Source organism: Nocardiopsis sp. CC223A (assembly GCF_030766825.1).
Lineage (GTDB): Bacteria > Actinomycetota > Actinomycetes > Streptosporangiales > Streptosporangiaceae > Nocardiopsis.
In genome coordinates, this window is sequence record NZ_JASFDV010000023.1 from 1 (window position 1) to 55,590 (window position 55,590).

Annotated in this window: 65 protein-coding genes and 1 pseudogene (1 of these 66 only partly in view); 35 read left to right on the top strand and 31 right to left on the bottom strand. The window is 71.2% G+C overall.

From position 1 onward, the window contains the following. Positions 1-376 precede the first annotated feature (376 nt). Positions 377-1,252, bottom strand: a complete 876-nt coding sequence (locus QJS33_RS11745) for a recombinase family protein (RefSeq protein WP_306367958.1) — start codon at positions 1,250-1,252, stop codon at positions 377-379. A 243-nt stretch (positions 1,253-1,495) separates the two neighbouring features. Here QJS33_RS11745 and QJS33_RS11750 point away from each other — a divergent pair, with 243 nt between their 5' ends. The 4 genes from QJS33_RS11750 to QJS33_RS11765 all read left to right on the top strand — a co-directional run bounded on the left by QJS33_RS11750 (position 1,496) and on the right by QJS33_RS11765 (position 5,268). Next, positions 1,496-2,695 carry a DGQHR domain-containing protein gene (locus tag QJS33_RS11750; RefSeq protein WP_306367959.1) on the top strand — a complete coding sequence of 400 codons (1,200 nt, stop codon included), beginning with the start codon at positions 1,496-1,498 and terminating at the stop codon, positions 2,693-2,695. Between the two features lie 401 nt (positions 2,696-3,096). Beyond that, positions 3,097-3,708 carry a DUF4158 domain-containing protein gene (locus QJS33_RS11755; protein WP_306367960.1) on the top strand — a complete coding sequence of 204 codons (612 nt, stop codon included), beginning with the start codon at positions 3,097-3,099 and terminating at the stop codon, positions 3,706-3,708. A 13-nt stretch (positions 3,709-3,721) separates the two neighbouring features. Beyond that, a complete protein-coding gene (locus tag QJS33_RS11760) occupies positions 3,722-4,207 on the top strand; it encodes a hypothetical protein (RefSeq protein ID WP_306367961.1) in 486 nt (161 codons plus the stop codon). 62 nt (positions 4,208-4,269) lie between these two features. After that, positions 4,270-5,268 carry a PQQ-binding-like beta-propeller repeat protein gene (locus tag QJS33_RS11765; RefSeq protein ID WP_306367962.1) on the top strand — a complete coding sequence of 333 codons (999 nt, stop codon included), beginning with the start codon at positions 4,270-4,272 and terminating at the stop codon, positions 5,266-5,268. Between the two features lie 2 nt (positions 5,269-5,270). Here QJS33_RS11765 and QJS33_RS11770 read toward each other — a convergent pair whose 3' ends face one another. Next, positions 5,271-7,370 carry a hypothetical protein gene (locus QJS33_RS11770; RefSeq protein WP_306367963.1) on the bottom strand — a complete coding sequence of 700 codons (2,100 nt, stop codon included), beginning with the start codon at positions 7,368-7,370 and terminating at the stop codon, positions 5,271-5,273. A 129-nt stretch (positions 7,371-7,499) separates the two neighbouring features. Between QJS33_RS11770 and QJS33_RS11775 the strand changes: the two genes are divergently transcribed. Beyond that, a complete protein-coding gene (locus tag QJS33_RS11775; protein ID WP_306367964.1) occupies positions 7,500-7,844 on the top strand; it encodes a hypothetical protein in 345 nt (114 codons plus the stop codon). A 105-nt stretch (positions 7,845-7,949) separates the two neighbouring features. Here QJS33_RS11775 and QJS33_RS11780 read toward each other — a convergent pair whose 3' ends face one another. After that, a complete protein-coding gene (locus tag QJS33_RS11780; RefSeq protein WP_306367965.1) occupies positions 7,950-8,114 on the bottom strand; it encodes a hypothetical protein in 165 nt (54 codons plus the stop codon). Positions 8,115-8,349: 235 nt separating this feature from the next. Here QJS33_RS11780 and QJS33_RS11785 point away from each other — a divergent pair, with 235 nt between their 5' ends. Together QJS33_RS11785 and QJS33_RS11790 are read left to right on the top strand one after the other, a co-directional pair. Continuing rightward, a complete protein-coding gene (locus tag QJS33_RS11785; RefSeq protein ID WP_306367966.1) occupies positions 8,350-8,709 on the top strand; it encodes a hypothetical protein in 360 nt (119 codons plus the stop codon). A gap of 243 nt (positions 8,710-8,952) precedes the next feature. After that, positions 8,953-9,126, top strand: a complete 174-nt coding sequence (locus tag QJS33_RS11790) for a hypothetical protein (RefSeq protein WP_306367967.1) — start codon at positions 8,953-8,955, stop codon at positions 9,124-9,126. 119 nt (positions 9,127-9,245) lie between these two features. Here the strand turns inward: QJS33_RS11790 and QJS33_RS11795 are convergent, their stop codons facing one another. Further along, complete coding sequence (locus QJS33_RS11795) at positions 9,246-11,174, bottom strand: tripartite tricarboxylate transporter TctB family protein (RefSeq protein ID WP_306367968.1); 1,929 nt, start codon at positions 11,172-11,174, stop codon at positions 9,246-9,248. Between the two features lie 263 nt (positions 11,175-11,437). Here QJS33_RS11795 and QJS33_RS11800 point away from each other — a divergent pair, with 263 nt between their 5' ends. From QJS33_RS11800 to QJS33_RS11820, 5 genes are all read left to right on the top strand, one after another. Next, positions 11,438-11,827 (top strand): hypothetical protein, encoded by a 390-nt coding sequence (locus tag QJS33_RS11800; RefSeq protein WP_306367969.1) that lies wholly within the window; start codon positions 11,438-11,440, stop codon positions 11,825-11,827. A 41-nt stretch (positions 11,828-11,868) separates the two neighbouring features. Further along, a complete protein-coding gene (locus QJS33_RS11805) occupies positions 11,869-12,018 on the top strand; it encodes a hypothetical protein (protein WP_306367970.1) in 150 nt (49 codons plus the stop codon). A gap of 101 nt (positions 12,019-12,119) precedes the next feature. After that, entirely contained in the window at positions 12,120-12,725 is a 606-nt protein-coding gene (locus QJS33_RS11810) for a hypothetical protein (protein ID WP_306367971.1), read from the top strand. A gap of 97 nt (positions 12,726-12,822) precedes the next feature. Next, positions 12,823-13,152, top strand: coding sequence for a hypothetical protein (locus tag QJS33_RS11815; RefSeq protein ID WP_306367972.1), 330 nt, complete (start codon positions 12,823-12,825; stop codon positions 13,150-13,152). Positions 13,153-13,790: 638 nt separating this feature from the next. Continuing rightward, a complete protein-coding gene (locus tag QJS33_RS11820; RefSeq protein ID WP_306367973.1) occupies positions 13,791-14,369 on the top strand; it encodes a hypothetical protein in 579 nt (192 codons plus the stop codon). A 429-nt stretch (positions 14,370-14,798) separates the two neighbouring features. Here the strand turns inward: QJS33_RS11820 and QJS33_RS11825 are convergent, their stop codons facing one another. From QJS33_RS11825 to QJS33_RS11835, 3 genes are all read right to left on the bottom strand, one after another. Further along, positions 14,799-15,065, bottom strand: coding sequence for a hypothetical protein (locus QJS33_RS11825; RefSeq protein ID WP_306367974.1), 267 nt, complete (start codon positions 15,063-15,065; stop codon positions 14,799-14,801). A gap of 547 nt (positions 15,066-15,612) precedes the next feature. Beyond that, entirely contained in the window at positions 15,613-15,807 is a 195-nt protein-coding gene (locus QJS33_RS11830) for a hypothetical protein (RefSeq protein WP_306367975.1), read from the bottom strand. A 237-nt stretch (positions 15,808-16,044) separates the two neighbouring features. Further along, positions 16,045-16,854 (bottom strand): hypothetical protein, encoded by an 810-nt coding sequence (locus QJS33_RS11835; RefSeq protein WP_306367976.1) that lies wholly within the window; start codon positions 16,852-16,854, stop codon positions 16,045-16,047. Between the two features lie 450 nt (positions 16,855-17,304). On the opposite strand from QJS33_RS11835, the gene QJS33_RS11840 reads away from it, so the two are divergent. Together QJS33_RS11840 and QJS33_RS11845 are read left to right on the top strand one after the other, a co-directional pair. Then, positions 17,305-17,541, top strand: coding sequence for a PHP domain-containing protein (locus tag QJS33_RS11840; RefSeq protein ID WP_306367977.1), 237 nt, complete (start codon positions 17,305-17,307; stop codon positions 17,539-17,541). A gap of 97 nt (positions 17,542-17,638) precedes the next feature. Then, on the top strand, positions 17,639-18,208 hold the full coding sequence (locus QJS33_RS11845; RefSeq protein ID WP_306367978.1) for a hypothetical protein: 570 nt from the start codon (positions 17,639-17,641) through the stop codon (positions 18,206-18,208). Positions 18,209-18,224: 16 nt separating this feature from the next. Here the strand turns inward: QJS33_RS11845 and QJS33_RS31400 are convergent, their stop codons facing one another. Then, a complete protein-coding gene (locus tag QJS33_RS31400; protein ID WP_372339644.1) occupies positions 18,225-18,314 on the bottom strand; it encodes a hypothetical protein in 90 nt (29 codons plus the stop codon). Then, entirely contained in the window at positions 18,284-18,730 is a 447-nt protein-coding gene (locus tag QJS33_RS11850) for a hypothetical protein (protein ID WP_306367979.1), read from the bottom strand. Before QJS33_RS11850 ends, QJS33_RS31400 begins: the two co-directional genes overlap by 31 nt. Before the next feature lie 188 nt (positions 18,731-18,918). Between QJS33_RS11850 and QJS33_RS11855 the strand changes: the two genes are divergently transcribed. The 5 genes and pseudogenes from QJS33_RS11855 to QJS33_RS11870 all read left to right on the top strand — a co-directional run bounded on the left by QJS33_RS11855 (position 18,919) and on the right by QJS33_RS11870 (position 22,144). Then, complete coding sequence (locus QJS33_RS11855; RefSeq protein ID WP_306367980.1) at positions 18,919-19,101, top strand: hypothetical protein; 183 nt, start codon at positions 18,919-18,921, stop codon at positions 19,099-19,101. A 124-nt stretch (positions 19,102-19,225) separates the two neighbouring features. After that, positions 19,226-20,164: a hypothetical protein gene (locus QJS33_RS11860; protein WP_306367981.1), complete on the top strand. Its 939-nt coding sequence runs from the start codon at positions 19,226-19,228 to the stop codon at positions 20,162-20,164. Between the two features lie 14 nt (positions 20,165-20,178). After that, positions 20,179-20,352 (top strand): annotated as a pseudogene (locus QJS33_RS31405) (LexA family protein); the annotation flags it as partial. 16 nt (positions 20,353-20,368) lie between these two features. Beyond that, positions 20,369-20,830, top strand: coding sequence for a hypothetical protein (locus QJS33_RS11865; RefSeq protein ID WP_306367982.1), 462 nt, complete (start codon positions 20,369-20,371; stop codon positions 20,828-20,830). Positions 20,831-20,920: 90 nt separating this feature from the next. Next, positions 20,921-22,144 (top strand): hypothetical protein, encoded by a 1,224-nt coding sequence (locus QJS33_RS11870; protein WP_306367983.1) that lies wholly within the window; start codon positions 20,921-20,923, stop codon positions 22,142-22,144. Positions 22,145-22,316: 172 nt separating this feature from the next. Here QJS33_RS11870 and QJS33_RS11875 read toward each other — a convergent pair whose 3' ends face one another. The 3 genes from QJS33_RS11875 to QJS33_RS11885 form a co-directional block, all read right to left on the bottom strand. Continuing rightward, positions 22,317-23,114, bottom strand: coding sequence for an Imm49 family immunity protein (locus QJS33_RS11875; protein ID WP_306367984.1), 798 nt, complete (start codon positions 23,112-23,114; stop codon positions 22,317-22,319). 444 nt (positions 23,115-23,558) lie between these two features. After that, on the bottom strand, positions 23,559-23,738 hold the full coding sequence (locus tag QJS33_RS11880) for a hypothetical protein (RefSeq protein ID WP_306367985.1): 180 nt from the start codon (positions 23,736-23,738) through the stop codon (positions 23,559-23,561). A gap of 66 nt (positions 23,739-23,804) precedes the next feature. Continuing rightward, entirely contained in the window at positions 23,805-24,971 is a 1,167-nt protein-coding gene (locus tag QJS33_RS11885; protein WP_306367986.1) for an IS3 family transposase, read from the bottom strand. Between the two features lie 342 nt (positions 24,972-25,313). Here QJS33_RS11885 and QJS33_RS11890 point away from each other — a divergent pair, with 342 nt between their 5' ends. From QJS33_RS11890 to QJS33_RS11910, 5 genes are all read left to right on the top strand, one after another. After that, entirely contained in the window at positions 25,314-25,439 is a 126-nt protein-coding gene (locus QJS33_RS11890) for a hypothetical protein (RefSeq protein WP_306367987.1), read from the top strand. 57 nt (positions 25,440-25,496) lie between these two features. Then, complete coding sequence (locus tag QJS33_RS11895; RefSeq protein WP_306367988.1) at positions 25,497-25,664, top strand: hypothetical protein; 168 nt, start codon at positions 25,497-25,499, stop codon at positions 25,662-25,664. 51 nt (positions 25,665-25,715) lie between these two features. Continuing rightward, positions 25,716-26,360 carry a TetR/AcrR family transcriptional regulator gene (locus QJS33_RS11900; RefSeq protein WP_306367989.1) on the top strand — a complete coding sequence of 215 codons (645 nt, stop codon included), beginning with the start codon at positions 25,716-25,718 and terminating at the stop codon, positions 26,358-26,360. A 99-nt stretch (positions 26,361-26,459) separates the two neighbouring features. Further along, entirely contained in the window at positions 26,460-27,617 is a 1,158-nt protein-coding gene (locus tag QJS33_RS11905) for an alpha-hydroxy-acid oxidizing protein (RefSeq protein WP_306367990.1), read from the top strand. A gap of 61 nt (positions 27,618-27,678) precedes the next feature. Further along, positions 27,679-28,608, top strand: coding sequence for a ribonuclease Z (locus QJS33_RS11910; protein WP_306367991.1), 930 nt, complete (start codon positions 27,679-27,681; stop codon positions 28,606-28,608). A gap of 4 nt (positions 28,609-28,612) precedes the next feature. Here the strand turns inward: QJS33_RS11910 and QJS33_RS11915 are convergent, their stop codons facing one another. The 5 genes from QJS33_RS11915 to QJS33_RS11935 form a co-directional block, all read right to left on the bottom strand. Then, positions 28,613-29,632 carry an aminotransferase class V-fold PLP-dependent enzyme gene (locus QJS33_RS11915; RefSeq protein WP_306367992.1) on the bottom strand — a complete coding sequence of 340 codons (1,020 nt, stop codon included), beginning with the start codon at positions 29,630-29,632 and terminating at the stop codon, positions 28,613-28,615. A 9-nt stretch (positions 29,633-29,641) separates the two neighbouring features. Then, a complete protein-coding gene (locus tag QJS33_RS11920) occupies positions 29,642-30,616 on the bottom strand; it encodes a phosphotransferase (protein ID WP_306367993.1) in 975 nt (324 codons plus the stop codon). A 337-nt stretch (positions 30,617-30,953) separates the two neighbouring features. Next, positions 30,954-31,865: a DMT family transporter gene (locus tag QJS33_RS11925; protein ID WP_306367994.1), complete on the bottom strand. Its 912-nt coding sequence runs from the start codon at positions 31,863-31,865 to the stop codon at positions 30,954-30,956. A 9-nt stretch (positions 31,866-31,874) separates the two neighbouring features. Beyond that, positions 31,875-32,576, bottom strand: a complete 702-nt coding sequence (locus QJS33_RS11930; RefSeq protein WP_306367995.1) for a helix-turn-helix transcriptional regulator — start codon at positions 32,574-32,576, stop codon at positions 31,875-31,877. A gap of 43 nt (positions 32,577-32,619) precedes the next feature. Beyond that, positions 32,620-33,285, bottom strand: coding sequence for a hypothetical protein (locus QJS33_RS11935; RefSeq protein ID WP_306367996.1), 666 nt, complete (start codon positions 33,283-33,285; stop codon positions 32,620-32,622). Positions 33,286-33,414: 129 nt separating this feature from the next. Here QJS33_RS11935 and QJS33_RS11940 point away from each other — a divergent pair, with 129 nt between their 5' ends. After that, on the top strand, positions 33,415-34,149 hold the full coding sequence (locus QJS33_RS11940) for a trans-aconitate 2-methyltransferase (protein ID WP_306367997.1): 735 nt from the start codon (positions 33,415-33,417) through the stop codon (positions 34,147-34,149). Here the strand turns inward: QJS33_RS11940 and QJS33_RS11945 are convergent. After that, a complete protein-coding gene (locus QJS33_RS11945; protein ID WP_306367998.1) occupies positions 34,146-34,532 on the bottom strand; it encodes a pyridoxamine 5'-phosphate oxidase family protein in 387 nt (128 codons plus the stop codon). The two genes, QJS33_RS11940 and QJS33_RS11945, sit on opposite strands and share 4 nt — an antisense overlap. Before the next feature lie 77 nt (positions 34,533-34,609). Next, positions 34,610-34,921, bottom strand: a complete 312-nt coding sequence (locus QJS33_RS11950; protein WP_306367999.1) for a hypothetical protein — start codon at positions 34,919-34,921, stop codon at positions 34,610-34,612. A gap of 118 nt (positions 34,922-35,039) precedes the next feature. Here QJS33_RS11950 and pip point away from each other — a divergent pair, with 118 nt between their 5' ends. Beyond that, entirely contained in the window at positions 35,040-35,972 is a 933-nt protein-coding gene (pip, locus tag QJS33_RS11955) for a prolyl aminopeptidase (protein ID WP_306368000.1), read from the top strand. 18 nt (positions 35,973-35,990) lie between these two features. Here pip and QJS33_RS11960 read toward each other — a convergent pair whose 3' ends face one another. Both QJS33_RS11960 and QJS33_RS11965 read right to left on the bottom strand, forming a co-directional pair. Further along, positions 35,991-36,644 (bottom strand): response regulator transcription factor, encoded by a 654-nt coding sequence (locus QJS33_RS11960; protein WP_306368001.1) that lies wholly within the window; start codon positions 36,642-36,644, stop codon positions 35,991-35,993. Further along, the gene (locus QJS33_RS11965) at positions 36,644-37,843 is read right to left on the bottom strand and encodes a sensor histidine kinase (protein ID WP_306368002.1); all 1,200 of its coding nucleotides are present in this window, start codon (positions 37,841-37,843) and stop codon (positions 36,644-36,646) included. Before QJS33_RS11965 ends, QJS33_RS11960 begins: the two co-directional genes overlap by 1 nt. 135 nt (positions 37,844-37,978) lie before the next feature. On the opposite strand from QJS33_RS11965, the gene QJS33_RS11970 reads away from it, so the two are divergent. Both QJS33_RS11970 and QJS33_RS11975 read left to right on the top strand, forming a co-directional pair. Continuing rightward, positions 37,979-38,296 (top strand): SHOCT domain-containing protein, encoded by a 318-nt coding sequence (locus QJS33_RS11970; RefSeq protein ID WP_306368003.1) that lies wholly within the window; start codon positions 37,979-37,981, stop codon positions 38,294-38,296. Between the two features lie 112 nt (positions 38,297-38,408). Next, positions 38,409-39,383 (top strand): adenosine deaminase, encoded by a 975-nt coding sequence (locus QJS33_RS11975; protein WP_306368004.1) that lies wholly within the window; start codon positions 38,409-38,411, stop codon positions 39,381-39,383. A gap of 40 nt (positions 39,384-39,423) precedes the next feature. On the opposite strand, the gene QJS33_RS11980 is transcribed toward QJS33_RS11975, so the two are convergent. After that, positions 39,424-40,392, bottom strand: a complete 969-nt coding sequence (locus tag QJS33_RS11980) for a DUF2332 domain-containing protein (RefSeq protein WP_306368005.1) — start codon at positions 40,390-40,392, stop codon at positions 39,424-39,426. A gap of 335 nt (positions 40,393-40,727) precedes the next feature. Continuing rightward, positions 40,728-41,687 carry a GlxA family transcriptional regulator gene (locus QJS33_RS11985; RefSeq protein WP_306368006.1) on the bottom strand — a complete coding sequence of 320 codons (960 nt, stop codon included), beginning with the start codon at positions 41,685-41,687 and terminating at the stop codon, positions 40,728-40,730. Positions 41,688-41,832: 145 nt separating this feature from the next. Between QJS33_RS11985 and QJS33_RS11990 the strand changes: the two genes are divergently transcribed. Continuing rightward, positions 41,833-42,546 carry an ABC transporter ATP-binding protein gene (locus QJS33_RS11990; protein WP_306368007.1) on the top strand — a complete coding sequence of 238 codons (714 nt, stop codon included), beginning with the start codon at positions 41,833-41,835 and terminating at the stop codon, positions 42,544-42,546. An 11-nt stretch (positions 42,547-42,557) separates the two neighbouring features. Then, the gene (gene soxR, locus QJS33_RS11995; protein WP_306368008.1) at positions 42,558-43,049 is read left to right on the top strand and encodes a redox-sensitive transcriptional activator SoxR; all 492 of its coding nucleotides are present in this window, start codon (positions 42,558-42,560) and stop codon (positions 43,047-43,049) included. Positions 43,050-43,099: 50 nt separating this feature from the next. On the opposite strand, the gene rnhA is transcribed toward soxR, so the two are convergent. The 3 genes from rnhA to QJS33_RS12010 form a co-directional block, all read right to left on the bottom strand. Further along, the gene (rnhA, locus tag QJS33_RS12000) at positions 43,100-43,555 is read right to left on the bottom strand and encodes a ribonuclease HI (protein ID WP_306368009.1); all 456 of its coding nucleotides are present in this window, start codon (positions 43,553-43,555) and stop codon (positions 43,100-43,102) included. Between the two features lie 261 nt (positions 43,556-43,816). Continuing rightward, positions 43,817-44,476 (bottom strand): peptide deformylase, encoded by a 660-nt coding sequence (gene def, locus QJS33_RS12005; RefSeq protein ID WP_306368010.1) that lies wholly within the window; start codon positions 44,474-44,476, stop codon positions 43,817-43,819. Positions 44,477-44,569: 93 nt separating this feature from the next. Beyond that, the gene (locus QJS33_RS12010) at positions 44,570-45,013 is read right to left on the bottom strand and encodes an SMI1/KNR4 family protein (RefSeq protein WP_306368011.1); all 444 of its coding nucleotides are present in this window, start codon (positions 45,011-45,013) and stop codon (positions 44,570-44,572) included. A 217-nt stretch (positions 45,014-45,230) separates the two neighbouring features. Here QJS33_RS12010 and QJS33_RS12015 point away from each other — a divergent pair, with 217 nt between their 5' ends. Both QJS33_RS12015 and QJS33_RS12020 read left to right on the top strand, forming a co-directional pair. Next, complete coding sequence (locus QJS33_RS12015) at positions 45,231-46,499, top strand: sensor histidine kinase (protein WP_306368012.1); 1,269 nt, start codon at positions 45,231-45,233, stop codon at positions 46,497-46,499. Next, positions 46,451-47,098, top strand: coding sequence for a response regulator transcription factor (locus QJS33_RS12020; RefSeq protein ID WP_306368013.1), 648 nt, complete (start codon positions 46,451-46,453; stop codon positions 47,096-47,098). The genes QJS33_RS12015 and QJS33_RS12020 overlap by 49 nt, the downstream gene beginning before the upstream one ends. 56 nt (positions 47,099-47,154) lie before the next feature. Here QJS33_RS12020 and QJS33_RS12025 read toward each other — a convergent pair whose 3' ends face one another. The 5 genes from QJS33_RS12025 to QJS33_RS12045 form a co-directional block, all read right to left on the bottom strand. Next, positions 47,155-49,134, bottom strand: a complete 1,980-nt coding sequence (locus tag QJS33_RS12025; protein WP_306368042.1) for an AMP-binding protein — start codon at positions 49,132-49,134, stop codon at positions 47,155-47,157. A gap of 205 nt (positions 49,135-49,339) precedes the next feature. Beyond that, positions 49,340-50,614 (bottom strand): multidrug effflux MFS transporter, encoded by a 1,275-nt coding sequence (locus tag QJS33_RS12030; RefSeq protein ID WP_372339643.1) that lies wholly within the window; start codon positions 50,612-50,614, stop codon positions 49,340-49,342. A gap of 173 nt (positions 50,615-50,787) precedes the next feature. After that, positions 50,788-51,222 (bottom strand): DUF3037 domain-containing protein, encoded by a 435-nt coding sequence (locus QJS33_RS12035; RefSeq protein WP_306368014.1) that lies wholly within the window; start codon positions 51,220-51,222, stop codon positions 50,788-50,790. Then, a complete protein-coding gene (locus QJS33_RS12040; RefSeq protein WP_372339645.1) occupies positions 51,219-51,971 on the bottom strand; it encodes a HipA family kinase in 753 nt (250 codons plus the stop codon). Before QJS33_RS12040 ends, QJS33_RS12035 begins: the two co-directional genes overlap by 4 nt. 278 nt (positions 51,972-52,249) lie before the next feature. Then, complete coding sequence (locus QJS33_RS12045) at positions 52,250-52,957, bottom strand: hypothetical protein (RefSeq protein ID WP_306368016.1); 708 nt, start codon at positions 52,955-52,957, stop codon at positions 52,250-52,252. Between the two features lie 161 nt (positions 52,958-53,118). On the opposite strand from QJS33_RS12045, the gene QJS33_RS12050 reads away from it, so the two are divergent. The 3 genes in view from QJS33_RS12050 to QJS33_RS12060 are tightly spaced (at most 34 nt apart) and all read left to right on the top strand, a layout consistent with a single transcriptional unit that may run on beyond the window. Continuing rightward, entirely contained in the window at positions 53,119-54,183 is a 1,065-nt protein-coding gene (locus QJS33_RS12050; protein ID WP_306368017.1) for a MoxR family ATPase, read from the top strand. A 6-nt stretch (positions 54,184-54,189) separates the two neighbouring features. Further along, the gene (locus tag QJS33_RS12055; RefSeq protein WP_306368018.1) at positions 54,190-55,149 is read left to right on the top strand and encodes a DUF58 domain-containing protein; all 960 of its coding nucleotides are present in this window, start codon (positions 54,190-54,192) and stop codon (positions 55,147-55,149) included. A 34-nt stretch (positions 55,150-55,183) separates the two neighbouring features. Beyond that, positions 55,184-55,590, top strand: the beginning of a protein-coding gene (locus QJS33_RS12060) for a VWA domain-containing protein (protein ID WP_306368019.1). It continues 541 nt past the right edge of the window; 407 of the gene's 948 nt are visible here — the first part of the coding sequence; its start codon is at positions 55,184-55,186; its stop codon lies off the right edge, out of view.

The window sequence follows — 55,590 nt, forward strand, 5'->3', positions numbered from 1 at the left end:
AGACATCACGAGTTCAAGCTGAGTACTACAGGTCCCTCTTGTTCCGCTGAACTGGGCACAGGCACCCGGGAAGCTCCGGATGTCTCGTAGGCCCTATGGAAGAGAGACCTCGTATGCACTCCGTAAGCCGTTCCCTGATGCCATCCGGCGCTGTTACCGGTCTGACCGGGGTGGTTTCAGCCCTAGCCGGCGCACCTTGGTGGCTTACTGCAGCGGCTTTCGGCTGCTTCGCCCTCGTCCTCCTCATCGCCGCTGTTCAGTCGGTCTTTCCACAGGAGTCGGCCGATCGACTGGCGTGGTGGCGTGACCGTCGGCTTTACCGGCACCTGCGTCGTCACAGGAACCGTCAGGGTTGACGGCTTGTGAGGGACCGGACCTACTCGGTGGCCTCGGCCAAAGCACGGTAGACCGAGGCCACCGAGGGGTGCTTCCCGGCGTTCTTGCCGGTCTTGATGGTCAGCTTCTGCGCGATCTCAGGGACAGGGACACCCTTGTCCTTCAGGGCGCGGGCGAAGAGGAGCATGTCGTCGTCGAAGACCTTGGGGCGGCCTCCGTGGTTGCCCTTGGCCGCGGCGGTGGCCTGCCCCTCGAGGGTCTTCTCGCGGATGTAGTTGCGATCCAGTTGGGCGGCCACGGCCAGGACGGCGAAGAGCATCGAGCCCATGCCGTTGGGGTCGTAGACGCCGGTGAGCGGCCCGGTGAGGAGTTCGAGCTGGACACCGTCGGTCTGGAGTCGGGCGGAGAGCGCCATCAGCTCGGCGGCGTTGCGGGCCAAGCGCTTGAGCTCGTGGACGGTCAGGATCACCGGCTGGTCGGGGGCGGCCTGCTTAATGTCGCGCGCCAGGGCCAGGGCGGCCCCGAGTTCGGGGCGGACCTTGACGCGGGTGCTGATCTTCTCGGAGAAGATCAGCTTGCAGTGCGCCGCCTCCAGGGCCTCGAGCTGGCTGGCGAGTTCCTGCTGGGCGGTGGAGCAGCGGGCGTAGCCGATCCGGATCGGCGCCCCGGAAGCCTCGGCCACGGGCGCCTGCTCGAGCGTCGGCCCCGGCTTCCACGGCTTGCCGGGGCCCCGGTCCTCGGGAACGCCGACCTCGAGTTCCTCGCGCAGGCCGGGCACGAGGACGAAGCGGGCGGTGTGGTACCTGGTCGCGGTCTTGCCGCCGCGGGTACGGCACGCGCTCCCCGCCAGGGCCCCGCACTTGGGGCAGTCGTGGCGCTCGACCGCGCTCGCGGCCTGATCCGGTGTCGACTCCATGATCAAGAGTCTCGCAGAACCCCTTTGCAGAACACCGGAGTTCTGAGAGGAGTTCTGCGAACGATCACCTGGTCAAACCGGGCGCGCACCGGCCCCCTCACGGAGCTCTCACAACCGGTCGTTTGTGAGAGGCCTCGACGGCCCCAGCGAGCACATATCAGATCTGCTTGACAGATCTGAATAGAAGATCTAGCGTTTAGATCTGACGGTGACTACTCCTTCGGCGGAAAGGCTGGGAAGAGGATGGCGAAGCAAGACAAGGCGACGGTTCAGATCGCAGGGGCACTGTGTGTGCAGCGAGGCACGATCATGCTGCAGGCGTTCACCGACGCCATCACCGTGTCGAATCATCAGAAGATCGACATCTTCGATCCGGACACCAACACCGGATACCAGCGTGCGCCCGTGACGTCTCGTGTCCGCAAGGCCGCCACGTACTACGACGAGAAGAAGGGCCGGATGCCGAACCCGCTGCTCGTCAACGTCCGCAAGCAGGACATGAACGAGGATCGGGCCGTCGTGCTGGTGGACGAGGACCAGGCCGGATACGAAAACGCGGTCCTGGAGAACGGAAACTGGATCGGCACCGGGCGCATCGAGTTCACCGACGACTTGGAGCTGTGGATCTACGATGGCCAGCACCGGGTAGGTGGGCTGAACCAGCTTCTGGGGGATCGGGAGGGGTACGAGGACTTCCCGGTGCCCATCAGCCTTACGCTGGGGCTCGACCAGGGTCAGGAGATGCGCGAGTTCTACGAGGTCAACACGAACGCTGTCCCCGTCAAGACCGACCTCGCGTGGCAGTTGCTGACCAAGATGGCCGAGGACGACCCCGAGCTCAGGGAAATGCTCGCGGCGGAAGACAAGGACTGGGTCACTCGCGCCTACGCCGTCGTGGACGAACTGGAGAAGCTCGACGGCCCGTGGCGGGGCAGGTTCCAGGAAGCGAATCGGCGCAAGACCAAAGGTGATGGGGTGACCATCCCGAAGCCGCAGTTCGCACGGTCTCTCAAGCCGGTGCTTGACATGCCCTCGTTCAAGCGCGCAGACGCCGCAACGATCGCAGTCGTCATCAACGCCTACTGGATCGGCATCAAGCAGGTCATGCCCGAGCCCTTCGAAGAAGGTCAGGAGGACTACGTCCTGCAGAAGGGGAGCGGGGCCGTGGCGCTGCACCGCGTGCTGCCGCAGGTGGTCGAGGTCGTCAGGAGCAACGGCGGACGGCTGGGACAGCCGGAAGGCTACGCCGAGGTGATGAAGGAACTGCCCACCCTGGAAGGCGAGTCCGTTGACAATGACGGCCAGCTGACGACCCGCTCGGGCGCTGACTTCTGGCGGGTGGGCTCGGTCGCCTCGGGATTCAGCGGCGACGCTGGCAGGAGGCGGCTGAGCCTGCTGATCCAGAGCCGTCTGCCTTCCCCTGCGGAGACCATCCAGCTCTGATATGTGGCGGCGGCACTCATCGTGCCGCCGCCACATACGACGTCGTTGAGGAGCGACGAGCAACCTGGGAGGCGGGGCCCACGCCCTTCACGTCCGGTGAGCCCATGCTGTCAGCCGCCGCTCCTCGCTAACGGGAATTTCTTCGGCGATCCTCCTCGACCCCCGAATACTCGCCTACCGCTGCGGCCGTACCGGAACCCCCGTGGACCCTGCACACCTGGTCGGCGCCGCCTTCCTCGTCGGCCTGCCACTCCTGAAGCTACGGCGAGCCGCCAAGTAGCGACCGGGGACGGTCAGAGCGGCCGGGAGGTCACAGCTCGTGCGAACCAGCCAGTAACCCGGACGCTCCCCGGCAGTCTGTGCGATGCCAGCACAGAACCCGATAGCAGCGCGGAGCGGGCATGCGTACCCAGTGGACCGTCGAGGAACTCGAAGACCAGTGGAAGCTGGACGGTGAGGACCGCAAGCTCGTGGGCAACAAGACCGGCGCCACCCGGCTCTGGTTCGCGCTGCTGCTGAAGTTCTTCCAGATCGAGGGCCGCATCCCCACCTGCGCAGAGGAGATCCCGGCCCTGGCTGTCGACTACGTCGCCGACCAGGTCAACATCGATCCGGGCCTGTTCGCGAAGTACTCGTGGACGAACCGGACCATCGAGCACCACCGCAAGCAGATCCGCGACACCTACGGCTCCCGCCCGGCCTCGGAAGACGACGAGGAGCACCTGGCCGCCGCGCTGGTGAGGCGCTGCCGCACCCTGTCGATCGAGCCGACCCGGCCCGGCCAGATCGAGCGCGTCGTGGCCTCGGGGGTGCGCCGCTTCGAGGCGGCGTTCACCGCCCGCGTCCTCCAGCGGCTGGGCGCCGCGGTGTGCGATCGGTTGGAGCGCGAAGTCCTCCAGGCGCCGGGGGTGCTCGGCGCGCTCAAGGCCGCCCCCGGGGCCGCTGGGGCTGGAGACGCTGCTGGCCGAGGTCGGCAAGCTCACCACCGTCAAGGCGCTGGGGCTGCCGGATGAGCTGTTCGCTGACGTGTCGGACAAGACGGTGTCCGCCTGGCGGTCCCGTGCGGCGCGCATGTACGCCTCCGACCTGGCCGACTGCCCCGAGCCGGTGCGCTACACCCTGCTGGCCGCGCTGTGCTGGACCCGACAGGCCGAGCTGATCGACTCCCTGGTGGAGCTGCTCATCCGCCTCATCCACCAGATCAACGCCCGCGCGGAGAAGCGGGTGGAGAAGGAGCTGGTGGGGGTGATGACCGGGGTGCCGGGCAAGAAGGGGATCCTGCGGCGGATGGTGGACGTCTCCCTGGCCCGCCCGGAGGGGACGGTGGCCGAGGTGATCTTTCCCGCGCGGTGCCCGGCGGGGCCGGAACACTGCGCAAGCTGGCGCGGGAGCTTATGGCCACCGACAAGGCGGTGGCCGAGCGGGTGCGCTACCAGTTGCGCGACTCCTACTCCCACCACTACGGCCCTGACCTCGTATAGCTGCCGCCACCCGACACGTAGCTCTCTTTGACCACCGCGGCCCCGGGCGGCCGCCACCGCCGCGGGCGTGAGGGCTTCGCTAGATTGCGGTGCATGCCCACTCCCCTCCCCCGGATCGCGGCTGCGGCCGCAGCGGCCATCACCGTGCTGGCCGTGAGCGCCTGCACCCTCACCCCCGGCCCGGCCGAGCCCGCCACCGACCCCGCAGCCGACCGCCTACGCCAAGACGGGTACGCACCGTCCGTCTCCGCGATCAGCCCGGATGAGCACCTGCTGTGCGCTGCGGGCGAGGAGCGGGCGCCAGAGTGCGAGGACACCGGCCAGGTGCGCTGGTCCCTGCCGCTGGAGGGCGAGTACCGGCTCACCGGGGACCTGCTGATGTACCACGTCGACACCGGCGCGCAGCACTACGACAACTTGAGGACCTTCCAGGCGGTGGAAGCCGGCGAGGGCGGCGTGTTCTACGCCGAGAACGCGCTGGTGCGCATGATCGACGCCGACACCGGCCGGGTGCGGTGGACCACCGACCTGCGCGAGCACCCGGATGCGGACTTCCTGCACTCGGGGCTGTGGTCGCTGTACGCCGACACCGACCGCGTCGTGCTGCGCTACGGCGACGGGTTCGTACAGGTCGACGCCACCGACGGAGCCGTGTCCGGTATCGTGCCGCGGCCGCCGTGCACCGGCGACCTGGTGGCCATCGACGGCGACATCCTCGTCCTGGAGCACTGCCCCGACGTCGAGGGCACCTACCAGGCGTTGGAGCTGTCCACCGGCCAGGTGTTGTGGGACCACCGGCCCGGCACCCCCGAGGAGATGGCCGGTGACCTGCTGCGCAGGGACAGCTGGGTGTTCACCGATGCGGTGGACGGCGGGCCCGCCACCGCTGTGGAGGCGAGCAGCGGCCGGTTGGGGCCCGCCGGGCTGGGCACGATCGGCCTGACCCGTATCGGCGTCACCCCCGACCATCGGGGCGACATGGCGGTGGCGCTGGCGTGCGCCCCCGACGGGGTGGTCTCGCTGGAGGCCGAACCGCACGCGCCGGGGGTGCGCTGCACCCGGCCGCGCCTGTACGCGGTCAACCTCGGCTGACGTCAGGGGACGCAGTGCGCGGTGGCGCACCGCACCAGCTCAAAGGTGTGCTCCCCGCCGCCCCCGTCGTCGGCGAAGCGGTGCCACACCAGGTGCGGGCGGTCGGCGCCGTCCAACGCCAGGTCGACCCACCCCGGCGTGTGGTCGTAGACACCTACCGCGGTGCGGTCGTAGTCCCGGCAGCGCTCGTCCGCGCACGCCAGGTAGAGGACCTCCCGGGTGGCCGGGTCGAAGGTCGCGATCTGGGGCAGCCCGGCCGAGTCCAGGGCCAGCGCGGGCGCGGTGCGCTGCCACCCCGGGCCCACCACCTGGGAGGTGTCGTGCTCGGCGCACACCGCGTCGGCGCAGTCGATGAGCCGCACGGACCCGTCACCGGTGTCCAGGTGGACGATGACGGGGGTGCCGTCGGGGCGGATCCGCACCGTCGCACCGGTGTAGCGTTCGCGGTCCCACTCCATGATCCGCGGCACACCGGACGGCGGGATCAGCTCGGTGGCGGTGAAATCGGTGCACTCCACGTCGTGGCAGGCGTACAGGGTGAGCGCGCCGGTGTCGGGGTGGTGGACGCTCACTCTCGGTACGCCCTGGTCGGTGGCGGTGGCGCTGATCAGTGCCGGGGAGGTGCGTGCGGATCCGCCCGTGGAAGCGAAGGCGTTCCCGGGTTCGCGGACCAGCAGGGTGGAGTTCTGCGCGCGGCACCGGTCGGTGCTGCAACTGGACAGGGTCAGCAGGGTATCGTCGTAGCCGACGGACGGGGTGGCTGTCACCACCAGGTGGCGGCCACCGGCCGCCCCACCCCAGGCCGCCATGTACCGGGACGGGTGAACGGTCGTGGCCTGCTCTTCGGGGTCCGTCTCGGGTGCGTCCCACTGCCCGTCGGGGTCGGTCGGCGGCTCGATCGTCCACGTCCCCGATGCGCAGTCGGTGGCGTCCAGGCACTGGTCGTGCAGCACGATGGTGCCCCGAGGTCTCCACACCTCCGTCGAGGCGTGCACCGTGCGCACCGCGCCGCCCGCCATGCCGGTGACCGTCAACAGTGCGCCGACATCGTCGGGGGACATCTCCAGGTCCACGCACTGGGCCCCCTCTGCGCACAGCACCTCGCGGCTGCCCAGGATCACCGACGCGCCGTTCTCGGCCAGCAGGATCGGCTGCGGGGCGGTCTCGGCCCGGTCCCACGGTTGCACCGCGTCCACGTCATAGCGCAGGATCGGCCACGGGCCGTCGGTGACCAGGTGCTGGTATATGCGGGCCGGGGCGGCCAGCCCCACGACGACGACCATGGCCATGCCTGCGGCCAGATAGGGGCGGCGGGGCCGCTGGTCGGGGGCCGGCCCCTCACCGGTGGCGGCCAGGGTCAAGGCCAAAGCCGCGACGCAAAGCCCCACAAGTGCTGTGGTCAGAGTGGGGATCAGGGAGTTCTCCGTGGTGATCACCGACCCCAGGTAGGCGGTGACGGCCGCGCACCCCACCACCGCCGACACCGCCCCCCACCGGCCGGCGCCACCGGAACCGGTGAGCAGCCCCCGCCCGCGCAACCCGGCCAGGAACGCCAACGGTCGCTCCTGGGCGTGGACCCCCGCCAGGGGCAGCCACAGCGGGGTCAGGGACGCGAACAGGGCGGCGCCCACACCGAAGCGCACCGCCGGGTGGGCCTGGTCGTAGACCGCCACAAGGGCCGCATCCGCCGCGAACAGCACACCGGCGGTCGCCGCGGCGGCGGCCAGGGTCAGCGGGGACCGCGCCAGGGACCGGGCCAGGGCCCGGCGCAGGCGGACCGGGCGGCCTCCCAACGCCTCGGCGAGCAGGTGCACGGCGACCCCCCACGCCAGGGCGACCACGAAGACGCCCGCGATGCCCCCGGCCCACAGCCCCCAGGCGGGCAGCACCTCCGCCAGCGGTGCGTCCAGCCACACGGCGCCGTTGACGATGCGGCCGTGCCGGGACGCGAACCAGGGCACCAGCACCGCCGCGGCCACCGCCACCGGCACCACCGGCAGGAAGAACACCCCCGCGACCACGACGTACAGGCTCGGCTGGAGGCGTTCGTTGAACGGGGCGGGCGGCTGGTGTGCGGGCCTGGGCGGGGCCTCGGTCGCCATGAAGGGCCTTTCCGGTCACGACGGGGGGTATGTCCGCGATGACCCTACCGGGACCCCGTACCCCGACCATCGCAACCCCGGAGCCCACCGCTACCGTGGGCGATCGACCTGAACAGAGGGGGCGCTGTGATGCGCGGGTGGATGGTGGGCGGCGCCCTGGTGGGCAGCTGTGTGATGGCATTCCTGCTGCTGGCGCCCCCACCGGGCCAGGACCGCGACGGCGGCCGCATCGTGTGCGCCCCCCTGCTCGGCGCGGCCCCGTCGGCGCAGTTCACCAGCGAGGGCGATACCCAACCCGACGCATGGGTCAACGCCCACGGCCGCGCCGACCACGGCTACGACCGTTTCGAGCTGGTGGTCCTGTGCGAACAGCGCAGGTCGGCCCGCCTGGTGTGGACGGTCCTGGCCGCCGTCCCCACCACCGTGCTCTGGGCCCTGTGGGGCACCACGACGATCCGCGCCCGTACCGGCTGATCCGCCCCCGGCGGCGCGGGCGGCCCCTACCCTGGAAGGGGAGGACCCGCACCCGTTCTGGACGCACACGCGGGTCCTCCCCCGTGGGGTTCACCGGCCAGCCGATTACTGGCCGGTGGGCCCCTCCTCTCCCTGGCGCCACAGCCACAGGGCTGCCCGGACCAGCGCCAGCACCGCCCGGGCAGCATCAGCGGCCAAGTGCCACAGCCACCACCGCGGCCGCTGGCCACCCTCGCCGCCGGGGCGGTGGCCTCCACCGGGGATGCGCACGGTTCCTCCTCACCCGGCGGACAGGACCTTCCCGCCCGCCGACCCGGGGCGCACCGCACGGGTGAGCAGGACCGGCACACGGAACCTACCGCGCCGAACCCTGATAATGCACGTGCATCTGCACATGCATAATGACCAGATTCGGTCACCTGTCCAGGGCTTTCGTCCCTGGTCGGGCAAAACGCATCACCCGTTTTCCCCTGCGGGCCGGGCCACGACCCGCCAGGGTGGGACCATGACCCCGTACGGCACCGCGCCCGCTCCGGCGGGGCGCGGCCCCCTCGCGCGCGCCCTCAACGCCTTCGCGCTGACCCTGTTCACCGCCACCGGTATGAGCCTGTGCATCTGGATGCTGCACCCCGTGCTGGGGGCCACCCTGGCGGTCGGCTACCCGCTCCTAGTGGTCGGCCTGATCTGGTGGCGGTCCCGCCATACCACGACCCCGGGCCGGTGGCGGCTCACCGCCCTGATCGTCCTCATCCTCGCCGGGTTCGCATACGCGGCCTTCGGGGCGGCTGGCCTGCGCGAACTAGAGCCGGCGGGCCGGATCGGGTGGGCGGTCCTGGCCACGGTCTTTTACCGGTTCTGGCACTGATCTTGTGGACCGATCGCGAAGGGTTATGAGGCCTGTAGTCCTGGGACGCGCAGGAACTCCGTTCGCCCCTCGTCACACCCGGGCTCTCGAATCCCGGCCCGTGACGTGCTGTTACCACACCACAAGATCAGTGCCAGAACCCTTTTACCTGCCCGCGGTCATCACCGCTGCCGATTCCCCCGTCCGGCGCGGCCGTGAGCAGACGTCGCGCAGGCCACCGGCGCCCGCGAGAGGGGTCCGGCCGTGGACGATGATGGTGAGGTCTCCGACGAGCAGGCCGCCGACGACGAGGCCTGGCTCGCCTCGCTCCCACCCGGGCGGCGCGCCCTGATGGAGCTGCTCATCTGGCGGCTGTGCGAGGCCGAGAGGGACAGCACCCACCGCCCGCGCGGCGACCGGCCGGGGCGTGCGCCCTGAACCGGTCCCGCACGGCGGGCCCGGGGCCTGTAGGTTGGCGGGCGGGCCGGGGCGGCACCGAGGTCATGTGTCCATGACACCTACGTCCCGGCCCACCCCCCGGGGGATCACCGCGCGCCTCATCCCACCAGCCCGTACACAGTGGCCGGGTCGGTGTTGTGGACGTAGGCCACGACCGCCCCGGGAACCGGGACCGCCCGGTGTTCACCGGGACGGTCGCCGAATATGCCGTTCGGGTCGGTGGTGAACTCCGGCTCCTTGAACCGGAGGAAGCGCACTTCATCCGGCGCGGCGCCGGAGGGGACGACGACCATCGTGGGGATGGTCTGTTCCGTGCCCGTCTCCTCGTACTCCAGGTGCGGGACGACCACGACGTCGGCCAGGGCGACGGCCGAGGGCAGGTCGTCGAGGTAGACCGTCCCCCATGCCATCTGGGCCGTATCGGTGACCTCGCCCGATGCGGAGACACGCTGGAACAGGTAGGGCCCGTACCCCTCACCCTCCTCCCGAGGAGAGGTGTCGCTGGAGAGCAGGACCGTGCCCTGGGAGTCGGCTCGTACGAGGTGCTCGAAACCGCTGTTCATCTCGGTGGGCGATTCCATCGACTCCGGCGGTAGCTGCGCGGCGGCGGTGCCGTCGCGTGCATCCAGGACCCGGGGGGCGTCGGTGCGGCGGTGGCCCCGCACCACGACCACAGGGTGGGCGTCGGTGCCCGGGATCGGCGAGTGCACGGAGATGCCCAGGTCGGTGTACGTCTCCTCCCACTCCCGGACCCAGCGCTCTTGGCCCGTGCGCGCGTCGAACGCGGCGACGACCCTGGTGACCACCGCACCGCTGTTATAGGTCAGGAGCCACAGTGTGGTGTCCGGATCGAGCCGATCCTGGTCCGCGCAGACGTAGGTGATGAGGACCTGGTCCTCGTGCAGCACCAGGTTCTTGCCGTATGTCCAGCCGAAGTTCGAGCAAGCGCGGCCTTGCGGTTCGGGGACGGTGGGGGACCACAGCCGTTCGTTGGAGTCCGCCGCGCGCACCTCCACCCGGGGCCCGTTGTCGTCCTGGTCCTGGGAGACCAGGCGCACCTGCGAGGTGGCGTCCAGGACGGCGACGCGGGTGTCCTCGTCGTCGGCCGCCAGCGGCGGCACCGTGAACTCCCGCAGGATCCGCCCGGTGGCGGTGTCGATCTCGGTGACGTGGTGACCCCCCGACCGGTCGGCGGCGGGCTCCCGGGTGAGGACCGCCCGCGTTCCACCGTCGGAGACCACCGTCCGCACCTCGGCGTTGTAGGGGTGGCGGTAGCTCCACAACTCCGAACCGGAGGAGCCGTCCAGGGCGACGACCCCGTCCTGGAGCACCAGCAGCGGTCCGAACGGCCCGGGCTCCACCGCCTGGACGGACAGGCCCTGCGGCGCCGTCCACTGCCAACCGACGCGGGTGACATCACCCGGGACGGGGGCCGGTGCCTGCGGGAACGCGTCGGCGACCGTGTGCTCGGTCGGCTGGTGCACCGCCGCCGCGCCCAGCCCGAGCTCGAACACCACCACTAGGGCCAGGCCCGCGGCCAGGGGCGGCACACACCCGCGCCAGGGCCGCAGCTTTGGTCGGCGGGCCGCTGCCGCCATCAGCAGGGTGCCCAGGGCGATCGCCAGGGTCACCGCCCACAGGGACACTCCGGTCGGATCGGGGCGGTACTCCTGCGGGGCCGCCGTCCAGGAGAACACCTCGGTGGAGAACGCGGTGATGGCCGCGTACACCAGCAACGCCCCCGCCGCCAGCAGGAACACCGTGCGGGGCCAGCCCAGGCGCACGGCCGGACCGGGCCCGTCCTCCTCAGCACCGTGGCGCACCACCACGAGCACGATCACGCCCAGGACCACGGCCGCCGCCCACCACAGGCTGCCGTCGGGCGTCGTCAACTCCTCCCCCCGTGGGGGGAAGCGGACCGTGTTGATGGCCGCGAGCACCAGTGCGCCGCCGACCAGACCGGCACCGACCAGGCCCACCGCCTCCCGCACACCCCGGCCGGCGCTGCGCGACTCCTCGTTCTCCACCTGTGCCTCTCACTCCTCACCGCACCCGCGTCCCGACCCCGCGCCCGAAACAGGGGGAAAGGCCGGATGTGCGGTCGACAACCTACAGCGCTGTCGGTGAGCGGAACTCAACGGATGGTCGCTTCCGGCCTCAGGCCAGACCCGGTGTGATGTCCCCGCGGCGGCCGATCCGGATGGGGTGTCGGCGCACCGGGTGGTGGTGTTCACGGCGACGGCGCCCGCGTTCGCCTGCGGGGCCACGCTGTGAACGCCAGGATGGGGTCATGGCCCCTCCCGACACCGCCCCCGTACACCCCGAGCGCGGCCCCCTGGCCCGCACCGTCAACGCGGCGGCGCTGACCCTGTTCACCGCGACCGGAGCGGGCCTGTGTGGGTGGATGCTGCACCCCCTGCTGAGCGCCGGCCTGGCCGTGGGCTACCCGCTGATCCTGGTCTGCCTCATCTGGTGGCGGTCCCATGCCACCGCCCCGGGCCGGCGGCTCACCGCCCTGATCGTCCTCATCCTGGCGGGATTCACGTACGCGGCGTTCGAAGCGGCGGGCCTGCGCGGCCTGGACCTGCCGAGCCGGATCGGGTGGGCGGTGCTGGCCACGGTGTTCTACCTGCCCGCCCTCATCACCGCGACCGATGGCCCTCACCTGGTGCGGTCCTGACCGGCCGCACACCGCACCGACACCATCGGGAGGAGCACGCCGTGGACGACGACTTCGAGGTCTCCGACGAGCAGGCCGCCGACGATGAACGCTGGCTCGCATCGCTGCCCGCGGGCCAGCGCGCGCTGGTGGAGCTGCCCATCTGGCGGCTGTGCGAGGCCGAAAGGGACAGCACCCACCGCCCCTGCTGAACCAGGACCCCAACCGGCCTCGCGCCTACCTGAACCGTTCGGGTCCTGCACGGTGAGGGCTCGGGGTAGATTGCCCCCGTTGCCGTGTGCTGGAGTCCCCTGTGCTGATCTCCTTCGCGTCCGTACTCGATTTGTCCGGGCGCACGTCCCCCTACGTGCCGCCGCCGCGCCGCACCCCGCGACCCCAGGACCCCGACCTGGAATGGAACGCCCTGCCCGAGCATGTACGCGCAGCGGTCATCGCCGAGCGTCGCGCCTGGCTGCGCCAGGAGGGCATGGGGGACCTTCCCGGCGCAGCCCGAGAGTCGACTGTGCCGACCACGGAGGAGCAACACGCAAGATCGGGTATCGGCGCCGCTCTCCTTCGGCGCATTCCCAGATCGACCGGGGTCCTCCTGGGGTCGGCCGTTGTCTTCGTGAGCGCCACCTTCGCCGTAGCGATCGGATACCTATCCCCGCGAGCGGGCGACACCACAACCGTGCTGATGTGGTTGGGTCTGGCGTCCTTCCTGGTGTCCGCCCTGTTCTTTCTGGCCATATCCCTTGAGGCGCGCAGACAGGACAAGCAGATCGAAGAGAACAAGGATCTGGTCCTAGCGCTCCTGCGGACCCAGCGGAACCACAGGTTCGAGGAGCAGGACCGGGTGCGCAGCTACGAACAGGCCGCCCGAGGGAGCAGGGAGCGGGACGGGGCACGCCATGACTGATCTGGACTCCGCATCCAACAACCCCGGCTCTGAGGCGCCCCCGAGCGGCCCCGAGCCGAACACAGCCGTATCTCCCCTGGACGGGGCGCCCTTTGCCATGCGAGCCGAGCTGCGCCGTTTGGAGTACGACCACGTCCTGGACATGGAGGACCGGCGCCTGGCGGAGAAGTCCATGGAGCTGGAGGACCGGCGGGCCACCCGCGGGCAGTGGATGGCGTTCATCCTCGCCCTGGTGTTCCTGGGGGTGCTGGGCGCCGCGGTGCTGACCGACGCACACCTGTTGGCCGCCGGCCTGATGGGCAGCGGTATCGCCGTGGGTGTCGGCTCGTTCATCTACAGCCACCGCCAACAGCAGCCCACGGCGCCACCGGGACATCGCAGAGGAGTGCCAGCTGCCCCGGCCGATCCCGCCCCCGAAACCACCTGACGCTCCGGCGCCTACCGCGTACCGCAGGTCGGGGAGGTAGGTCGGCGACCGGGCCGGGGTGCTGTTGAGGTCATGGCCATGACGCACGCGCCCCGGCCTCCTCGGCGTCCGCGGCGGTGCCGGTCAGTACGACGTGCCGCCCGCGATGAGCGGCTTCCACCACCCGTTGGACAGATCGAAATCGTCGGGGTTGAAGTCGTAGTAATCGGCGAAGGCCAGGTCGTTGGCCTCCTCCACGACCCAGTCGCCGCCCCGCAGACGCGGATCCCATGGGGTCGGCGCCGTCGCTGCCCGCGCTGCCGCCGCTACCGGAGTCGGCGGGTTTGTCCTGGTCTCCGTGCCGTCCCATGCCGGGCCTCCTGCACTCGGGGGTGGGGTTCCATCCCCGGCACGGTAACCCGACGGGGACAACCTGTCAGAGGATTGGCCCGAAGAGGCCACCACGCGGCGAGCAGGTATGGCGATGGCGCGGGAGCGCGTCCTCCCCGGCCTCCGGAATGCGGAGTTCCGTGGTTCGGTCTCAAAGAGCCCTCCACCAGGGGACGTGCAACCACACCGCCCGGGCTCACCGGGCAATCGCTACCGTGCTGAGGTCCTCTCGTGCCGCACCGGAATGCCTGCGTGGCACACTGACATCCATGATCACCACTCGCCCCCGTGCCCTCGCCGAGGAATTGGCCCGGTTGCATGTGCGGTGGACGGCTGAGATTCCGACCGCTGCCGACCCGGCGCCGATCCTGCGCACCCGGTGGGGTGGTGCGTGGACGCCCCCACCGCAGGTATGGCCGCAGGCGAGCTACCGCGCCCACCTCATCGCCGCCCGCCACCTGGTTGACGCCGACCAGGCTGACGAGAACGACCGGATCCGGATCCTGGTGCCTCTGCTGGTCGCTGCCGTGGACGCCGCCAGGGAGACCGACCCCGCTCTGGCCCGGGTGTGGGCGTCCGCATCGCCCCCGGCCCGCACCGGGGCCCTGCTGGCCCTCGCGTGGGGGCACACCGGGCCGCGCGAGGCCAACGCCGCCGGGCTCCGGGGGTGGCGGTGCGAGGCGGCCGTCCGTCACCGCCTGGACGCCGGGGTCAACCATGGTGAGCTGGTCAGGGTGGTGGCCTCAGGTGTCCCTGAGGCCTCGCTCGCGGAGGCGCTGCTGATGACTCGCAGGTTCCTCGGCGCTGGCACGGCCTACCATCTACGCCAGCAGGTCGCCGGCCGGTGAGCACCGGGACTCCGCGTACGCGGCGGCCCTGACCGACATCGCTGTACTTCTACAGGGGCGGTAAAACGAGGCGCCTGGGACCGCAGATCCGCGCGGCGTCCCGTTTCATTGCGTTGACAACAGCCTAGCCACTTATTCAGGGCTTCAAGGCCCAGCCAGGAGAATGGTCGGATACCATCGCACCCGGCTGTCTTGGGTGAATAGCACTTATCGCCGTGTCCCCCCAGTGCCTGGTCGGCTATGAGCTTGCGCAGAGCCCTATCGGGGCGGCGGCCTCCTCCCGCGCCGGTCGAGCGCAAACTGATCACGACCCCGCCGGGTGGTCGAAAGGCCTTCCAACCTCGGTCTAAACCCGGCGGGATCTTTGTGAACAGGCGCCGTCCCCGGTCGTCTCGGGCGAGATTGCACGCAGAACTTCTGGATTGACGCTTAGCAGTGCCCCACCGTGGTCTGGTTCTCCACGAGCGAGGAGTGCGTCCAGCCGATCCCCCAGGCCGTGTCCAGGCGGAACCAGCGAGCCGAGGCGTAGTCGGAGTCCGGAGGACTCACGTACTGTGCGTCCATCCAGCACTGCATCGTGACGGGAGTGTTGTTGGGCATGTAGGCGTTCGAGGCGCAGGTGAACCAGGGGCACCCTCTTAGGTTGGCACCCCCGCTGTTGGAGCCGATGTAGCTGGGACCGTAGGAGGAGGTCAAGGCGGCATTGGCGGGTGCGCCAAGGGCCGGCACCATCAGTAGAGCGGCAACGATAGCCGCCGTGAAACGTTTCTTCACGAGTGTTCATCTCCCGAAAGTCGTAGTGAGGTGGAGGCGCCCCCTAGGAATAGAATCACTCATCCCTTAAGTAATCAACAGATCTGTTTCTGGTGTTGGGGAAGTTTTCAATGGGATTTATGTTTTGATTTTCGGGGTTTGTAAACGAGTCGCGATGAGGGTTGTTCGGGGGGTCTGATGTTGGCCCTGAAAGCGCTAGAAAGGAGGATGTCTGGTTGGCCTCTTCGATTGTCGCCTCATTTTTTGCACATCCGGGGGTCAGAATTTGGTATCGGGTTTTCATCGGGGGCATGAGGGTAAACCCCTTGAACACACGAAAGGCGCTCCTGGCCTGGGGTCATAAGAACTGTTGAGATCCATGTCCCCAGCAGAGCAGAAGCACCTTCTGAGTGAAGCCCACCCTCCCCTCCCCTACCTTCAGCCGCTCCCGGCCCGGTCGCCCCGTGCCCCTGTGGCACACCCGATGACCTCAGCCCATCAGCCCGTACACGGTGGTCGTATCGGTGTTGTGGACGTAGGCCACGACCGCACCGGGAACCGGGACCACCCGGTGCTCACCGGGACGATCGCCGAACATCCCGACGGGGTCGGTGGTGAACTCCGGCTCGTCGAACCGGAGGATGCGCAGATCGCCCGGCGCCGCACCAGAGGGAATGACGACCACGGCGGGAGCGGAGACCCCAGGCGGGCCGGGGCGCCGCGATGTCCTGCTGCACACCCACACCCTGACCCGCGCTGCCCACGACGGACAGCAGCAGGCGCGCCGCGCCCAGGAGGCACTGGAGGCGGCCCGCGCCAAGGAGCGACGCGCCCGGGCGCGTGCGATCGCTACCAGGCACAGGTCCAGGCCGTGCGGGCCCTGCACACCCCGGCCCACCCGCGTGCGCCAGCGGCCTCTGGGTCAGTACGACGTTCCGCCTGCGATGATCGGCGTCCACAAGCCGTTGGACAGCTCGTAGTCCTCGGGACGGAAGTCGTAGTAGTCCTCGAAGATCGGGTCGGTGACCAGGTCCACGACCCAGTCACCGCCGCGCAGGTCCGGATCCCACCGCATCTGCCGCCCGTGGATGTAGGTGCGGGTGAAGGCCAGTCCCAGCCCATCGCCGATCTCGTCCTCGGAGAGCACCGCTACCGCCACGGTGCCGTCTTCGAGTTCCTCCCACCCCACTCCGACCGGTTCGACCCGGTAGAAGGCCCCGGAGGCGGGAAACCAGTTCGGGTTGAAGGCTCCCCCTGAGGGCATCGTCATCGCGATCTCCCGAGCCCGCTGCGGGAGGAACTCCTCCTGGAGCTGCTGTTCGGTGACGTCCAGCCCGTAGTACACACCGCTCGCCACCACGAGATCCGCGGGGTCGAGGGTGGCCATCGCCCGAATCTCGTGGACGGCCGCCGACACGGCGCCTTCGGGGCTGTTGGGGAATCCGGCCGGGTAGCGGCCGGCGACCTGGTGGCGTCCCTCATGCACGATGAACCCCCCATTTACCTCTCCGAAAAGCTGCTCCTGCGGGGACTCCGCTGCCGCTGTGGGAGAGGCCTGCGCTTCCCGGTCGGTCGGCGCTGCGGGGGCGGCGACGTCGCGGCCCAGGGCCCAGCCGATCATGACGGCCAGCGCCAGTGCGGCGGCCCCGCCGCTGACCAGCAGGGCGCGCCCTGCCCGGGAGCGGCGGGAAGCCGGGGCAGGGACGGGTGCGGGGGGTGGGGGTGGTGTCACGGTGGTCCTTGCTAGCGTCACGGGTTGCCCGGCCGCCCGCAGGGCGCAGCGGCAGGGCAACAGTGGTCAAAAAGCGCCCTGAAGGCTATGGCAGCCCGCGTGGCGGCGTCGAGCGGCCCTGGTGAGGGCTCTGCGCCCTGTGCGCGCCGGGGGTGGGGCCGCTTGTCCGACAGCTGAGCCCCGGGCTGCTGGGGGCGGGCGCGTGCAGGAGCAGGAGGGCGGACACAATCCTGGCGAACGCACTGTAGAGGCCGCCACCGACAAAACACATGCGTGTTCCAGACGTCATGGTGGGATCGAAAACCCCTGCCGTGTCGGGGATCCGCACCCCGGTGGGGGTTCCGGTCCAGGTCAGCGCGGTTTCCCCCGAGTTTGAACAGCGCTACAGTCTCCGAACACAGGTTCGATTTTCGCGGCGTACTTCCCCGGAGCCGCAGCACCGGAGGGAGGGTGGCGGCGTTGGGTCTGCGGGTCGCCTCGCATTACTCGCTCAGGTACGGCACCGCCGCGCCCGTGCGGCTGGTCGAGGCGGCCGCACGGCTCGGCCAGCCGTTCGCGTCCCTGACCGACCGTGACACCCTCATCGGCGCCACCGAGCACATCACCGCGTGTAGGGAGGCCGGGCTCGGCCCGGTGCTGGGCGCCGACCTCGCGCTGGCGGTCCCCGGCGGGGGGCGGATGCAATAGCGGCCGCTCACCAAGTAAGCCTGAAAGGGGCAATGGAGCCTGAGCGTTCGGTCTGTTCCCCCAGTGCGCCTGTCCGACCAGTGGCAGCATGGAAGTCGTGAGCACCGACCCCGCACCGCTGCCTGACGAGACTCAACTGCGCACCGCGCTGGAGACGCTCGGCGTGCAGGTACCCCAGCAACTGGCCGCCGCCGACGACCCCGACCCGAAGATGCTCACTGTGGCTCTGGCCGCGCTCGCCCACCGCCACCTGCATCAGTGGTTGCACGCCCTGATCCGCGGGAACCAGGACGACGAGGCGCCCGGAGCGTTCATCGACCGCCTCGCGGCGGTGCGCCCACAGGGGTGGCCACTGCCCGAGGACCACACGGCTCGGGCCCTGGACGAGTTGTCCTGGACCATCGACCGCCTGTCCGTCCTGCTGCTCGACGAGGGCGGGGGCGCCGCGCCCTACACCGCCAGCGATGAGAGCCCGCCCGTGGAAGCGCACGCCTCGGCCGCCCTGGCCGCCGCCGAGATCGCCCAGGAGCTGATCCGTCTGCGGGCCCAACCCACCTTCTACGGCGCCCCCGACCAGGGGCTGAGTTTGGTCTCGGCCCGGTGCGTAGAACTCAACGTGGCCATGGACGCGGTCGCCGAACACCACCGGGTCCGGCCCGCCACCTGAGACAGGGGCCGTTCCCTCACTCCGGATCGAGGTCGTTCTCGGCGGCCTTGACCTCGCCGTGCACGACGGCCAGGCTCACCCCGACCCTGCGGGCGATCGTGCGCAGGGACTGGCCTTCGGCGCGGCGGGCCAGGATCGCGCGGCGTTCTCCAGGGCTCTTCGGGAGCGCTCACGGTCGGCTGCCTCTTGGCCGACCCGTACCCGCTCACCGTGCTCGGTCTCCCAGGAGGCGCGCCAGCGGTCGGGGTCCAACAACGCGCCGACCGTTTCCCCGGCGCCGACTTCAGCTGGGGTGTCGAGCAGGTTCCGGTGGGTTGCCTCGGCACGGACCAGGGTCAGCATCTCCAGCAGCAGACCCAGCTCTCGGGGCAGGGCCCTGCCCCGGAGCCACTCCCCGATCGTGGTCGGCGAGGTGCCCACCGTACTGGCCAAAGATCGGTTGGAGGGCTGGCCCCTCAGCAGGCCCTTCTTGAGCACCCCGACCCGGGCCAGGTCATGGTGGATGTCCGGTGTCGTGTCCACCGCCGCCCCGCTCCGCCGTCCGGTGTCCGGAACGGCACTTCCGGACACCGTCAGCGTAGAGCCGCCACCAGCAGCCCACCACCGGGTTGTCCGGATTGATCGGTGACCGATGACGGACACCCCACCGGACAGGGAGCGTTCCAGGTGATCGGCCCGCACGAGCGGCCCACACCCTCCGGGAGGAACCCATGTCCGTCGTCCAGGTGCTCGCCCTGCTGCTGGCGGTGTCAGTGGCCGTGCACATCGGCACCGTCGGCTCCCTCATTGCCCGCCGCGCCGGCCACTCCCCTGCGGGTGCGCTCCTGGTCGGCGCGAGCGCCGCTGGGACGGCGTGCGTTCTGTACCTGACCGCCGTCGGCGTCTACCACTGACCTACCGGCTGCAACACACCCCGGGCGCCCCCGCACCCCCAGACCGCCAACCCCGAGGCGCCTCGACCCCTGTGGGCGGCACTACCGCAATGTCGTGATGATCTGCAAAAATACCGATCCCTCTTTGTGGAACGGAGTTCCTGATGCATGCATCGACCCCCGCCCCCGGTCTCCCCGACGGGCGCTTCCTCCTCGCCTACCGCTCCTGGGAGCACGCCCGCGTGAGCGCGGGGATATCCCCCTCATCGCTCCGCCCGCACAGACCCTGGCCCTGCTCACGCACCTGGTCACCTGGACCATCGAGCTGGACCAGGCATGGGAGCACCTTGAGGGCGCGGCCTACGCACAGGTCAGGGACGCCCACCCCGCACGCGGCCCACTGGCGGCGCTGCGGGTCGTGCGCGAGAGCGCCGGTGTGACCCGGGCGGTGCAGTTCACTGGGCAGGGCCCCCACTGGTGCAGCGCCGATCTGCTGGGGCTCGGCCCGATCGACCGCGGCCTCTACGCCGAGCACCTCGCCGGTCGGCCGACCCTGGAGATGGAGACCCCGCTGCTGGACCTATGGGTCACCGGAGACGCCCTCGCCAACGGGCGCGGCCGCACGGTGCTGGCCACGGTAGAACCGCCCCGGTGGCAGGCCGGGGACGAAGCCCCCCATGACCAGGCCGAGCTCCCACAGCAGGTCCGCGACGCCATCAAAGCGGCCGTCGAGATCGACAACGGGGACCCCGCACAGGTCCAGGCGGAGCAGGCCGCTCTGGGCAACCACTTCCTGACGCTGCTGGTCAACGGCCCCAGCCCGGACGGACCCCTCGCACCGGAGGACCCCTTGAACGCCTGGTACGCGCTCATGCGCCTCCTCGCCCGAGACGCCTCCCGTCCGGCCTTGTCCATCGGCGGGAACGATCCCGTCTACCTGTTCAAAGGGCCCACCTCCCGGAAGAACGTCCGCGACCTGGCCACGGTCGCCCGCGCCCTGTCCGCGGGACGGTGGGAGGTCATCGAGGGATACCGCACACCGCTCGACGCTCAGGAGCCCGACGAACCCACCCGCGCACGGTAGAGAAAGTCGTCCCGATGCCCCGTACCCTCACCGCCACCCAGGGCTCCATCCTGCACGCCATCGAAGCCCTGACCCAGGAGAAGGGCCACGCCCCGAGCCAACGCGAGATCGGCGACCGGGTCGGCGTCTCCAGCCCCTCCACCGTCGCCCACCACCTGCGCCAGCTCGCCTCCTACGGGCTGATCAGCCACCGGCCCGGGGTGGGTGGCGCGCAGCATCCGCCTCACCGAGCAGGCGGCCGACGCCGACCCCGAGGTGCTGCCGGATCTGGCCGCGCTGACCCGCGCTGCCCACGACGGACAACAGCAGGCGCGCCGCGCCCAGGAGGCACTGGAGGCGGCCCGCGCCAAGGAACGACGCGCCCGGGTGCGCGCCGACCGCTACCAGGCGCAGGTCCAGGCCGTGCGGGCCCTGCACACCCCGGTCCGCGAGCACCCTCGCGCCCTGCTGGACCCCCACGCGCCCGACACCGCCTTTATCGAATGCGGCCGCGACGTGTTCTTGGACCAGCGCCGCCACGTTTTCGATGCGACCACCGAGTCGTGGCGGTGCACCGCCCGGGCCTCCCGCTCCCCCAAGGTGTGCCCGACCTGCCGGGACGAGCACGGCCGCCGCGTGTTGGCGCCGTGCCCCACCGCCCAGGCGATGCACGACGGCGCCCCCTGACCACCCCCGGCCCGCCGCGGCCCGAGGGGCGGTCGGTCACCACCCCTCACTAGCGTGAGTACCCCGTGCCCTCCCCCCAATGAGGACCCCATGACGCCGACCACCGCACCCACCCTTCAAGCCCGCGCGTGGGCGACCCGCATCGCCGCAGACCACCGGTTCCCCGACACGGCCCCGGACATCCTCGCGCGGCTGTACGTGCCCGGTCTGCCCGACGTCGTCGCCGACCTGCACACCGAGATCAGTGCGAACGCCGAGAAGGCCTACCGCGGTCCGCGGCTGTCCTCGCTCCTGCTCGAAGGCCGCGGCCCCCGCACCGTCACCGACCCGTTGGACGCCGACCTGCGCTGGCGCGCGCTCATCTGGAGCCTGCTCATCACCGGACAACGATCGGCTTACCACGCCAACGACGACCGGCTGCTCAAGTCCGACCACCTGTACGCCGCGGTGGCCGACCACCTCATTACCACTGGGGAGCCGTGGGACCGCACCCAGGTGGAGCTGCTGCTGGACGCCACCCTGCTCGGTCTCATCCCCCTGTATGACTGCCTTCAAATCTGCGAGGGCGCGGCCGATACGGCCCTGGAGCCCCACCGTGAGCGGATCCGTGCGCTGCGCACCCTGATCTACAACAGGTTCGCCCGCCCGGTGTACCGGGCGAACCCGGTGATCGGCGCACTCCAAATCCGCGCCCTGCACCTCCTGCTGCGCCTAGGCGACCCCCGACCCATGGACGAACTGTTCGTCCCCGGTGACGTCTTCGGCGACGTGCTCAGAGAACACCACCCCGCCCTGCACGCAACCCCGGGCCTGGCCGACCTGTTCGTGCACTTGCTGACACCGACCGGAACCCGTCCCACCAAGGCGTGGCGGCGCCGGACCACCCTTTTCCTCAACGCCCTGGACGATCCCGCCTCGACCGTGCGGGCGGTGCTCGCCCTGGTCCCGGCCCTGCCCGCCGCACCGGCCGAGAAAGGCGAGACCCACTCCCCTTACCTGCGGCCCCACGTCCACGACATCCTCACCGGCATGGTGTGGTGCGCCGACCTGTTGCCCCGGGAGCAGACGCCGTGGGTGGTGCAGGTCCTGGAGCCGCTGGCCGTGTTCGCCGGTACCGGCCTGGGGGGATCCAAACAGCTGCGCGCGGAGCGGATGGCCACCGCCGCCGTGCGGATCCTCGGCGGGCGCGGTACCGCACAGGACCGGGACGCCCTCGTGCGGATCCGCGCCGAGGTCACGAAGAAGACCCTGCTGAAGACGATCGACAGCGCGCTCGCCACCAGTCCCGCCACGACGCGGGGCGGGCGACGGTGAGATCCGGCCCTGGCGGGGCGGTGGCCCCTACCCGCGCCCCTAGGGTGGGGCATCTCCGACCCATCTGCAGCAGCGCACCACCGGACGGATCCATCGCGGCCACCGGTGGCAGCCCCGGAGCCCTCACCACCGTTACGGCCCCCGTCCCAGGTGGCCGCACCGGCGGTCAGGTTCACACGGGCGGCGCCCCGGCCGGAGCTTGCACCCACACCTGGGGCACATACTCCGAGCCCGGGTCCACCCGCCACCCGTGCACCTGGACGGCCAACGCGACCACCGCGATCACGCCCACTGGCAGCAGGGTGCGCGGCGCCGGGTCCGGGGCGGTGCCCATCTCCTGCCGGTACCGGTCCAGGTGATCGGCCAACGCGTCCTCGAACCGGCTCTGGTTGTCGTTGAGCAGGACGCGCAGCAGCGTCTGCTCCCTGGACAGCTTCCCTGCGGAGTCCATAGCCCGCACCGCCGCCTCCAGCTCAGAGCCAGTGGGCCTGCGCAGCGCCACCTCGGGGCGGGGCTCGCGATGACCTATCGGTGTCAGGTACAGGCTCAGCGCGTCCACCTGTGCCAGGTCGGCTACTGGGTAGGGCTTCGTCCGAGCGATCTCGTGGAGCACGGCGACGAAGTCCTGCCGGTACAGCGGACCGATCACCAGGTCCCGCTCCCACACCCGGCCGCTGACCACCGCCAGCTCGAAGGCCTCCACCCACACCTTCGGGGTGAGGTCCATATCGACCGTAGGCCGGAATCGGGGGTTGAGGTCGTCGTGGACATCCTCCATGTTGCTCAGCACGTCGCCCATGATGGTGATCGGGATCCGTAGATCCCCCTCAGGGGCCATGAGGCACTCCAGTACACCGCCGGCGGCCTCCGCGGCGGTCCACAGCACCCGGTCCAGGTGCCTGCGGTCCTGAGACAGGCCGGGGTCGGTGACCGACCAGGCCCCCAGGTGGTCCAACAAAAGGCGGCTCATGTCCCGGAGGGTGCTCACCTGGGACCTGATGTGTTGCAGATCGTGGAAGTGCTGCCAGGTACCGGATCTCCTTGGGGTCCGCGATGCGCTTGCGGAAGTCGTCGTCGACACGGTGTCGCGTGGCCTGCATGGGGCCTGACGCTACCAGCGGCCGCCGATACCCCTGGTGGTCGCCCTGCGGAGGAGTCCACTACCGCGGGCGCCGGGCAGGACCATGCCGGCGTCCCCGCAGGCGGGCCGCCGGAGCGTTCACCCACCAGGGTGCGTACCGCCGGGGCCGTGCCCACGCCGCACCGGTCGCGAGCCGCTTCTCACCCCGCACGGTGCACACCCGAGCCTCGCCCCCCAGAACCGAGCGCTGGAGCCCTGCGGCGCTCTGCCGCCGGGGGCAGGCCGACCGGGCTTGTGCCCTGGGTGATGGCACCACCGTGGTCCTGGGCCGTGTCAGGCCAGCACCGCGTCGACTCCGCAGACCCGCACCAACGGCCGAACGCCGTCTCCGGTCACGGTTTCGGTGACGTCCTGCAGGTCGCGCGGCCACAAACCGGCGACCGACTGCGATTGGGCGACGAAACGCAGGAACGCGACCGGGTACGGCATCTTGTCGAGGCCGGGCACGAGCACGGTCCCGTCCTCCCGAACGGTGATTGAGGGGCCACGAATTTTCCGGACAGCGTCTTTGCGATGGCATTAGGCGGCGAGTCGATAAATCAGATACCCGTCTTCGACATCTTGCGGGGTCCTGTAGCCCAGGCCGGAGTGGAGCCGAAGACGATTATGGAACCCTTCGATGTATTTGACAACCTCGCGCCTGGCCTTGGCCCTACTGGTGAACTCGAAGCGGTTCAGCCACTCGTTCTTCAAGGCTCCGAAGAACGACTCGGCCATCGCGTTGTCCCAGCAGACCCCGGTCCGCCCAACCGATTGTCGCATCCCCATCGATTCAAGTTTTGCCGCGAAGTCCAGCGAGGTGTAGTTCGACCCACGGTCGGAGTGGAACACCTCCCCCATCTCGATTTCGGTGTTCGTCGCAGTCATTTCGAGCGCCGCTTTCACGAGCGGCGTTTTATAGTTTTCACCCATCGACCAGCCGACGACTTTCTTGGTGTGGCAGTCGATCACGGTAGCCAGGTAGAGAAATCCCTCCCAGGTGGGGATGTAGGTGACGTCTCCCACGAATTTCGCGCCCGGCCGCTCGGCGGTGAAGTCGCGATCGATCAGGTCGGGGATGCGGTGGTGGCGGTCGGCGTCGGTGGTCGCCGGTCTCCAGGGGCGCGGCTGGCAGGCATGGAGCCCCAGGTCGCGCATGAAGCGGCGGACCAGCTCCGGACCGGCCCGCTCGCCGGAACGCCGCAGCACGGCGTGGACGCGCCGGTAGCCGTAGGTCTCGTGGTTGGCGTCGAAAACTGCGGTGATGACCGATCTCAGCCGGTCCCGCCTCTTTTCCGAAGCTGGTTCGGGTCGGTTCCTCCAGTCGTAGTAACCGGATTGTGAGACGTCCAGCCAGGCACACATATCCGTGATCGCGTAGGTGTCCTTCTCCGCGTCGATGAGCTCGTATCGAGCGGTCATCGATTCTCGGCCGCGAAGAAGGCCGCTGCTTTTTTTTAGGAAGGCGTTCTGCTCACGGAGCTTTCGGTTCTCTCGTTTGAGCTCAAGTTCACGAGCGGAGTTTCCGGGGTCCTGCTCGGAGGGGAGTTGGCCGTGCTCGCGTTTGTAAGCGGCGACCCAGTTTCCGAGGGTGGTGTCGTGGATTCCGAGTTCTTTGGCGACGTGGATGATCGGGCGCGGGCCGTCGAGCACCATGCGCACCGCTTCGTCTTTGAACTCCTGGGAGTACGGTTTTCTGCGAGCCAACTATCTTTTCCTTCCGAGCATCCCCAATTGTAGTTGGGGAGACTGTCCGGAAGATCCGAGGCACCTCACCCGCCCGGGCCCATGTTCCACGACCAGGCCAACGCCCGGTTCTGGAAATGCCTCCCGGACGCCTTCTGCGACTTTTAACTGGTCCTGCTCGAAGGTGAGGAGGTGATGGCACGCGGCCACGCTGCCCCGCTGGCCTGGCACGGAACCCCCGACGAGCTGCCCCACGGCGGATACGACCGGGCTCTGGAGAAGTCCTTCGCCAGCCGCTAGGCCGGCCGCGCCCCCACCATCGCCGTCCCCGACACCCACCAGGGGCGCGGCCTGAGCGCGACCATGGCCCGCCACCTGTGCGAGGCGGCCACACCCCTGTGCCCCACCTTCAAGGACCGCTACCCCCTCGTCTCCATGGCCGAGTACACCACCTGGATCCGCCCCGACGGCACGGTCTTCGACTCGTGACTGCGCACCCACGAGCGGCTCGGCGCCCGCCTGCTGCACCCCTGCGAGGAATCAATGGTGGTGGAGGGGACCGTGCAGGAGCGGCGGCGCCGGTCCGGACCTGCCCGGCAGCGGCCGCCAGATCGTCCCGGGCGCCCTGGCCCCGTCGACGTCGACCTGGACGCCGACCACGGCCGCTACGTGGAACCCGACCTGTGGGCCTGGCACCCGCTCCCCCGGCCCTGACCCCGGCCGCCGCGGCCGGCCCCCCGCACCGCCGACCGCTACCGTGAGGCCATGACACGACCCCGGGTGGAACTGATGCGCCCCTGGCGGGGGATGACCCCCGACGAGCGCCAGCGGGTCCGGCGCCGCCGCCTGCTGGACGCCGCCCTGGAGGAGTTCGGCACGGTGGGGTTCCGGGCCGCCACGGTCGGCGGGATCTGCGCCCGCGCCGAACTCACCAACCGCTACTTCTACGAACACTTCGCCGACCGCGAGGCCGCCCTGCGCGCCGTGTACGACGAGCTCCTGGACCTGGCCCTGGACGTGATGACCACGGCCCTGGACACCCGGGAGAACTTCGAGGACCAGGTCATGGCGGCCCTGAACGCCTACCTGGGCTTCGTCATGGCCGACCCCCGCCGCCCCCGGGTCATCTCGCTGGAGAGCGTGGGGGTCAGCCCCGCCATGGAGGAGCGCCGCCGCCGCGCCCGCCACACCATCGCCGACCTCATCGACACCGCCTACGCCCGCGGCGCGGCCCGCGGACACCTGGTGGACCGGCCCTTCCGCAAACAGGCGCTGGCGCTGGTGGGGGCGGCCAACGAACTGGTCGTCGACTGGGTGCTGGGGGACCGCTCGCAGGACGCCGACCGGGTGGGCGCCGACATCGCCGAGGTGTACCTGCCGCTGCTGCGCTCACGCCGCACCGCCCCCTGACCGCCCCGCGCGGACCCGCCCGCCCCACTCTTGACACATCGGCATGTCAACTTGCAGGCTGTGAGCCACATCACCCCCCTGCCGCGAACAAGGACCACCATGAGCCCGCGCTACGGCGACTACCAGCTGGAGATCTACCTCAACGGCCTCACCGGCGTCGTCCCCGACCACCCGATGACCTTCACCGACCTGGCCGAACGCGCCCACCGCGCCCTGCCCCCCGGCATCTGGTCCTACGTCGCCGGCGGCGCCGGCGACGAGCACACCCAGGACGCCAACGCCGCCGCCTTCACCGACTGGGGCCTGTACCCGCGCATGTTCGTCGGCGCCGCCGAACGCGACCTGTCGGTGGACCTGTGCGGCATCACCCTGCCCTCACCCCTGCTCATGGCCCCCGTCGGCGTCATCGGCCTGTGCTCCCAGGACGGCCACGGCGACATCGCCACCGCACAGGCGGCCGCCGCCACCGGGGTGCCCATGATCGCCTCCACCCTCACCCAGGACCCCATGGAGCAGGTCACCCCCCACCTGGGCGACACCCCCGGCCTGTTCCAGCTCTACACCCCCACCGACCGCGACCTGGCCGCCAGCCTGGTACACCGCGCCGAACAGGCCGGCTTCAAAGCCATCGTCGTCACCCTGGACACCTGGGTCACCGGATGGCGGCCCCGCGACCTGGCCACCGCCAACTTCCCCCAACTGCGCGGCCACTGCCTGGCCAACTACACCTCCGACCCCGTCTTCGCCGAAATCGTGGGCCCCGACCCCGCCCCCGACCAGGTGGTGGCCACCTGGGCCGGACTCTTCGGCAACCCCCTCACCTGGGACGACCTGCCCTGGCTGCGCTCCCTCACCGACCTGCCCCTCATCGTCAAGGGCATCTGCCACCCCGACGACGCCCGCCGCGCCGCCGCCGAAGGCGTCGACGCCATCTACTGCTCCAACCACGGCGGCCGCCAGGCCAACGGCGGCATCCCCGCCCTGCACTGCCTGCCCGAGGTCGCCGCCGCCACCGACCTGCCCGTCATCTTCGACTCCGGGGTGCGCTCGGGCACCGACATCGTCAAGGCCCTGGCCCTGGGCGCCACCGCCGTCGCCGTGGGCCGCCCCTACGCCTACGCCCTGGCCGTGGGCGGCGTCCCCGGCCTGGTGCACACCCTGCGCGCACTGCTGGCCGAGGCCGACCTGCTCATGGCCGTCAACGGCTACCCCACCCCCGCCGACCTCACCCCCACCGCCCTCAAACGCCTGCGCTGACCCCCGGCCCCCGGCCGAAGAACATGCGGCCCGGGCCGGGACACCGTGGCAGGATGCACCCATGTCGGCACGCGAACTCATCGTCCTGGGCACCTCCAGCGCGGTCCCCACCCCACGGCGCAACCACAACGGCTACTTCCTGCGCTGGGACACCCACGGCATCCTCTTCGACCCCGGCGAGGGCACCCAACGCCAGATGCGCACCGCGGGCCTGTCGGCCACCGACATCACCCGCATCTGCATCACCCACTTCCACGGCGACCACAGCCTGGGCCTGCCCGGCATCATCCAGCGCATCGCCCGCGACCAGGTCCCCCACCCCGTCCCGGTGGCACACCCCGCCGCCGGCGCCGACCACTTCGAGCGGCTGCGCCACGCCACCGCCTTCCACGACACCGCCCGCATCGTGCCCCAACCCGTCACCGGGGACGGCGCCTGCCCCCTGGGCGAACCGGACCTGCACATCACAGCGCTGCCCCTGACCCACTCCCTGCCCTGCTACGGGTACCGGATCGCCGAACCCGACGGGTGGCGGATGCTCCCCGACCGGCTCGCCGCCCACGGCATCACCGGCCCCCTCATCGGACTCCTGCACCGCCAGGGCCGGGTCACCGCCCCCGACGGGCACCGGGTGGAACTGGCCGACTGCGCCGAACCCCGGCCCGGGCAGGTCATGGCATTCGTCATGGACACCGCCCCCTGCCCCCAGGCCGTCGAACTCGCCCGGGACGCGGACCTGCTCGTCATCGAGTCCACCTACCTGGACTCCGAAGAACACCTGGCCGCACCCTACGGCCACCTCACCGCCCGCCAGGCCGGCCGCATCGCCGCCCAGGCCCGGGCCCGGTCGGTGGTCCTGACCCACATCTCCGAACGCTACGGCGCCGACGAGGACCCGCTCTTCACCGCCCAGGCCGCCGAAGAGTTCGACGGACCCCTCACCCTGGCCCAGGACCTGGACCGCATCACGGTGCCCGCCCGCACCCGCTGACCGCCTACGCCAACGCGGCGACGGCCCGGTCCACGTCGTCCTCGGTGTTGTACAGGTGGAACGACAACCGGGTACGGCCCGCCCGCACGGTCGTGGCGATCCCCGCCGCCGCCAGGCGCTCGTGCGCCCCCGGCAGATCCACCGACACGATCGCCGAACCGCCCGGACCCCACCCCAACCGGGCCCGGAACCGGTCCGCCAACCCCACATTGTGGGCGTGCACCTTGTCCACCCCCACCCCCAACAGCACGTCCAACGACGCCACCACCGCGGTGTGCGCCACCCAATTCGGCGAGGTGTCGAACCTGCGCGCACCCGCCGCGGGCACGAACCGGTCCACGAACAGGGCGGCCGGGTCCGCCGCCGCGGCCGGCCCCGCACCGGGGACCACGGCCATACGCTCCTGCAACGCCGGCGCCAGGTAGGCGTACCCCAGACCGCGCGGCGTCATCAGCCACTTGTAGGCGGCACCCACCAGCGCGTCGAAACCGGACGCGTCCAGGGGCAGCCACCCGGCCGCCTGCGTGGCGTCCCCCACCACCAGCGCCCCCACCCCCCGCGCGGCCGCGGCGATGTCGGCCACCGGCGCCACCGCCCCGGTGCCCGGGTGCACGACACTGAACGCCACCGCGTCGCACCCCTCACCGGCCGCCGCCGCCAACCGGTCCAAGGGCACGGTGCGCACCCGCACCCCCCGGGCCTGGAAGGGGAACAGCACCGACGCGAACTCCCCCTCGGGGACGAGCACCGTCGCCGACCGGGGCAGGGACGCCGCCAGGGTGCCCAACAGCTGGGAGGTGGCCGCACCCAGGGCGATATCGCCCCCGGGCACACCCAACAAGGCGCCCAGACGCCGACGGGCCTCCCGGGTGGTGCGCCCCCACCGGGCGGGGTCGCCGGTGGCCGTCGCCCAGGAGTCGAGGTGCTCTGCCAGCGCGGCCCGGGTGGTGGCGGGCGGAATACCGTACTGGGCGGTGTTGAGCCAGACGGTGTCGGTGTCCCACAAGTGGCGCAGATCGTCCATCCCCCCGTCCTACCACCCGCCCCCGCGCCCGCCCGGGGCCAGGGCCCGCCCCAGGGCGCGTTCGGCGATGGCCGCCATCACCTCACGGTCGGGCGCCGCGGGGTCGGCCAGGTACCGCAACGGCCCGGCGACCAGCGACAGGTCCATCGCCAACGCGTACAACCCCATCCGGTGCGGGTCCAACGGCCGGGTGGCCAGGCGCCGGTGGTCGGCGAACCGCAACCGCAGGAAGGCGTGCTCCCACTCGTGGTCGAACCACATCAGCCCCTCGATGTCGATGAGGGCGCCCTGCCCGTCGGCGGTGGCCAGGACGTGGTCGGGCCCCAGCTCCCCGTGGATCAGCGAGTACCCGCCCGGACGGGGCTCGATGAGTGCCGCCCGGGCGTGCAGCTCCCCCTCCAACGCCGGGCGGGCCGCCTCCACCCGAGCGTCCAGCCGGGCGGCCTCGGCCAGGTCCGCCAACGCCCGGGCCAGGACCGCCTCGTGACAGGACGCGGCGGCGGGGGCGCCCCCGCCCGCCAGATGGGCGACCCTGCCGAAGGCGGGGTGGGTGCGCCCGTGCAGGACGCCCAGGGTCGCGGCCAGGTGCTCCAGCACCGGCGCGGCCCGCCCCGGGTCGGTGCCCAGCAGATGCTCCAGGGTGGGACCGGCGTCCTCCACCACCGCCAGCGCCCCACCGGGGCCCTCCTCCTCCAGGGCGTACAGGGCGGGCACCCGCACCCCCGCCTCGGTGAGCAGCACGTGCGCCGCCGCGAACAGCCCCGGCCCCGAGGCGTGGGAGAAGGGGTCGGCCGGATCGGGCGGCCCCTGCCCGGCGGGCCAGCGGTCGTGGTCGGGGTGCCACCGGTAGGCGACCACACGCGAACCGTCCGCCAGGACCACCCGCCACACCCCCTTCTTGGTGCCGCCGCGCAGCACCTGCACCTCCCGGGCGGGGCGGGCATCGCCCACCAGGGCGGGAACGGCACTCGCCAGGGACCTCAACGGGACACCTCATTCCTGCGACAGGGGGAACACATCCTGCCACCCCATGACCGCTCGTCCGCCCCGCCCCTACCGACGCAATGACCGCACACGACCGCCCGGCGGCCCCGTCGGAAAGACACCCGGCACAACGACACCGCACCGGTGCGCCCCGGCCCCTCATCCCGCTCGGCCGGGTCGGCGCGGGCCACCACCTGCTCACCGGGCTCCGGACCGCCGTCGACGAGGCCGACACCACCGGCGGCATCAACGCCCGCCCTGGAACCCGTCGTCCGCGACACCACCACCCCCGCCCGGGCGTGCGGCTCCCCCTCCAACGCCGGGCGGGCCGCACCGGTCAGCGCGACACCGGACCCGGCTCGCCGACCACCGGACGCGGCACCGACCGCCGCCGCGAGAGCGCCACCCCCACCAGGCACAACACCCCGCCCACCAGACCACCCGCCGTGGGCACCTCACCCAACAGCGCCCACGACAACACCACCACCAGCGCCGGAACCAGATACGTGGTCGCACCCAACCGCGCCGCACTCATGTGCGACAGGGCGAACCCCCACGTGGTGAACGCGACCGCCGTGGGGAACACCCCCAGGTACACCACGTTCGCACTCGCCCACCACGGCGCCACCGCGGCCTCGGCCACCAGCACCGGGGCGAAGGGCAGGCACGCCACCGCCCCGACGATGCACCCCCACCCCGCCACCTGCAACGGGCTCGCGTGCGCCAGCGCGGGCTTTTGCGCCACCACCCCGACCGCGTAGGTCACCGCCGCCACCAGGCACAGCACCACACCCGTCCAGGTCACATGCCCGGGCCCGGCCGTGGTCAGCCCCACCACCGCCGCACCCGCGAACGCCACCGCACCGCCCACCACCAGCCACACCGTCAACCGCTCACCCAGCCACGCCACGCTCAACAGCGCGATCAGCACCGGCCCGATGTTCACCAACAGGGCCGCGGTCCCGGCGTCGACCTCCCGCTCACCCCAGTTCAACGCCACCATGTACACCCCGAACCACAACAGCCCCGAGCACACGATCCCCGGCCACGCCGCCCGGGCCGGCCACCCCGACCGGGTCACCAGCAGCAGGGCGCCCAGCACCAGCGCCCCGGCCAACAACCGCCCCAGGGCCAACGCCCCGGGGGAGTAGAACCCACCGGTGATCCGGATGGACACGAACGCCGACGCCCACAACAGGACCGTCACCCCGGCCGCCACCACGGCCGGAACAGGAGTACGAGAAGTCATGGAACGACCCTAGAAGGCGGACACTTCGTCCTCCGACGAAATATCCAGGACCGCACCCCACGCCCGGCGCCCGGCCCCGGTCACCCGCACCGCCCGCGAGGACCCCACCCGCTCACACCACCCCGCCGCGAACGCGTGCGCGCACAGCACCGCCCCGGCCGCCCCCGCCAGGTGGTGGCGCCGCTCGGTCCAGTCCAGACAGGCCCGCGCCAACGGCCGCCGCCCCCGCTCCGGCAACGGGGCGCCCAGATCCGCGAACCACGCCCGGCCCGCCCCGGTCACCCCCAGGTCGGCGGTGAGCAGCCCCCGCCCCACCATCGCCTCGGCCACCGCACACCCCAGCGCCCCGGCCAGATGGTCGTAACACGTGCGCGCCCGGGCCATCGCCTCCCGGGCACGGTGGGCGCGCAGGGTCGGCGCCGTCGTCGCAGCGGGTGCGGCCCGGGCGGCCAACGCCTCCACCAGGGCGGTGATCTCCCCGTCGGCCAGGGCCACGTACCGGTGCCGCCCCTGCCTGCGCTCGACCAGCACACCGCCACCGATCAGCCGCCCCAGATGGGCGCTCATGGTGGAGGCGCCCACCCCGGTGTGCCGGCACAGCTCGGTGGCGGTCCACGCCCGCCCGTCCGCCAACGCCAAACACACCCCGGCCCGGGTCGGATCGGCCAGCAGGGCCGCCAACGCGGCCGTCTCATGCGCGTGAGAGGACATACCACCAGCATCCCACCGGGACGGTTCGCCGGACGGCGAACCGTCAGCGCAGGAGCGAGCGCCCCGCCGGAGCCGACCCGAGGGTCTCCACCGGCGCCACCCGCCCCAACGCCTCGCGCCCGGCGCAGTGCGCACGAACCGCGTCCCAGTGCCGCCGGTGGGCGCCCTCATCCGCATAGGACACCACCACGACGGCGACATTCTCCCCGGTGCGCACCGGCAACCGCGGGAAGGTGCCGGGCGCCTCCTCCGTGACCAGCACCGCGAGCGGAGCGGGCCCCACCTGCCCCAGCACCGGCACCAGAGCGTCCCGCACCAGCGCCGGACCCGCCGCATCGCCCACGGGGAAGGACCACACGGTGACGGCGACGAACCGGCCCGGGGCCGGCGCCCCCACCCGCGCCCGCCCCGACGGATCCACCACCAGGCCCCCGCCCACCGGGCGCAACAGCAGGACATCGTCGGAGTCGACCATCGTGTCGTTGGCCGCGGGGCCGCTCGGCCCACACCGGACCCCCGTAGAACGCCTCCAGGCCCCGCCGGCGCACCCCCGCGGCCACACGAACCGGTCCGCATCGTCCAGGTCCCGGAACCGGCCCAGCACCGCCATCCCCACCGCCTCCCGGGTCTCGACGAACCCGGCGTCGAACAACCCGATGAGGTCCTCGCGCCGCCCCGGACGCAACGTGTACCGACGCAACTCGACCACCCGGGAGCACACCACGCCAGGACCCCTGTCCGCCATGCCGGGGCGGGGACGCCCCGAACACACCCACCGCAGGGGGACCGGTGTCGAAAACCCGATGCGCACCCCACAGACCCCGGACATACTCGGCGGATGCACAACCCCTACGACGACCCCGCCGTCGCCGCCCTCTACGACGCCTTCAACCCCTGGGCGGCCTGCGACGACTTCTACCTCGACCTCGTCATGGACGCCCCCGCCGCCCTGGACGTGGGCTGCGGCACCGGCCTGATCCTGCGCACCGCCCGCGAACGCGGCCACACCGGCCGCCTGGTCGGCCTGGACCCGGCCGACGCCATGCTCCAGGTGGCCCGCTCCCACACCGAAGAGGTCGACTGGATCCGCGGCGACCTGTCCACCCACACCTGGGAAGGCGGATTCGACCTGGCCACCATGACCGGCCACGCCTTCCAGGAACTCCTCACCGACACCGCCGTCGTCGACGCCCTCACCGCCATGCGCACCGCCCTGAACCCCGGCGGGCTGATAGCGTTCGAGACCCGCAACATCACCGCCCGCGCCTGGGAGCGGTGGACCCCCGACCACGCCCGGACCGGGACCCTGCCCGACGGCCGCACCGTCACCGACGTCCACGACGCCCGCCCCATCACCCCCGAAGGGCTGGTGACGTTCACCTCCACCACCACCGGCACCGACGGCCGAGAGATCCTGTCCACGGTCAGCACCCTGCGGTTCCTGACCACCGACCACCTGGACACCCTGCTGGCCGCCGCCGGGCTCGCACAGGTCGAACGCCACGGGAACTGGGACCGCACCCCCCTCACCCCGGCCTCGCCGGAGGTCATCACCCTGGCCCGCCCCACCTAGTCCGGGCGCACGTTCCCCAGAACGCGTTCGACGGTGACCTCGATGACCACCCGGGCCGGGTTGGGCCGCGGCTCCCGGTAGCGCTCGCCGTAGCGGCGCACCGCCTCCGCCACCCGCCCGGGGTCATCGGACACCACCGCCGGACCCTCCACCGTGCACCAGCGCCGCCCCTGCACCTGCGACACCGACACCCGCACCCCCGGATGCGCCGCCAGATTGCGGGCCTTGAAACTGCCCCCGTCGCAGATCACCCGCACCACACCCAGATCGGCGTCATAGGTGGCGCCCACCGGAACCTGGTGGATCGACCCGTCCGGCCGGGGCGAGGCCAGCATGCACAACCGGTGCTCACCCCAGAACTCCGCGAACCCGCCCTCACCCACACGAACCCCCCTCGTCTTGAGGGACCAGGATCCCACGCCCACCCCGCACGGCGACCGGACACCACCCGCCCCGAGGGTCAACCCAAAGCACCCGCCGCGGCCCGGTGCCGCAACCGGATCCGCACCGCCCGCTGCGCCACCGGATCCAACACCTGCACCACCGACGCCACCTCCGCGACCTGCACCAACGCCTCCGCAGCCCCCTCCACACCCGCCACCGCCACCACCAACCGCGCCAACCCGGCCGCATCCACGAACTCCCCCACCGGGGTACCCGCCAACACCCGCACCAGCACCCGCTCCACCGCCACCGGATCCACCTCACCGGCCTGCACCAACGCCCGCACCGCCTCACCCGGCGTCCGCGCCCGCTCCACCGCATCGCCCACCGCCGCGACCCCCTTCCCGCCCCACCCCGCACCCGGGGCACCTGGCACGGACCCTACGCCCGCCCCCACTCCTCTCGAACAGCGCTGAAATCCTGCCCCCCACCACAAGGAGCACCCCATGCCGACCCCGCACACCCACGGACACCTGCCCGTCACCGACGCCAACACCCTGTACTGGGAGGAACACGGCACCCCCGACGGGACCCCGTGCCTGGTCCTGCACGGCGGCCCCGGCGCCGGCGCCCACCCCGGACTCGCGAACCTCTTCGACCCCGACCGCCACCGCACCGTCCTGTTCGACCAGCGCGGCGCGGGCCGCTCCACCCCCGACGCCGGCCTGGCCTCAACAGACCTGGCCACCAACACCACCGCCCACCTCATCGACGACATCGAGGCACTGCGCACCGCCCGCGGCATCGACTCCTGGCTTGTGGTGGGCACCTCCTGGGGCTCCACCCTCGCACTGGCCTACGCCCAGGCCCACCCCGACCGGGTGCGGGCACTGGTCCTGGTCGCGGTCACCACCACCTCGGCCCAGGAGGTGCACTGGCTCACCCACACCATGGGCCGCGTCTTCCCCGAACAATGGGAGGCCTTCCGCGACGCCGCCGGACCCGGCGCCGACCCCCACCGCCTCCCCGCCGCCTACGCCCGCCTCCTGGCCGACCCCGACCCGGCCGTGCGCGAGGACGCCGCACGGGCCTGGTGCCGGTGGGAGGACACCCACATGGCCACCACCGCCGCCTTCACCCCGTTCCTGTCCACCCGCCCCCTGGACGTCCAGCTCCGCTTCGCCCGCCTGGTCACCCACTACTGGGCCGACCACGCCTTCCTCCCCGAACACCACCTGGTACAGAACATGGGCCGCATCGCCCACCTGCCCGGCGCCCTCATCCACGGCCGCCTCGACATCAGCGGCCCCGCCGACACCGCCTGGCACCTCTCCCGACACTGGCCCGCCGCCACCCTGCACATCATCGAAGGCGCCGGACACACCGACAAAGAACCGCACACCGCCGCCACCGAGGCCATCGACCGCCTCACCCGCTGACCGGACACCACCACCGCTTCACCGCACCAGACCCGCCCGGAACGCGAACACCACCAACTGCGCCCGGTCCCGCGCCCCCAACTTCACCATCGCCCGCGACACATGGGTGCGGGCCGTGGCGGGGGAGACCACCAACCGCCCCCCGATCTCCTCGTTACTGAGCCCCTCACCCACCAACCCCACCACCTCGCGCTCGCGCTCGGTCAGCACCCCCACGTCCACCACCCGCCCCACCGCCGGCCGCGAGGACGTGAACGCCGCCACCACCCGCCGCGTCACCGACGGCGACAGCAACGCCTCACCCCGGGCCGCCACCCGGACCGCCTCCAACAACTCGGCCGGATCCGCGTCCTTGACCACGAACCCCGACGCCCCCGCCCGCAACGCCTCGAACACGTACTCGTCCAGCTCGAACGTCGTCAACACCACCACCCGCACCCCCGACAACCCCGCGTCGGCGCCGATCTCCCGCAAAGCGGCCAACCCGTCCATGACCGGCATCCGCACGTCCATCAGCACCACATCGGGCACCACCTCCCGCACCACCGCCAACGCCTGCGCCCCATCGGCGGCCTCACCGACCAGCTCCAGATCCTCCTCGGCCTCGATCAGCACCCCCAACCCCATGCGCACCAGCGCCTGATCATCGGCCACCACCACCCGCACCACCATCACCCGTCCCCTTCCACCGGCACCCACACCCGCACCACGAAACCGCCCCGCTCCCCGGGCCCGGCCTCCAACTCCCCGCCCACCCCGCGGGCCCGCTCGCGCATCCCCGCGATCCCCGCCCCCTCACGCCACCCGACCCCGGGCCCCGGACCGGTGTCCACCACGCTCAGGCACACCCGCCCCGCCTCGAAGACGACCTCCACCCGCGCCGTCGCCCCCGCACCGGCATGGCGCAGCACATTGGTCAACCCCTCCTGGGCGATCCGCAACAGGGCATGGTCCACCGCCCCCGGCAACGGCACCGCCTCCCCCACCCGCCCCACCTCCACCGCCAACCCGGCCCGCCCCATCTCCTCCACCACACCCTCCAACCGGTCCAACCCCGCCACCGGCTCCAACACCGCACCCTCCTCACCCCGGAACACCGCCAGAGTGCGACGCAACTCCTCCAACGCCGACCGGCTGCTGTCCCGGATCGCCGCCAACGCCACCGCCGCCTGCTCGGGACGCCGATCCACCACGTGCAACGCCACCCCCGCCTGCATACTGATCACCGACAGGCTGTGCCCCACCAGATCATGCACCTCCCGGGCGATCCGCAACCGCTCCTCGTACCGGTGCCGGGCCACCTCCGCCTCACGCTCACGGGCCCGCCCCTGACGGCGGGCCCGCACGAACACCCCCGCCCCCGCCCACGGCGCCATCACACCCACCGCCACCGCCACCGCCGCCCACAGCGACCCGTCGACCAGCCCCCACCACGGCCGCCCCGCCCGCGACAGCACCCCCGCACCCACCACCAAGGGCAGCGCCCAGGCCAGGAACCGGCCCGCCTCCATACGGATCGCCGCGGAGAACACCACCAGAGCGCCCATCACCACCACGACCGGACCGACCGCCCCGGCACCGACCAGGAACACCCCCGCCCCGGCACCGGCCGCCACCAGCGCCACCGGCGGACGCACCCGCCGCACCGCCACCGCCAACACCAACAGGGCCACCCCGACCCACACCCCCCACCCCAGGGACACCTGCCCCCAGTCCGGCGGCGACCCGCCCGCCCACGGCGGCCCCGACCCGTCCCAACCCGACGACGCACCGTCCCGCCACACCGACCGGCCGTGCGCCGCCACCACGGCCGCCACACCCAGCACCAGACCCAGCCCGGCATCGACCGCGACCGTCCGCACACTCCTCATGGCACCGACCCTAGGCTCCACACCCGGACCGCGCATCGCCCCCACGACGCAGCCCCGCCTACGCACACCGACGTACACCCCGAGCCGCCCCAGGGGCGATGCCCGCGACCACCCCGCCCGCCCACAGTGGGACACATGAACACCGCAGCCCACCTCACCGCCCTGGCCGGCCACCCCCCGTGGGGGGACGGACCGCCGCCCTTCGCACCCCTGGGAGCACTCATGTTCTGCCTGCTGCTGATCGCCGCGGCCACCGCCGCGTTCCTCCTCATCCGCCGCCGCGGCGGCGGCCCGCCCCCGTGGGCCACCGGTCCCCGGCCCACCCCGCCCGAGCACGAGGCCCGCCGCACCCTGGCCGACCGCTTCGCCCGCGGCGACATCACCGTCGAGGAGTTCATGGAACGCGCCAGCGCCCTGAACTGGACCCCCGGCCAAGACGACACCAAGAAATAGCCACCCGCCCCGCGGCGCCCGTGACCTGCCAGGTCACGGGCGCCCCACCTGCGCCCACCCCGACACACGAAACCGGACGGAACACCACCGGGGGTGCGCCACCATGGTCTGCATGCCTCTTCCCAAAGCCGAACTGCACCTGCACATCGAAGGCACCCTCGAACCCGAACTCGCCTTCACCCTCGCCCACCGCAACGGCATCACCCTGCCCTACACCACCGTCGACGAACTCCGCGCCGCCTACGAGTTCACCGACCTCCAGTCCTTCCTGGACCTGTACTACGCCCTCATGGACGTCCTGCGCACCGAGGCCGACTTCACCGACCTCACCCGCGCCTACCTCACCCGCGCCGCCGCCCAAGGCGTACGCCACGCGGAGATCTTCTTCGACCCCCAGGCCCACACCGCCCGCGGCATCGACCTGGACACCGTGGTCAACGGCATCACCACCGCCCTGGACACCTCCGCATCCGACCACGGCATCAGCACCCACCTCATCCTGTGCTTCCTGCGCGACCGCCCCGCCGCCGAGGCCATGGACACCCTGAACGCGGCCCGCCCGCACCTGGACCGCATCATCGGCGTGGGCCTGGACTCGGCCGAGGTCGGCCACCCCCCGACCCAATTCGCCGACGTGTTCGCCGCCGCCGAGGACCTGGGGCTGCGCCTGGTCGCCCACGCCGGCGAAGAAGGCCCGCCCGACTACATCCGCCAAGCCCTGGACCTGGGGGTGGAACGCATCGACCACGGCATCCGCTGCCTGGAGGACCCCGACCTGGTGACCCGCCTGGCCGCCGACCGCACCCCGCTGACGGTGTGCCCGATGTCGAACGTGCGCCTGCGCGCCGTGGACACCATGGCCGACCACCCCCTGCCCGCCCTCATGGACGCCGGCCTGCTGGTCACCGTCAACTCCGACGACCCCGCCTACTTCGGCGGCTACGTCGACGACAACTACCGGGCCCTGGCCGAGCACCTGCACCTGGACGACGAGCGGCTGCGCACCCTGGCCCGCAACTCCTTCGAGGCCTCGTTCCTGCCCGCCGAACGCAAGAAGGAGCTCATCGCCCTCGTCGACGCCCACTGAAAAAAAGGGGGGTGGCGCACCCGCGCCACCCCCGGGCCGCTCAGGCCCAGGTGAGGGACTGGCCGTGCTCCCCGGCCCAGGCCACCACCCGCCCGTCCACCGCGATCGTCAGGTCCGTGGCCACCGGCGGCCGCGCCCCGGCCACGGCCGGCAGCACCGGCCACCCCTCGTACGACACCCAGTGCCCGGGCAGCTCCCCCATCAGCGCCGCGAACCGCTCCCGCCGCGCCGGGGACAGGTAGGTGAGCACCGCCCCGTGGAACACCACCGGCGTCACCCCCGCCGGAACCCGCGACACCAGGTCGGCGACGACCTCCATCAGATCCCCGGCCACGATCGGCGGCGGACCCGCCGCGGCCACCAGCGCCGCCGCCGCCCGCAACCGCTCCCGCCGCGCCGCCTCGTTGGTCCCGGGCCAGATCAGGCACTCCAACCACCGCACGTCCTGCTCGTCGGCGACGTCCAACGGGTTGAGGTCCACCCCGGCCCGCCAGGCCACCTCCACCACCCGATCCGGCACCGGCACCCCGCCCGAGGTCGCGCACTCCAACACCAGCGGCGAGTCACCGATGGGGTCGGCCCCGTCATAGGAGTAGGCGTACCGGTCCGGGTACAGGCACAACCCCGCCGAGGACCCCACCTCCACCAACCCCAGCGGACCCTCCAGGGTGGCCAGGACCGGGAGCAGGGCGGCACAGCGGCGCACCTCGTTGGTCTGGGTCATCCGCTCCAGCACGACCTTGCGCACCGGCTCCCAGTGCTCCACCACCCACGCCTTGAACCCCGCCCAGTCATCGACGGGGCCGTCCAGGAACCGCACCGCCCCCAACAGCAGGTTGGGCTGGCGCTTGTTCCCCTCCGGCAGGGTCGCCACCAGCCCCACCATGTCGTCGTCGGCGGCGAGCTCACGGGCGATCCGCGCATAGGAGGCGGCGCCCCCGGCCTCGTAGTGGTCCGCGAACCGCGTGAACCACAGCCGTACACGGTCGATCTCACCTTGCCGGTCCACACTGACCTCGCCTCGACAGGGGATAAGGGGTGACCCACTCATACCCATGACACCCGGACGGGCCACCATGACCCCCCTCACGGCCGACCCCACCCCCGGCACCGGCCCCGGACACCCCATAGGGGCCGATCGCGTCCAACGCCGCCACACCCCCGAACAGAACCACCGCCACCGACGGTGCCCCGCCCAATGGTGCGACTTCTCCGGCTCCCTCCTGACGAGCGCGCGTCGGCGGCGCCTTCCGGGGCGGCGTGCGCCCGCCTTCGGCACGACGACCTGCAACGACGCAACCGCACGCAAGCCACACCACAGGGGACGTGACCCCGCCGACCCCATCACACACCTTCCGCACCATGGAACCTGCTCCGATACCCCGCCGGAGAACACCCCAACGACCGCACGAACACCCGCCGCATCACCTCCGCCGACGCGAACCCGCTGCGCCGCGCCACCGCCTCCACCCCCAGCCCCGAATCCTCCAACCACCGCCGCGCCGCCTCCACCCGCACCCGCTCCACGTACCGGCCCGGCGTACACCCCACCTCCCGGACGAACACCCGTGCGAACTGGCGCGCCGACAACCCCACCCGCGCCGCCAACGCCTCCACCGACAGATCCTCCGCCGGATGCTCCACGATCCAGTGCTGCACCTCCCGCACCCGCGGACGCTGCGCCCACTGCGCCGCCAACGGCGCCGAGAACTGGGCCTGCCCGCCCGGGCGCCGCAGGAACACCACCAGGTGCCGGGCCACCGCCAACGCCACCCGCCGCCCCAGGTCCTCCTCCACCAGCGCCAACGACAGGTCCACCCCCGCGCTCACCCCCGCCGAGGTCAGCACCCGCCCCTGACGCACGAAGATCGGATCCGGGTCCACCTCCACCCCCGGGAACCGGCTCGACAACTCCGCACAGTGCGCCCAGTGCGTCGTGACCCGCAACCCCTCCAACACCCCCGCCCGCGCCAACAGGAACGCCCCCGTGCACACCGACGCCACCCGACCGGCCCGCGCGCACGCCCCCGCCAACCACTCCACCAGCGCCGGATCCGCCTCGCCCCGGGCACCCCCGCCCCCGGCCACCACCAGGGTGTCGATCCGCCCGACCTCCTCCAACGCCACCGACGGCACCAACCCCAACCCGCTGGAGGCGGTCACCGCACGCCCGCCCAGCGACCCCACCCGCACCCGGTAGTCCGCCCCCGGCGCCCGGGCCGCCTCCGCGAACACCTCCAACGGCCCCGTCACGTCCAGGCTCTGCACCCCGTCGAAGACGACGATCACGACCTCGTGTCCCATGCCCCCACCCCACCACCCGCCCGCCATGACCGCAAGATCGCACACCCCACGAAAAAGGACACACCCCGCGGGGGCGCCCCACCATGAGAAGAAAGACACGAACAGATAACGAGAACTCTCACGCGCCCGCGGCTATCACAGCCCCATGACACCCCACCACCACGAACGGACACCCGTGAGGCTCACCGACCGCGACCGGCTGCACCGCAGCCCCGCCACCACCGCACCCAGCGCCCGCCCCCTCGTCGAGTTCCACGACGTGTCCCACACCCCCCTGCTCTCCCACCTGGACCTGGCCGTCCACCCCGGCGAACACGTCGCCCTCATCGGCCTGCCCAAGGACCACACCACCACCCTCACCGACCTGCTCACCGGCCGCACCGCACCCGCCCACGGACACATCACCACCCGCACCGCCCCCCGCATCCACACCGCGACCCCCCACGCCACCCTCGCCCACACCATCACCGGCCGACCCGACCCCGACCCCGACGACCCCCACCTGCACACCGCCCTGGCCCACGCCGGCCTGCCCACCCCGCCCCCCACACCCCTGGCCGACCTGCCCGCCGACCTCACCCCCCGCATCCACACCGCCCGCATCCACTACGCCGACCTCACCGACGCCCACCTCCTCGTCCTCACCCACCCCGCACCCGGCGAACACCTCACCCCCACACCCACCACCGGCCTCCTCCAACTCACCGACCGCCCCACCCACACCCACACCGCAGACCGCATCCTCCTGCTCCACCGCGGCCGCGTCACCGAAACCGGCAACCACCACCAGCTCCTCGTCCGCGGCGGCGCCTACGCCCGCCTCTACGCCCTGCGCGGCACCCACCGCACCCGCCCCTAGACTTGACGACCGTGCCGCCCATCACCAAGGAACTCACCGTGGGGCAGGTCTCCCAACGCTCCGGCGTGGCCGTCTCCGCCCTGCACTTCTACGAACGCCAAGGCCTCATCCACAGCCGCCGCACCGCCGGCAACCAACGCCGCTACCGCCGCGACACCCTGCGCCGCGTCTCCTTCATCCGCGTCTCCCAACGCGTAGGCATCCCCCTGGCCCGCATCCGCCAGGCCCTGGACCGGCTGCCCGACAACCGCACCCCCACCCGCGCCGACTGGGCCCTGGTCTCCGAACAGTGGCGCGACGAACTCGACGCCCGCATCGCCCAACTCGTCCGCCTGCGCGACGACCTCACCGGCTGCATCGGCTGCGGCTGCCTGTCCCTGGACTCCTGCGTCCTGGTCAACCCCGACGACGAGCTCGCCGCCGACGGCTCCGGGCCGCGCCGCCTGCTCATCGCCGACGACCCCGAGGACCACCCGGACCCCGACCGGGCCGACACCTCCTGAGAACACACGAAAAGGGCACCCCGCGCCGGGGTGCCCCTCACCGGTGCGCGCTACCGCAGCGCGGCGGCCTCATCACGACCGCGCCGCGCCAGCTCATCGGCCCGCTCGTTGCCCTCGTCCCCGCTGTGCCCGCGCACCCACCGCCACTCCACGTCGTGCCCCGCGGCCACCTCGTCCAGCCGCTGCCACAGGTCCACGTTCTTGACCGGCTTCTTGTCCGCGGTACGCCACCCGCGCCGCTTCCACCCCGCCACCCACGACGTGATCCCGTTGCGCACGTACGACGAATCGGTGTACACCACCACCGGCACCGGCTTGGTCAGGCTCTCCAACCCCCGAATGGCCGCCATCAGCTCCATCCGGTTGTTGGTCGTCTGCTCCTCACCGCCGTAGATCTCCTTCTCGTGCTCCCCGTAGCGCAGCCACACCCCCCACCCGCCGGGGCCGGGATTGCCACTGCACGCCCCGTCGGTGTACACGATCACTTTCTGTTCCCCGTCGCTCATGCCGGGCAATCTACCGCCCCACGCGGTAACAAAAAGACCACACACCCCCCGAAAGGTGCCACTCGCGGTGCCAGAACACCCACTGGAACCCCGCACACCCCACAAATGGCCCTGAAAACCCACCAAAGGCACCCCCACCCCGGGCCACACCACCCACCGGCACGGAATCGAACAAAAAAACGAAAGAGGCCGCCGCCCCGACCGCACAAAAAAAGGGGCGGGAACCCCCACAGGCCCCCACCCCCGACAAGCCCCTCCAGGTCAGCCGGCGAACTCCCGCTCCAGCTCGGCCGCCCGCTCCACACGACGCGCGAACACATCGTTGGCCATCTCGTTCATCTTCTTCAACACCCGCTTGCGCTCCCGCGCCGACAACCGATCGATGTACAACCGACCCAACGTGTGATCGGTCTCATGCTGAAGGCACCGGGCGAAATACCCGCTCCCGCTCACCACCACCGGCTCCCCGTCCCGATCCACCCCGCGCACCGTCGCATGCTCCGCACGCCCCAACTCCGCATGCGGCCCCGGCACCGACAAACACCCCTCGCTCTCCACCACCACGGCATCATCGGGATCACGCTCGTCCAACACCGGATTCACCACATGCCCCACATGACGCACACCCTCATCATCAGGGCAGTCATAAACGAACACCCGCAGGTCCACACCCACCTGGTTCGCCGCCAACCCCACACCCTCGGCCGCGTACATCGTCACGAACATGTCATCGATCAACCGGTGCAGCTCCCCGCCACCCAGCATCCGAGCCGGCACATCCCGATTACGACGGTGCAGCACATCCTCACCCGTCACCGTGATCCGCCGCACCGAACCCCGCGCCGCCTCCGGCGCCAACTCCGGGAAGTCGGCCACATCACGACCCTGAACAACGGCCGCCACCCGCGACTCATCCGGCATAGGGGTCCCACTCTCACAACGCGATCACCGGCGGCGCACACCGCCGCACCACCCCGCAAAATAGCACGGAACCCCAGGTGGGCGACCACACGGTCAACGGAACCACGCATTGCCCTGCAACAGACACCGCGCCAGATAATCACGCAACGACACCACCACCAACCGGCGCCGATCCGTCTCGTGGTCCCACACCACCACCCCCGGACCATAGTCCGTGTGCACATAAGCGAACTGCGGACCCATGTCCGAATCCCCGAAGAAGATCATCTCGTCGAACGGCGCGTACAACTCCAGGTAATCCGGCTCACCCCGCATCGCCAGATTGTCCTCCACCAAACGCTGCGCACTCCACACCACCGCATCCCCGTACTCGTTGACCACACCGTCGGTCTCCCGCAGCAACGACGCCAACTCGAACGGCAACGGCAGCATCAAACGCTTCTCGACCTCGGCCAACGCCGCCTCATCGGCCGGATCACGAAGATCGGCCTCCGGATACAACTCCAGAATCAGTTCACGCCACACACCCACGATCATCACAGGTCATGCCAACACACGGGAAATCGTCGGCGGCGAGTTGCGCCAAAAACCCACACCCACCCAGCCCACAACCCACCCACAACCCACCGAACCACCCCGCACCCGACACCCCCGCACACCCACCACCAGGGGAGCCACCACCACCGACCACCCCACACCCGACACGCCACAATGGAACCCACCGCACACCAACGGAAGAGGACCGGCACCCACCATGGCCACCGCACACCACCACCGCGCAGGCCCCCTCACCACCCTCGCCTACCTCTTCCTCCTCCTCTCCCAGAACATCGCCGCCCTCCTCCTACTCCCCCTCGTCATCGCCTCCGCCGTCCTCTCCCTCGTCTGGATCGGCCTCCCCTTCATCATCCTCACCGGACACCTCCTGCGAACCCTCGCCGACAGCCAACGCCGCACCCTCACCCACCTCGACCACCACCGCCCCGTCCACTCCGGCTACCGCCCCCTACCCACCACCGGCATCAACCGCCGCGCCAGCATCATCATCACCGACCCCGCCACCTGGAAAGACCTCCTCTGGCTCATCACCGGAACCGTCAACATCCTCCTCATCGCCCTCCCCATCACCCTCATCGGCCACGGCACCTACCAAACCCTCCACGCCCTCAACCTCACCGGCAACACCCCCATCTACGGCACCTACACCCCCACCGACACCACCGAACACCTCCTCCTCCTCATCCCCGCCACCCTCCTCATCACCCTCGGACTCATCCTCGCCACCCCCGCCCTACGCCTCTACACCACCTTCAACCGCATCCTCCTCCAACCCTCCGAAAAAGCCCGCCTCACCGCCCGCGTCGCCCACCTCGCCACCAGCCGCGCCAACACCATCGACACCCAGGCAGCCGAAATCCGCCGCATCGAACGCGACCTCCACGACGGCGCCCAAGCCCGCCTCGTCGCCCTCGGCATGAACCTCGGCATGGCCGAACAGATCGTCGAACACGACCCCGCCACCGCCCGCACCATGCTCGCCGAAGCCCGCGAGACCACCCGCACCGCCCTCATCGAACTCCGCGACCTCGTCCGCGGCATCCACCCACCCGTCCTCGTCGAACGCGGACTCCACGGCGCCGTCCACGCCCTCGCCCTCACCCACCACCTCCCCATCACCGTCACCGTCACCCTCCCCGGCCGCCCCGCCGACCCCGTCGAATCCGCCGCCTACTTCGCCATCGCCGAACTCCTCACCAACACCGCCAAACACGCCGACGCCACCCACGCATGGGTCCACATCAACCACGGCAACGACCGCCTCGTCATCACCGTCACCGACAACGGCCACGGCGGCGCCGACGCCGCCCCCGGCAGCGGACTCGCCGGCATCCGCCGCCGCATCGACGCCTTCGATGGCACGATGAACATCACCAGCCCCGCAGGCGGACCCACCATCGTCACCCTGGAGATCCCATGCGCGTTGTCATCGCCGAAGACCTCGCCCTCCTCCGAGAAGGACTGATCAAACTCCTCCAAGCCCACGACTTCACCGTCGTCGCCGCCGTCGACAACGGCCCCGACCTCCACAAAGCCCTCACCGACCACCGCCCCGACGTCGCCGTCGTCGACGTCCGCCTCCCCCCCACCTTCACCGACGAAGGCCTCCAGGCCGCCATCTCCGCCCGCACCCAGATCCCCGGCCTGCCCATCCTCGTCCTGTCCCAACACGTCGAACAGCTCTACGCCCGCGAACTCCTCTCCGACGACACCGGCGGCGTCGGCTACCTCCTCAAAGACCGCGTCTTCGACATCGGCCAATTCATCGAAGCCGTCCGCCGCGTCGCCGCCGGCGGCACCGCCATGGACCCCGCCGTCATCTCCCAACTCCTCGCCCGCCAGGACACCCAGGGCCCCCTCGGCCAACTCACCCCCCGCGAACGCGAAGTCCTCTCCGAAATGGCCGAAGGCCGCTCCAACTCCGCCATCGCCGGACGCCTCTACATCACCGAAAAAGCCGTCAGCAAACACATCAACAACATCTTCACCAAACTCGACCTACCCCCCTCCTCCGACGACAGCCGCCGCGTCCTGGCCGTCCTCGCCTACCTCAACGGCCAATAGACACAACGAAAAGGGCCCCGGGACTTCACGCCCCGGGGCCCTGCGCACACCCGCCCCTACTGCTCCCGACGCACCCGGTACAACCCGTCGATCTCCTCCGAGAACGCCCTCAGCACCGCCTCACGCCGCAACTCACCCGACGGATGCACCAACCCCGACTGCACCGTGAACTCCTCCGCCAACACATGGAACGACCGCACCGCCAAATGCCGCGGCACACTCCGATTGGCCTCGTACACCAACCCCTGCACCTCCCGCAGCAGATCCCGATCCCCCGCGATCTCCTCCGGCGCCATCGACAACGGCCGACCGTTCACCAACCGCCAGTACTCCAACTGATCCCGCACCAACGTGATCAACGCACTCGCGAAAGGCCGACCCTCCACGATCACCAACACCTGACTGATCAACGGATGCGACCGCAACCGCCCCTCGAACCCCGCCACCAACTCCGCATCCGACACCACCTGCGGCTGCTCGGCCTCCACCACCGGGAACGCCAACGTCGCATCCGGCTCCGGCACCGGACGCTCCACCACAGGCTCCTCCACCTCCACGGCCTCCACCACCGGAGCGGCCTCCACCGCAGGACGCGCCCCCCCGGCCGAGAACCGACCCGGCACCGCCTCCACCGCGGCCTGCGCCCGCAACCGGCCCCTCACCGACACGAACCCGTCACCGTCCACCGACCCCGCGAACCCCGTCGCCAACCACCCCTCACGAAACGCCGACCGCGTCCCGGCCTCATCACCCCAGTACCCCGCGAACACCGCACCACCGCGCACATGGGCCTCACCCTCACGCGACACCCACACCTCGCGCCCCTCCAACGCACGACCCACAGAACCCGGCACCCGCGCCCCCACCGCGTTCGCCGCGAACACCCCCGCCGTCTCCGCCGTACCGAACACCTGCATCACCGGCACCCCCACACCCCCGTAGAAGGAGTCCAACCGGTCCGACAACCCACCGCCCCAGCACACCACCAGATGCGCCCGGTCCCCCAACACCTCCCGCACCTTCGCGAACTGCCAGTCGTACATCGACCGCGACAACCGCTGCCACGCACTCTTCTTCGGCGAACGATCGAACTGCACCGCCGCATCCACCGCGGAATTGAACGTCCCCAACGAATCCCACCCCGTCGACCGGGCGCTCCCCCGCTCCCCCTCGAAGACCTCCTCCAACACCCCCGCACCGCACACCAACACCGACGGCCCGAACCCCCGCACCCGATCCAGGAACCGACCACCGCCCCCCAACCCCAACCGCACCCGACCCACCACACACGCCAACACCGTCGCCAGCCCCTGAATCTGCGACAACGCCGCATCCGACAGAGCCGTCGCCTTCCCCGGCCCCAGCTCCGCCACCCGCGGACCCAACCGATCCACCAGATCGGCCGCAGCCCCCACCAGCGCACCGTGCGACAACGCCACCCCGCGCATCCACCGCGACACCGTGCTCACCGGATACAGCACCACCGCCACATCCTCCGGCTCCGTCGCATCCCGACGGAACCGCACCGACGAAGCATCCATGTACGCACCCAACGACACGATCTCCGCCAAACCCGGCTCGAACCGCCACACCCGGCCCAGATCCGGCAGCTCCCGCTGCAACGCCGCCACCGCCCGCAGCGGACCCTCACCCTCCACCACAGCAGCCGCAGGACGCGTCTGACGCACCGCATGCACCACACGCTCCGGCGCAGCCGACACCGGCAACGGCACCAACACCGCCCGCACCGACCACACCGCGAACGCCAACCGCACCCAATCCAGGTGATCGGCGCACATCACCAACACCCGGTCGCCCTCACCCACACCGGCGGCCACCAACCCCTTGGCCACCCCCGTCACATCCGTCGCGAACGCCCCCGCGCTCACCGACACCCACCGACCGCCCCGACGCCCCTCCTCCGGCACCGAGAACAACTCCGCATGCGCATCCTCGGTCGCCGTCGCGTAGACCAGGTCGCTCAACCCGGACACCCGCCGGGCCCATCCACCGGGGCCGACACTCGCCTCGCCCATGACCACAGACCACTCATCCTCAAACAGCGTCGAAGAGCACGGACCCCACCGGCCCGCACAGAAAAGACATCCCGCACCAAGGGGGAAATAGTTCCCCTACAATGCCCAACCTCCCCCGCCCACGGCAACATGGAGAGAGCCACAAAACACCAAGGCCCCACAACCCCTGACATGGGGTCATGGGGCCAATGGGCACCCGCACCGATCACACCCGCGCACGCACCGCCGAACGCACCGTCCACACGAACGACACACCCGCCAACACCGCGGCACCTACCATCACCACGGCCATACTCACCAACGACGCCTCACCCGACGGCGTCAACCCGGCCAACGCCGCCACACCACCGCCCAGAGCGAACTGCAACGCACCCATCAGCGCCGACGCCGTACCCGCCACCGCAGCCGGCTGACCGTCCAACGCCGTCACCGTCGCATTGGGCATGATGAAACCCGTACTGAACATCATCAACGCCAGCAACCCCACCACCAGCCACAACGACTCCACACCCACCAGAGCCGCCACCAACAGACCCGACACCGCCGACAAACCCACCACCAGGCCCAGACCCAGACGCCGCAACGTCTCCATCCGACCCACCAAGAACCCGTTCACCTGCGTCCCCGCCAACATCCCCAGCGAGTTCACCGCGAACAACCACGCATAGGTCTGCGCCGACACCCCCAGCTCCTGCTGCGCCACGAACGAGAACGCCGACACATACGTGAACAACATCCCGAAACCCAGACCCAACGTCAGCACCGGCCCCACGAACCGCGCCTGACGCACCAACCCCACCACCGTCGCACCCAGCACCCGCGGCCCCTGCGCACGCCGCTCCGCCACCGGCAACGACTCCGGCAACCACACCAGCACCAGCACGAAGCTCACCGCCGACATCGCCGCCAGCACCCAAAAACTCAACTGCCACGGACCCACCAGCAACAACTGCGCACCCGCCAACGGCGCCAACAACGGGGCCAGCATCATCACCAGCGCCAACCGCGAGAAGAACCGCACCGCGTCATCGCCCTTGAACAGGTCCCGCACCACCGCACGCGAGATCACCGCACCCGCGGCACCGGCCACACCCTGCACGAACCGCAACGCCACGAACAACGTCACATCCGGCACGAACACGCACAGCACCGACGTCACCGTGAACACCGCACCGCCCACCAGCAGCGGAACCCGCCGCCCCCAGGCATCGCTCATCGGACCGATCACCAGCTGGCCGACCGCCAACCCCAACATGATCGACGTCAACGTCAACTGGATCTGCGCCTCCGAGGCCCGCAAATCCTCGGCGATCTGCGGAAACGCCGGCAGGTACATGTCGGTCGCCAACGGACCCACCGCCGCCAGCACACCCAGCACCAGGACCAGCAGCACCACCGACCGGCGCGCACGCGCCACCGGCGGCGCACCCTCGGCCGCCACCGGCCCGGGCACCGTGTCAGGGGAGTTCGGGGACTGCACAGGCCACTCCAAAGGATCTCGACGGGATCGAGGAAGAGAGTTCACAGAAACGAGAAGGGCCCCGGCACGTGGGAGCGCGACCAGGGGAGCCACTCCATCCCAACACCGGGACCCGCGAAAAATCTCCTTCAATAACCCCGAAACACCTGTGACATCCGTTACGGCACGGCACGCTACCTTACGAGTCGGTCCAGCAACCGCTCCACCTCGACCGCCGGATCCTCCGTCAACCCCCCGTGGATCGGCCCCGGCTGCACGATCGTGCTCCGCGGCGCCGTCAACCACCGGAACCGCTGCCCGGGCCGCTCCCGGCCCGCGGCACCCGCCACCGCACCACCCCGGCACAGGGCCTCCACGGCCTCCAGCGCACGCCGCACCCCGGCCACGTCCACCCCCGGGTCCAACGCCAGCAGCCGGGCCTCGTCCACCTCGGCACGGGCCGCCAGGAACGCCCGCTCCTGGCAGTACAGGATCACCCCGGCGTTCACGCACTCACCGCGCTCCACCCGCGGGACCACCCGCAGCAGCGCGTACTCGAACACCGCCCGGTCGCGGTCCTCGCCGACCCGGCCCGTCGTCACCGCATCGCTGTACCTGCGCACGCTCACCGCTCCACCTCCGGCAGCCACGAACGGTCCGACACCCGAGCGGCCAGATGGCGCACGTACGCCTCCCGCACCGCCTCCGGGGAACCGAACCCCGGCTCGCCCGCCAGCCACACGTCGGGCACCAGACCCACCACGTCCCGCAGCAGCTCCTCGGTCACCAACGGCGCGAACGCGGCGTCGGCGGCCGCCAGATCCGGCGACGACGGCAGCAGGACGTGGTCGGAGGCGTCATAGGCGCGACCGACGAAACGGTCCGCGTTGGCCCAGGAGTGGTGGAAGATCAGCGTCGCACCGTGGTCGATCAGGTACGGCTCCCCGTGCCACACCACCATGTTCGGGTTGCGCCACGACCGGTCGACGTTGCCGGTCAGCGCGTCGAACCACAGCACGCGGCCGGCGAACCCGGGGTCCACCCCGAAGGCGAGCGGGTCGAACCCCAGCGAACCCGGCAGGAAGTCCATCCCAAGGTTGAGACCGCCGCTGGCCTTGAGCAGCTCCTGCACCTCCTGGTCGGGCTCGCCCCGCGCGATGACCGCGTCGAAGTCCACCAGGGCCAGCTCCGGAACGGGCAGTCCCAGCGCGCGCCCCAGTTCACCGGAGATGATCTCGGCGACCAGTGTCTTGCGCCCCTGGCCCGCCCCGATGAACTTCACGACGTACATGCCGAGGTCGTCGGCCTCGACGAGTCCGGGCAGCGAACCGCCCTCGCGCAGCGGTAGGACGTACCGCGTGCCTGTCACTTCTTTCAGCGCCTTCACCACGCCGAACAGCCTAGGACCCCGCCGACCCTTCCCATCACCGGCGGCGGCCGTTCCCGGCCCCGCTACGGGCCGCTGAGCGCGTTCTCGCGGCCGGCCCCGGGGCCGCGACACGCCGATACCCCCTTCACTCCGGGGCTTGGGAAGGAGGGTGCGGCGTAGCCGCACTCCTTCTTTTTCGTCGTGTTGGCTTTTACAGTGAGGTCGCGCCGCCTTTACGACGTAGATTTATATGATCCGGCCGAGGCCGCGCCGGCCGCCGGGGGGCGTCAGAGGTTGTCCTCCGGGTTCTCGCTCCAGCCCTCCTCGCCCTCCCCCGGCGTGGGGACCACCGGGGTCGAGGGGTCGCCGTCCCCGTCCTCCTCCGGAGTGGGCCCGCTCTCCTCGCCGCTCTCCCCCGAGGGCCCCTCCTCCGGTACCGGCTGGCCCGGCACGGGCATCTCCGGCGGCGGGAACTGGAGCATGAACCAGTACAGCAGCGCCACCAGCGCCAGGATCAGCAGCAGGACCGCGCCCAGCCCGCCGATCAGCCACCAGTTGCCGCGCCCCTCCTCCACCGCGCTGTCACGGCGGCCCGCCCAGGGCGCCCACGGCACCGCGGGCCCGGACCGGGCACCCGCCCAGTGCGGCATCACCACCGGCCCCCGTGCGGCGACGCGGCCGGGCCGGCCGGCCTGCTCCAGGAACCGGGCGGCGCCCTCTCCCCCACCGGGGACCGCCACCCACAGCACCGAGCGGCCCTGGGTGCGCGCCGAGAGCACACCGGGGTCGGCCCGCACCGCGTCCGCGAACCGCTCCCGGGCCTGCGGGTCGGCCACCGCGCCCGGGTTCAGCACGGCCACCTCCACCGCCGAGCCCTCGCGGTCGCGCCCCAGGTAGACCACGCCCAGCGCGGACTCGCCCGACCGGCCCTGGAGCCGGTAGGCGCCCAGCTGGCGCGGGTCGCCCGCATTCAGTTCCATCAGGGGAGCCGTCACGCCCCCACCCCCTTCCGCCCCGCCCGCACCGCGTCCGCTCCGTCCCCTTCGGCGCGTTGTGCACCGGAACGACGTGCCCGGAGCGGGTAGTCTCGCCCACAGGTGAGTGATCCACAACCTATCCGGCGCCCCGGCGGGGCGCCGGGCCCGGAAGGCGGAACATGGCACAGTCCTCACCCGGCAACGGCGCGTCCCCCCCGGGTTCCGACGGCGCCCCGGGCGAGCCCACCCGGTTGCTGCGCGCGGCGCTGCACGAGGTGTCCACGGTCATCGTGGGACAGGAGCGCATGGTGGAGCGCTCCCTCATCGCATTGGTCGCCAAGGGCCACTGCCTCATCGAGGGGGTACCGGGCATCGCCAAGACCCTGGCGGTGTCCACGCTGGCCAAGGTGACCGGTGGTTCCTTCACCCGCATCCAGTTCACTCCGGACCTGGTGCCCTCCGACATCGTCGGCACGCGCATCTACCACCCCTCCACCGAGAAGTTCGACGTGGAGCTGGGCCCGGTGTTCGCCAACTTCGTCCTGGCCGACGAGATCAACCGCGCCCCCGCCAAGGTGCAGTCGGCCCTGCTGGAGGTCATGGCCGAACGGCAGGTCTCCCTGGGCGGGATCACCCACCCCCTCCCTTCCCCGTTCATCGTCATCGCCACACAGAACCCGGTCGAGTCCGAGGGCGTGTACCCGCTGCCCGAGGCCCAGCGCGACCGGTTCCTGATGAAGGTCGACGTGGGTCACCCCCGGGCGCACGAGGAGATGGAGATCCTGCGCCGGATGTCCACCGAACCGCCCACCGCGCACCAGGTCCTGGACCCGGTCACCCTGGGCGAGCTACAGGCCGACGCCGAGAAGGTGCACGTCCACCAGCTCATCGCCGACTACGTGGTGCGGCTGGTGATGGCCACCCGCGAACCCGAGGCGCACCAGATGCCGGACCTGCGCGGGATCCTGGAGGTCGGCGCGAGTCCGCGCGCCACCCTGGGCCTGGTGGCGGCGGCCCGCGCCCTGGCGCTGCTGCGCGGGCGCGACTACGTGCTCCCCGACGACGTGCGGGTGCTGGCCCGCGACGTCATCGCGCACCGCCTGGTGCTCAGCTTCGACGCCCTGGCCGACGGGGTGACCGCCGTCCAGGTGGTGGACCGCATCCTGGCGACGGTGCCCGCTCCCCGGGTGATCTGGGACGAACCGCCCAGCGGGGAGACCGCCTCGTTCGTCGCCCGCAAGTGAGGCCCCGTGACCTCCCTGGGGAACGACCCGCGGCTGCGCTCGGCGCTGCGCCGGCTGGACCTGCGCATCGTGCACCGGCTGGAGGGCCTGCTGCACGGTGAGCACATGGGCCTGCGCCTGGGGCCGGGTTCGGAGGCCGCCGAGGCCCGGCTGTACCAGCCGGGCGAGGACGATGTGCGGCGCATGGACTGGGCGGTGACCGCCCGCACCGACACCCCGCACGTGCGGGACCTGGTCGCCGACCGGGAACTGGAGAGCTGGACCCTGCTGGACCTGTCGGCGAGCATGGACTTCGGCACCGACCGGCACGTCAAACGCGAGGTGGCGGTGGGCGCGATGGTCGCCGTCACCCTGCTGACCCAGCGGGTGGCCGACCGGTTCGGGGCGCACTTCTTGCACCGGGGCGTGATCCGGCGCTGGCCCGCCCGTTCGGGCAACGAGGCGCTGCTGTCGCTGCTGGCGACGGTGGCGGCGGCCCCCACCGGGGACACCTCCCGGGAGGGCGGCGGTCCGGGGCTGGCCGAGGCGGTCGACGACCTGGTGCGGTCCCGGCGGCGGCGCGGGCTGCGGGTGGTGATCTCCGATTTCCTGGGCACCCCGGCATTCGGCGGCGAGGTGCCCTGGGAGCGGCCGATGTCGCGGCTGGCCTCCCGGCACCAGGTGCTGGTCGTGGAGGTGATCGACCCCCGGGAGCTGGACCTGCCCGAGGTCGGCGACGTGACGCTGCGCGACCCGGTGACCGGCCGGGTGCGCGATGTGCGGCTCAACCGCGCGGTGCGCGAGCGGTACCGTGAAGCGGCACGGGCCCAGCGCGAGGAGGTGCGGCGGGCACTGCGCCGCTGCGGGGTGCAGCATCTGGTGCTGCGGACCGACCGTGATTGGGTACTGGACATTGCACGGTTCGTGATCCACCAGAGGCGGACCGCGCACCGGCTGTCCCGGCACACGCCGGGGGCGCCGCGATGAGGGCGGGCCGGGCCTGGAGACGGGGGAGTGGGCGATGACCTTCCTGGAACCCGAGCGGTTGTGGTGGCTGCTGCTGCTCGTCCCGCTGGTGGGGGCGTACGTGTTCGCGCAGACGCAGCGGCGCGAGTACACGGTGCGGTTCACCAACCTGTCCCTGCTGGACCAGGTGGCGCCGCACCGGCCGGACGTGCGCAGGCACGTGCCCGCGGTGCTGTTCACTGGCGCCCTGGGGGTGCTGATCACGGCGATGGCGCTCCCGGCGATGCCGGTGGAGCAGCCGCGCGAGCGGGCGACGATCATCGTGGCGGTGGACGTGTCCCTGTCGATGGCGGCCACCGACATCGATCCGGACCGGCTGCGGGCGGCCAAGGAGTCGGCGCAGGGGTTCGTGGAGACGCTGCCGGACCGGTTCAACGTGGGGCTGGTGGCGTTCTCGGCGCA

Excerpts from the sequence above, each read along its gene's own strand:
- QJS33_RS11745 (WP_306367958.1), bottom strand. The coding sequence starts at position 1,252 with ATGGAGTCGACACCGGATCAGGCCGCGAGCGCGGTCGAGCGCCACGAC.
- QJS33_RS11750 (WP_306367959.1), top strand. The coding sequence starts at position 1,496 with ATGGCGAAGCAAGACAAGGCGACGGTTCAGATCGCAGGGGCACTGTGT.
- QJS33_RS11755 (WP_306367960.1), top strand. The coding sequence starts at position 3,097 with ATGCGTACCCAGTGGACCGTCGAGGAACTCGAAGACCAGTGGAAGCTG.
- QJS33_RS11765 (WP_306367962.1), top strand. The coding sequence starts at position 4,270 with ATGCCCACTCCCCTCCCCCGGATCGCGGCTGCGGCCGCAGCGGCCATC.
- QJS33_RS11770 (WP_306367963.1), bottom strand. The coding sequence starts at position 7,370 with ATGGCGACCGAGGCCCCGCCCAGGCCCGCACACCAGCCGCCCGCCCCG.
- QJS33_RS11775 (WP_306367964.1), top strand. The coding sequence starts at position 7,500 with ATGCGCGGGTGGATGGTGGGCGGCGCCCTGGTGGGCAGCTGTGTGATG.
- QJS33_RS11785 (WP_306367966.1), top strand. The coding sequence starts at position 8,350 with ATGACCCCGTACGGCACCGCGCCCGCTCCGGCGGGGCGCGGCCCCCTC.
- QJS33_RS11800 (WP_306367969.1), top strand. The coding sequence starts at position 11,438 with ATGGCCCCTCCCGACACCGCCCCCGTACACCCCGAGCGCGGCCCCCTG.
- QJS33_RS11815 (WP_306367972.1), top strand. The coding sequence starts at position 12,823 with ATGCGAGCCGAGCTGCGCCGTTTGGAGTACGACCACGTCCTGGACATG.
- QJS33_RS11820 (WP_306367973.1), top strand. The coding sequence starts at position 13,791 with ATGATCACCACTCGCCCCCGTGCCCTCGCCGAGGAATTGGCCCGGTTG.
- QJS33_RS11855 (WP_306367980.1), top strand. The coding sequence starts at position 18,919 with ATGTCCGTCGTCCAGGTGCTCGCCCTGCTGCTGGCGGTGTCAGTGGCC.
- QJS33_RS11870 (WP_306367983.1), top strand. The coding sequence starts at position 20,921 with ATGACGCCGACCACCGCACCCACCCTTCAAGCCCGCGCGTGGGCGACC.
- QJS33_RS11875 (WP_306367984.1), bottom strand. The coding sequence starts at position 23,114 with ATGAGCCGCCTTTTGTTGGACCACCTGGGGGCCTGGTCGGTCACCGAC.
- QJS33_RS11890 (WP_306367987.1), top strand. The coding sequence starts at position 25,314 with ATGGCCCGCCACCTGTGCGAGGCGGCCACACCCCTGTGCCCCACCTTC.
- QJS33_RS11900 (WP_306367989.1), top strand. The coding sequence starts at position 25,716 with ATGACACGACCCCGGGTGGAACTGATGCGCCCCTGGCGGGGGATGACC.
- QJS33_RS11905 (WP_306367990.1), top strand. The coding sequence starts at position 26,460 with ATGAGCCCGCGCTACGGCGACTACCAGCTGGAGATCTACCTCAACGGC.
- QJS33_RS11910 (WP_306367991.1), top strand. The coding sequence starts at position 27,679 with ATGTCGGCACGCGAACTCATCGTCCTGGGCACCTCCAGCGCGGTCCCC.
- QJS33_RS11915 (WP_306367992.1), bottom strand. The coding sequence starts at position 29,632 with ATGGACGATCTGCGCCACTTGTGGGACACCGACACCGTCTGGCTCAAC.
- QJS33_RS11925 (WP_306367994.1), bottom strand. The coding sequence starts at position 31,865 with ATGACTTCTCGTACTCCTGTTCCGGCCGTGGTGGCGGCCGGGGTGACG.
- QJS33_RS11930 (WP_306367995.1), bottom strand. The coding sequence starts at position 32,576 with ATGTCCTCTCACGCGCATGAGACGGCCGCGTTGGCGGCCCTGCTGGCC.
- QJS33_RS11940 (WP_306367997.1), top strand. The coding sequence starts at position 33,415 with ATGCACAACCCCTACGACGACCCCGCCGTCGCCGCCCTCTACGACGCC.
- pip (WP_306368000.1), top strand. The coding sequence starts at position 35,040 with ATGCCGACCCCGCACACCCACGGACACCTGCCCGTCACCGACGCCAAC.
- QJS33_RS11960 (WP_306368001.1), bottom strand. The coding sequence starts at position 36,644 with ATGGTGGTGCGGGTGGTGGTGGCCGATGATCAGGCGCTGGTGCGCATG.
- QJS33_RS11965 (WP_306368002.1), bottom strand. The coding sequence starts at position 37,843 with ATGAGGAGTGTGCGGACGGTCGCGGTCGATGCCGGGCTGGGTCTGGTG.
- QJS33_RS11970 (WP_306368003.1), top strand. The coding sequence starts at position 37,979 with ATGAACACCGCAGCCCACCTCACCGCCCTGGCCGGCCACCCCCCGTGG.
- QJS33_RS11975 (WP_306368004.1), top strand. The coding sequence starts at position 38,409 with ATGCCTCTTCCCAAAGCCGAACTGCACCTGCACATCGAAGGCACCCTC.
- QJS33_RS11985 (WP_306368006.1), bottom strand. The coding sequence starts at position 41,687 with ATGGGACACGAGGTCGTGATCGTCGTCTTCGACGGGGTGCAGAGCCTG.
- QJS33_RS11990 (WP_306368007.1), top strand. The coding sequence starts at position 41,833 with ATGACACCCCACCACCACGAACGGACACCCGTGAGGCTCACCGACCGC.
- rnhA (WP_306368009.1), bottom strand. The coding sequence starts at position 43,555 with ATGAGCGACGGGGAACAGAAAGTGATCGTGTACACCGACGGGGCGTGC.
- def (WP_306368010.1), bottom strand. The coding sequence starts at position 44,476 with ATGCCGGATGAGTCGCGGGTGGCGGCCGTTGTTCAGGGTCGTGATGTG.
- QJS33_RS12010 (WP_306368011.1), bottom strand. The coding sequence starts at position 45,013 with ATGATCGTGGGTGTGTGGCGTGAACTGATTCTGGAGTTGTATCCGGAG.
- QJS33_RS12015 (WP_306368012.1), top strand. The coding sequence starts at position 45,231 with ATGGCCACCGCACACCACCACCGCGCAGGCCCCCTCACCACCCTCGCC.
- QJS33_RS12020 (WP_306368013.1), top strand. The coding sequence starts at position 46,451 with ATGCGCGTTGTCATCGCCGAAGACCTCGCCCTCCTCCGAGAAGGACTG.
- QJS33_RS12025 (WP_306368042.1), bottom strand. The coding sequence starts at position 49,134 with ATGGGCGAGGCGAGTGTCGGCCCCGGTGGATGGGCCCGGCGGGTGTCC.
- QJS33_RS12050 (WP_306368017.1), top strand. The coding sequence starts at position 53,119 with ATGGCACAGTCCTCACCCGGCAACGGCGCGTCCCCCCCGGGTTCCGAC.